Origin of the sequence: Rheinheimera sp. (assembly GCF_037442525.1) — a bacterium.
Taxonomy (GTDB): Bacteria; Pseudomonadota; Gammaproteobacteria; order Enterobacterales; family Alteromonadaceae; genus Pararheinheimera.
On sequence record NZ_JBBIQD010000010.1, the window covers coordinates 57094 to 114764 of the forward strand.

At 53.2% G+C, this 57671-nt stretch carries 48 protein-coding genes (2 of these 48 only partly in view); 26 read left to right on the top strand and 22 right to left on the bottom strand.

The genetic code is table 11. The annotated features are described in order from the left end of the window. Positions 1 to 448 carry the end of a sulfotransferase gene (locus WKJ03_RS14125; RefSeq protein ID WP_337842867.1) on the top strand. Its footprint begins 1025 nt before the window's first position, so only the last 448 of its 1473 coding nucleotides appear in the window; its start codon lies beyond the left edge, outside the window; it ends in the stop codon at positions 446 to 448. A gap of 17 nt (positions 449 to 465) precedes the next feature. After that, entirely contained in the window at positions 466 to 900 is a 435-nt protein-coding gene (locus WKJ03_RS14130) for an energy transducer TonB (RefSeq protein ID WP_337842868.1), read from the top strand. A 105-nt stretch (positions 901 to 1005) separates the two neighbouring features. On the opposite strand, the gene WKJ03_RS14135 is transcribed toward WKJ03_RS14130, so the two are convergent. From WKJ03_RS14135 to WKJ03_RS14165, 7 genes are all read right to left on the bottom strand, one after another. Beyond that, positions 1006 to 1407, bottom strand: coding sequence for a hypothetical protein (locus WKJ03_RS14135; protein ID WP_337842869.1), 402 nt, complete (start codon positions 1405 to 1407; stop codon positions 1006 to 1008). Positions 1408 to 1440: 33 nt separating this feature from the next. Beyond that, entirely contained in the window at positions 1441 to 2220 is a 780-nt protein-coding gene (locus tag WKJ03_RS14140) for a hypothetical protein (protein ID WP_337842870.1), read from the bottom strand. Between the two features lie 115 nt (positions 2221 to 2335). Further along, a complete protein-coding gene (arsJ, locus tag WKJ03_RS14145) occupies positions 2336 to 3541 on the bottom strand; it encodes an organoarsenical effux MFS transporter ArsJ (protein ID WP_337842871.1) in 1206 nt (401 codons plus the stop codon). A 3-nt stretch (positions 3542 to 3544) separates the two neighbouring features. Next, positions 3545 to 4561 (bottom strand): ArsJ-associated glyceraldehyde-3-phosphate dehydrogenase, encoded by a 1017-nt coding sequence (locus tag WKJ03_RS14150; RefSeq protein WP_337842872.1) that lies wholly within the window; start codon positions 4559 to 4561, stop codon positions 3545 to 3547. 15 nt (positions 4562 to 4576) lie between these two features. Continuing rightward, positions 4577 to 4942, bottom strand: coding sequence for a metalloregulator ArsR/SmtB family transcription factor (locus tag WKJ03_RS14155; RefSeq protein ID WP_337842873.1), 366 nt, complete (start codon positions 4940 to 4942; stop codon positions 4577 to 4579). 83 nt (positions 4943 to 5025) lie between these two features. After that, a complete protein-coding gene (locus WKJ03_RS14160) occupies positions 5026 to 6189 on the bottom strand; it encodes a homoserine O-acetyltransferase (protein WP_337842874.1) in 1164 nt (387 codons plus the stop codon). Continuing rightward, a complete protein-coding gene (locus WKJ03_RS14165) occupies positions 6189 to 7493 on the bottom strand; it encodes a GntP family permease (RefSeq protein WP_337842875.1) in 1305 nt (434 codons plus the stop codon). Before WKJ03_RS14165 ends, WKJ03_RS14160 begins: the two co-directional genes overlap by 1 nt. Positions 7494 to 7704: 211 nt before the next feature. Between WKJ03_RS14165 and WKJ03_RS14170 the strand changes: the two genes are divergently transcribed. The 6 genes from WKJ03_RS14170 to WKJ03_RS14195 all read left to right on the top strand — a co-directional run bounded on the left by WKJ03_RS14170 (position 7705) and on the right by WKJ03_RS14195 (position 15723). Further along, positions 7705 to 10011, top strand: coding sequence for a TonB-dependent receptor (locus WKJ03_RS14170; RefSeq protein ID WP_337842876.1), 2307 nt, complete (start codon positions 7705 to 7707; stop codon positions 10009 to 10011). A gap of 332 nt (positions 10012 to 10343) precedes the next feature. Further along, a complete protein-coding gene (locus WKJ03_RS14175; protein WP_337842877.1) occupies positions 10344 to 10964 on the top strand; it encodes a class I SAM-dependent methyltransferase in 621 nt (206 codons plus the stop codon). Beyond that, positions 10957 to 12099, top strand: a complete 1143-nt coding sequence (locus WKJ03_RS14180) for an HNH endonuclease (protein ID WP_337842878.1) — start codon at positions 10957 to 10959, stop codon at positions 12097 to 12099. Before WKJ03_RS14175 ends, WKJ03_RS14180 begins: the two co-directional genes overlap by 8 nt. Positions 12100 to 12298: 199 nt before the next feature. Next, a complete protein-coding gene (locus WKJ03_RS14185) occupies positions 12299 to 12952 on the top strand; it encodes a response regulator transcription factor (protein ID WP_337842879.1) in 654 nt (217 codons plus the stop codon). A 150-nt stretch (positions 12953 to 13102) separates the two neighbouring features. Continuing rightward, on the top strand, positions 13103 to 14992 hold the full coding sequence (locus WKJ03_RS14190; protein WP_337842955.1) for a methyl-accepting chemotaxis protein: 1890 nt from the start codon (positions 13103 to 13105) through the stop codon (positions 14990 to 14992). 2 nt (positions 14993 to 14994) lie between these two features. Further along, positions 14995 to 15723: an outer membrane protein OmpK gene (locus tag WKJ03_RS14195; RefSeq protein WP_337842880.1), complete on the top strand. Its 729-nt coding sequence runs from the start codon at positions 14995 to 14997 to the stop codon at positions 15721 to 15723. A 113-nt stretch (positions 15724 to 15836) separates the two neighbouring features. On the opposite strand, the gene WKJ03_RS14200 is transcribed toward WKJ03_RS14195, so the two are convergent. Beyond that, a complete protein-coding gene (locus WKJ03_RS14200) occupies positions 15837 to 16007 on the bottom strand; it encodes a hypothetical protein (protein ID WP_337842881.1) in 171 nt (56 codons plus the stop codon). Positions 16008 to 16158: 151 nt separating this feature from the next. On the opposite strand from WKJ03_RS14200, the gene WKJ03_RS14205 reads away from it, so the two are divergent. Then, positions 16159 to 17073 (top strand): LysR family transcriptional regulator, encoded by a 915-nt coding sequence (locus WKJ03_RS14205; RefSeq protein WP_337842882.1) that lies wholly within the window; start codon positions 16159 to 16161, stop codon positions 17071 to 17073. A gap of 6 nt (positions 17074 to 17079) precedes the next feature. On the opposite strand, the gene WKJ03_RS14210 is transcribed toward WKJ03_RS14205, so the two are convergent. After that, a complete protein-coding gene (locus WKJ03_RS14210) occupies positions 17080 to 20550 on the bottom strand; it encodes a PAS domain-containing hybrid sensor histidine kinase/response regulator (protein ID WP_337842883.1) in 3471 nt (1156 codons plus the stop codon). Positions 20551 to 20598: 48 nt separating this feature from the next. Beyond that, positions 20599 to 21345 (bottom strand): 3-hydroxybutyrate dehydrogenase, encoded by a 747-nt coding sequence (locus WKJ03_RS14215; RefSeq protein WP_337842884.1) that lies wholly within the window; start codon positions 21343 to 21345, stop codon positions 20599 to 20601. Positions 21346 to 21662: 317 nt separating this feature from the next. On the opposite strand from WKJ03_RS14215, the gene WKJ03_RS14220 reads away from it, so the two are divergent. Beyond that, positions 21663 to 22913: a DUF819 family protein gene (locus tag WKJ03_RS14220; protein ID WP_337842885.1), complete on the top strand. Its 1251-nt coding sequence runs from the start codon at positions 21663 to 21665 to the stop codon at positions 22911 to 22913. Between the two features lie 247 nt (positions 22914 to 23160). On the opposite strand, the gene WKJ03_RS14225 is transcribed toward WKJ03_RS14220, so the two are convergent. Then, a complete protein-coding gene (locus WKJ03_RS14225; RefSeq protein WP_337842886.1) occupies positions 23161 to 24186 on the bottom strand; it encodes a LacI family DNA-binding transcriptional regulator in 1026 nt (341 codons plus the stop codon). A 476-nt stretch (positions 24187 to 24662) separates the two neighbouring features. On the opposite strand from WKJ03_RS14225, the gene WKJ03_RS14230 reads away from it, so the two are divergent. The 4 genes from WKJ03_RS14230 to WKJ03_RS14245 all read left to right on the top strand — a co-directional run bounded on the left by WKJ03_RS14230 (position 24663) and on the right by WKJ03_RS14245 (position 31131). Then, positions 24663 to 27254 carry a TonB-dependent receptor gene (locus WKJ03_RS14230; RefSeq protein ID WP_337842887.1) on the top strand — a complete coding sequence of 864 codons (2592 nt, stop codon included), beginning with the start codon at positions 24663 to 24665 and terminating at the stop codon, positions 27252 to 27254. A gap of 93 nt (positions 27255 to 27347) precedes the next feature. Further along, positions 27348 to 28055, top strand: coding sequence for a SapC family protein (locus tag WKJ03_RS14235; protein ID WP_337842888.1), 708 nt, complete (start codon positions 27348 to 27350; stop codon positions 28053 to 28055). A gap of 4 nt (positions 28056 to 28059) precedes the next feature. Beyond that, positions 28060 to 29613 (top strand): tryptophan halogenase family protein, encoded by a 1554-nt coding sequence (locus tag WKJ03_RS14240; RefSeq protein WP_337842889.1) that lies wholly within the window; start codon positions 28060 to 28062, stop codon positions 29611 to 29613. Positions 29614 to 29625: 12 nt separating this feature from the next. Beyond that, complete coding sequence (locus WKJ03_RS14245) at positions 29626 to 31131, top strand: tryptophan halogenase family protein (protein ID WP_337842890.1); 1506 nt, start codon at positions 29626 to 29628, stop codon at positions 31129 to 31131. 48 nt (positions 31132 to 31179) lie between these two features. Here WKJ03_RS14245 and WKJ03_RS14250 read toward each other — a convergent pair whose 3' ends face one another. Then, the gene (locus WKJ03_RS14250) at positions 31180 to 32571 is read right to left on the bottom strand and encodes a sulfotransferase (protein WP_337842891.1); all 1392 of its coding nucleotides are present in this window, start codon (positions 32569 to 32571) and stop codon (positions 31180 to 31182) included. A 252-nt stretch (positions 32572 to 32823) separates the two neighbouring features. Between WKJ03_RS14250 and WKJ03_RS14255 the strand changes: the two genes are divergently transcribed. Together WKJ03_RS14255 and WKJ03_RS14260 are read left to right on the top strand one after the other, a co-directional pair. Beyond that, positions 32824 to 33555, top strand: a complete 732-nt coding sequence (locus tag WKJ03_RS14255) for a SapC family protein (protein ID WP_337842892.1) — start codon at positions 32824 to 32826, stop codon at positions 33553 to 33555. A 456-nt stretch (positions 33556 to 34011) separates the two neighbouring features. After that, positions 34012 to 35010, top strand: a complete 999-nt coding sequence (locus tag WKJ03_RS14260) for a Gfo/Idh/MocA family oxidoreductase (protein WP_337842893.1) — start codon at positions 34012 to 34014, stop codon at positions 35008 to 35010. Positions 35011 to 35071: 61 nt separating this feature from the next. Here the strand turns inward: WKJ03_RS14260 and WKJ03_RS14265 are convergent, their stop codons facing one another. After that, positions 35072 to 37618 (bottom strand): family 20 glycosylhydrolase, encoded by a 2547-nt coding sequence (locus tag WKJ03_RS14265; protein WP_337842894.1) that lies wholly within the window; start codon positions 37616 to 37618, stop codon positions 35072 to 35074. Positions 37619 to 37972: 354 nt separating this feature from the next. Here WKJ03_RS14265 and WKJ03_RS14270 point away from each other — a divergent pair, with 354 nt between their 5' ends. From WKJ03_RS14270 to WKJ03_RS14290, 5 genes are all read left to right on the top strand, one after another. After that, positions 37973 to 38866, top strand: a complete 894-nt coding sequence (locus tag WKJ03_RS14270) for a BadF/BadG/BcrA/BcrD ATPase family protein (protein WP_337842895.1) — start codon at positions 37973 to 37975, stop codon at positions 38864 to 38866. A gap of 29 nt (positions 38867 to 38895) precedes the next feature. Then, positions 38896 to 39894: an SIS domain-containing protein gene (locus WKJ03_RS14275; protein WP_337842896.1), complete on the top strand. Its 999-nt coding sequence runs from the start codon at positions 38896 to 38898 to the stop codon at positions 39892 to 39894. Positions 39895 to 39902: 8 nt separating this feature from the next. Beyond that, positions 39903 to 41015, top strand: a complete 1113-nt coding sequence (gene nagA / locus WKJ03_RS14280) for an N-acetylglucosamine-6-phosphate deacetylase (protein ID WP_337842897.1) — start codon at positions 39903 to 39905, stop codon at positions 41013 to 41015. Between the two features lie 75 nt (positions 41016 to 41090). Then, positions 41091 to 42389: a sugar MFS transporter gene (locus WKJ03_RS14285; RefSeq protein WP_337842898.1), complete on the top strand. Its 1299-nt coding sequence runs from the start codon at positions 41091 to 41093 to the stop codon at positions 42387 to 42389. A 57-nt stretch (positions 42390 to 42446) separates the two neighbouring features. Next, complete coding sequence (locus WKJ03_RS14290; protein WP_337842899.1) at positions 42447 to 43532, top strand: heparan-alpha-glucosaminide N-acetyltransferase domain-containing protein; 1086 nt, start codon at positions 42447 to 42449, stop codon at positions 43530 to 43532. A gap of 51 nt (positions 43533 to 43583) precedes the next feature. Here WKJ03_RS14290 and WKJ03_RS14295 read toward each other — a convergent pair whose 3' ends face one another. The 3 genes from WKJ03_RS14295 to coaD form a co-directional block, all read right to left on the bottom strand. Then, on the bottom strand, positions 43584 to 45350 hold the full coding sequence (locus WKJ03_RS14295) for a DUF885 domain-containing protein (protein ID WP_337842900.1): 1767 nt from the start codon (positions 45348 to 45350) through the stop codon (positions 43584 to 43586). A 312-nt stretch (positions 45351 to 45662) separates the two neighbouring features. Beyond that, complete coding sequence (locus WKJ03_RS14300) at positions 45663 to 47078, bottom strand: capsule assembly Wzi family protein (protein WP_337842901.1); 1416 nt, start codon at positions 47076 to 47078, stop codon at positions 45663 to 45665. A gap of 13 nt (positions 47079 to 47091) precedes the next feature. Then, the gene (coaD, locus tag WKJ03_RS14305) at positions 47092 to 47583 is read right to left on the bottom strand and encodes a pantetheine-phosphate adenylyltransferase (RefSeq protein ID WP_337842902.1); all 492 of its coding nucleotides are present in this window, start codon (positions 47581 to 47583) and stop codon (positions 47092 to 47094) included. A gap of 111 nt (positions 47584 to 47694) precedes the next feature. Between coaD and WKJ03_RS14310 the strand changes: the two genes are divergently transcribed. The 4 genes from WKJ03_RS14310 (at position 47695) to WKJ03_RS14325 (ending at position 51339) form a co-directional block, all read left to right on the top strand. Then, on the top strand, positions 47695 to 48354 hold the full coding sequence (locus WKJ03_RS14310) for a TetR/AcrR family transcriptional regulator (RefSeq protein ID WP_337842903.1): 660 nt from the start codon (positions 47695 to 47697) through the stop codon (positions 48352 to 48354). 156 nt (positions 48355 to 48510) lie between these two features. Further along, positions 48511 to 49707, top strand: a complete 1197-nt coding sequence (locus tag WKJ03_RS14315; RefSeq protein WP_337842904.1) for a glycine C-acetyltransferase — start codon at positions 48511 to 48513, stop codon at positions 49705 to 49707. 9 nt (positions 49708 to 49716) lie between these two features. Continuing rightward, complete coding sequence (gene tdh / locus WKJ03_RS14320; RefSeq protein WP_337842956.1) at positions 49717 to 50742, top strand: L-threonine 3-dehydrogenase; 1026 nt, start codon at positions 49717 to 49719, stop codon at positions 50740 to 50742. Positions 50743 to 50934: 192 nt separating this feature from the next. Continuing rightward, positions 50935 to 51339, top strand: coding sequence for a lactoylglutathione lyase (locus tag WKJ03_RS14325; protein WP_337842905.1), 405 nt, complete (start codon positions 50935 to 50937; stop codon positions 51337 to 51339). A 6-nt stretch (positions 51340 to 51345) separates the two neighbouring features. Here WKJ03_RS14325 and WKJ03_RS14330 read toward each other — a convergent pair whose 3' ends face one another. Both WKJ03_RS14330 and htpX read right to left on the bottom strand, forming a co-directional pair. Beyond that, entirely contained in the window at positions 51346 to 52038 is a 693-nt protein-coding gene (locus WKJ03_RS14330; RefSeq protein WP_337842906.1) for a hypothetical protein, read from the bottom strand. 110 nt (positions 52039 to 52148) lie between these two features. Beyond that, complete coding sequence (gene htpX, locus WKJ03_RS14335) at positions 52149 to 53039, bottom strand: protease HtpX (protein WP_337842907.1); 891 nt, start codon at positions 53037 to 53039, stop codon at positions 52149 to 52151. Positions 53040 to 53198: 159 nt separating this feature from the next. Between htpX and WKJ03_RS14340 the strand changes: the two genes are divergently transcribed. Further along, the gene (locus WKJ03_RS14340) at positions 53199 to 54293 is read left to right on the top strand and encodes an iron-sulfur cluster-binding domain-containing protein (protein WP_337842908.1); all 1095 of its coding nucleotides are present in this window, start codon (positions 53199 to 53201) and stop codon (positions 54291 to 54293) included. A gap of 11 nt (positions 54294 to 54304) precedes the next feature. On the opposite strand, the gene WKJ03_RS14345 is transcribed toward WKJ03_RS14340, so the two are convergent. The 4 genes from WKJ03_RS14345 to WKJ03_RS14360 form a co-directional block, all read right to left on the bottom strand. Beyond that, the gene (locus WKJ03_RS14345; RefSeq protein ID WP_337842909.1) at positions 54305 to 55264 is read right to left on the bottom strand and encodes a tRNA-dihydrouridine synthase; all 960 of its coding nucleotides are present in this window, start codon (positions 55262 to 55264) and stop codon (positions 54305 to 54307) included. A gap of 24 nt (positions 55265 to 55288) precedes the next feature. After that, entirely contained in the window at positions 55289 to 56161 is an 873-nt protein-coding gene (locus WKJ03_RS14350; RefSeq protein ID WP_337842910.1) for an HDOD domain-containing protein, read from the bottom strand. Between the two features lie 98 nt (positions 56162 to 56259). After that, positions 56260 to 57213, bottom strand: a complete 954-nt coding sequence (locus WKJ03_RS14355) for a hypothetical protein (protein WP_337842911.1) — start codon at positions 57211 to 57213, stop codon at positions 56260 to 56262. A gap of 97 nt (positions 57214 to 57310) precedes the next feature. Further along, positions 57311 to 57671, bottom strand: the 3' portion of a protein-coding gene (locus tag WKJ03_RS14360) for a hypothetical protein (protein WP_337842912.1). 104 nt of this gene lie beyond the right edge of the window; only the last 361 of its 465 coding nucleotides appear in the window; its start codon lies off the right edge, out of view; its stop codon occupies positions 57311 to 57313.

Consider the following 57671-nt stretch of genomic DNA (forward strand, 5'->3'; position numbering starts at 1 on the left):
CATTTGGGCCACCTTGTTTCCGCAAGGCAAAGCCATTTATATCCGCCGTGACGAGGCTGAAACGGCCTGGTCCTGTTACAAAACCAATTTCCGCCAGCAGGCAGACTGGAGCTGGCGAGCTGACGACATTGCCAGTTATCTAAGGCTGGAACGGCAATTGATGCAGCATTGGCTGGCCTTGTACCCGGAGCGCATTCTGACGGTGGACTATGCCGATCTGCTAAACGCACCCGAAACCACGTTGCGCCGTATTTGCCAGCATCTGCAACTGCCTTTCGAGCCGGCCATGCTGAGCTTCTACCAGAACCGGGCGCCGGTGCAAACCGCCAGTGTGGGCCAGGTGCATCAACCGCTGTTTACACCACCAGCGCCAGCGGCTGAGCGCTACCCGGAGTTTTTCCGGCAATGGCAAGCGGCATGGCACATGGGGCAGGGACCGGGTGCTTAACCCGGCTTTGCCCGCCCTTGTTGAATCTGACTTCATTCAGCAAGCTGGCGGACGCCGGCAATTGCAGCTGCAGAGTCAGGCGTTCAGTGCTGCTGTGGTGTTGCAGCGGCAAGCCGAGCTGGCTGGCCAGGTTTGATATCAACCCGTATGGGACGGTCAGCACTATTCAGATCACCAAGTCGGTGCCTGAAGCGACCTTTGATCAAGTCAGTCTGACCACATTAGCGCAGTGGCGTTATCAGGCCACGGCAACAGGGGTGAAAGGTGCCACAGTGCAACTGGATTACAGGCTGGATGAAGCACCAGAAACTGAGATGGAGCGGGTGCAGGTGAAACCTGCTGGTGCGTCGCACTCAGATTGCGGCAGCGAACTATACTTAAAACGCTATCACCAGCCTGGGAGGTCGCTATGTTCAGTGCAGCATTCTGGAAAACTTATGTGCAATTGCTGAGTTTTGATGGGTATTTATTGCCTGAGCAACTGCATTTTTATCTGGAAACACCAGAGCAAACAAAGGAAGGCTAAGCCTTCCTTTGTGTTGGCGTGAAGGCATGGATCAATCCAGCTTTCGCCAGACCTCATACTCCACCCTTTTACCCTCTTTCCAGCGTGAGTTGGTCCAGACACCGTTTTCCACTGTGTAGCTAAAGGAAAACTGCGCACCTTTGGCTTCACCAAACGAATTGAGCGCCAGAGTTTCAGTGTACTGACCGGCTTTGGCGCTGTAGCGGCCTGAACCTGCCGCCCAGAATTTGCCGTCACGCATGGAGGTAAAGCTGAAATGCTGGTCCGACAACACTTTTTGAGCTGTCATTTTGACATCCTGATAAGACACCAACTGGCCTTCAGCATCCAGGTATTCCCCTTCCACCAACTGCCAGCTGCCCTTCAGTTCTGTGGCCTGAACCCAGGTCGAAACCAGCAGTACCAGCAACGCAGCGATGTGTTTTTGCCTCATGATCCTGTTCCTCTGTCTGGCTTGTGTGGCCGCTTAACTGGTGGTGCCGAGGTCTTCGCCATTCAGGTACGCCTTGATTTGTGCACCCAGGCCGCTGAAGTAGGTCAGAATACTCTGGCGGACTGGTTCCATTTCTTCGGCTGTGATGTTGTTAAAGTCTTTTGGATCCTCAAAATCACCCAGTTCTTTATGTTTGGCCTGGTAGTGGTTCAGCGCTTCCAGTTTGGGCATCAGCGTCAAATCCACTGGCTGATGGATGGTTTCCACACTGATGGCAAAAGCCGCAGAGCTGAAATACATATCCATACCTAAAAAGCTGCGGGTAAAGAGGCCATAGCCCTGGCTATAAAACTCGCTGCAGCCATAACTGCTGCATTGCAAAAAGGCCAGGGATGGCGTCTCGTAGACACTGATCACCACCTGAATGCCTTCGGCCAGCAGGCGTTGACGCAGCAGTTCAGGTGCCGGGTTGAATTGCCAGTTTTTATTCTGTACGTCGACAAAATCCAGTGGTTGCAGCGACATTTGGTTCCATTGGCTCAGGTCCACCACTTCAAAACGCCCGGGCTGCTCCAGCTGGCTTTTTAAGGTGGTAAAGATGCTGTCCGCCATGTGCCAGTTGTACGCATAGCTGGTGTCGAAGTTATTGAAGATAGTGGTACCGACATGACTGTGTTTGGTACTGTCACCCGCTATCACCAAGACACCAATTTTAGTTTTTGCAGGTAAATTCAGGCTGGGGGTTGGAGGAACATAGGTACTGACACAGGCACTGAGCAGCAGGCTGAATGCCAGAACAATAAACACTTTCATGGGCTGTCCTTAGTTAAAAATCCAGTGGAAACTAAATTGATAAACGCGCTTTTATAGCAGTAAGTTTACTGTTTTTAAACAACTTTGTTGACAAGGCCTCACCCATCCAGGGCCGTCAGGCGGATTTTGGCAGCCAGCGGGCGCAGCTGGCTGAGAGCAGGACAAAAACGGCAGAGCCCCACAGGCAGGCAACCAGGCCATAGTGTTGGAATAAATAACCGGACAACAAGGTGCCGATCAGCCGCCCCATCGCATTGGCCATGTAGTAGAAGCCGACGTCCAGCGACACGCCGTCGGCTTTGGCATAACGCACAATCAGGTAGCTGTGCAGTGACGAATTAATGGCAAAGACGGCACCAAATAACAGCAGGCCTGCGACCAGCAAGGTCTCTGTGGGCCACTGATCCGACTGGACCAATGTCAGTATCAGGGCCAGTGCCACAGGCAGCGCAGCGAGCAAAAAAGCCCAGCCAATCACTGCGCTGCGCTCTGGCATACGGCCGGATTTTTTACCGGTCAGCGCCGGGGCCAGCGTCTGCACTATGCCATAGCCAATCACCCAGCAGGCCATAAAAGTGCCGATACCTTGTTGGCTCCAGCCCAGCTCACTGGCTAAAAACAGCGGCAGCGCTACCGCAAACCACAGATCACGCGCGCCAAACAAAAACAGCCGGGCGGCGGAGAGCGCATTAATGGCCTGGCTTTTCGCCAGTAAATCGCTGAATTTGGGTTTAAAACTGCTTTTGCCGAGCTCTTGTTTAAGCAGCACCAGGCTCAGCAGCCAAACCAGCGCTAAAGCGCCCGTCATCGCGGCTACAGCCCCCTGAAAGCCAAGTTGCGTCAGCAGCAGGCCACCTAAAAAGAAGCCGGCGCCTTTGAGTGCATTCTTTGAGCCGGTCAGCAGTGCCACATAGCGATACAGTGTGCTGTCGGCCCCAGCTGGCACCAGCTGTTTAATTGCGCTTTTGGCGCTCATTTTATTCAGATCTTTGGCAATACCCGACAAGGCCTGAGCGGCCATCACCCAAACGACCGTCAGCCAGTCGGCCGGGACCAGCAGCATGCCAAGCGCCAGCACTTGCAAGGCCAAACCCAGGTTCATGGTTTTATTCAGGCCGATACGGGCACCGAGGTAACCGCCAACTAAGTTAGTGACCACACCGCAGAGTTCATACAGCAAAAACAACGACGCCAGCTGCAGTGGGCTGTATCCCAGCTGGTAAAAGTGCAACAACACCAGCATACGCAAAGCGCCGTCGGTCAGGGTAAAAGCCCAGTAGTTGCCGGTCACCAGCAGGTACTGCTTCAGTGCTGCACTCATTGTTTAACCTGCCTGATCGGCCAGGCCGACCAACAACGCCAGCTCGACAGTGCGGTTGGCGTAACCCCATTCATTGTCGTACCAGGCGTACAGCTTCAACTGAGTGCCGTTCACGACCATGGTGGACAGTGCATCAATGACGCTGGAGCGTGGGTCGGTTTTGTAATCGACCGACACCAAAGGCCGCTCTTCATAACCCAAAATGCCCTTGAGCTCGCCTTCAGCGGCGGCTTTAAGCAGGGCATTCACTTCGTCCACTGTGGTGGCTCGTTGCAGCTCAAACACGCAGTCCGTCAGCGACGCATTGGCCAGCGGCACCCGTACCGCATGGCCATTTAAGCGGCCTTTCAGTTCCGGGAATATTTCAGTAATGGCGGTGGCTGAGCCCGTGGTGGTGGGGATCAGGCTGGAACCCGACGCGCGGGCGCGGCGTAAGTCTTTATGGGGTGTATCCAGAATCGACTGGGTATTGGTTAAATCGTGAATAGTGGTGATGGAGCCGTGTTGAATGCCCAGCTGTTGGTGGATCACTTTCACCACAGGCGCCAGGCAGTTGGTGGTGCAGCTGGCGGCCGTGACAATGCGGTGCTGCGCTTTGTTATACAGCTGATGGTTGACACCCATTACCACGTTCAACACGCCAGGTTCTTTGACTGGCGCACTGACCACTACCCGTTTCACGCCCTGGTCCAGGTAGGCCTGCAGCAGGGCTGTGGTTTTCATTTTGCCACTGGCGTCTATCACCAGATCACAGCCTGACCAGTCGGTGTCGGCAATCTGCTTGTTCTGGCTGAAAGCGATACGCTGCGAACCCACACTGATACTCTGGCCCTCTGCGCTGGCTTCATGCAGCCAGCGGCCATGCACTGAATCGAAATTCAGCAAATGGGCAAAGGTGGCGGCGTCACCGGCCGGGTCATTGATTTGCACAAACTCAAATTCTGGCCAGTCAAAGGCGGCCCGCAAGGCCAGCCGGCCGATACGACCAAAGCCATTGATACCAATTTTAATAGTGTTCATCCGATATCCTCGCAGTTAACAGCAGCGTTGTTGGCGGGCCGGGCGGTCGCCCATAGCGCATAAATTGTCGGTCAAAGGGGCCAGCAGCTGCGGATTGGCAGTTGCGGTTTGTTGCAGGCATTGCCTGGCCCAGTCGGGCAAGTCTGGGTTGATGCGGTAATACACCCATAACCCTTGTTTGCGGTCGAGCAGAATGCCATCACGCCGCAACTGCGCCAAATGCCGGGAAATTTTTGGTTGTATTTCGCCTAAAGCCGCCACCAGCTCGCAAACGCAAAGCTCTTGCTCCTGCTGGATCAGCAACAAAGACTGCAAGCGGGTCGGGTCGGACAAGGCTTTAAAAAACAGCAAAGGGTCCAGATTGGCGGTGTGAATGGTCATTGCAACTTTATATACGGCTAAGCATATATGTATCTTATATATGTTTAACCGTATATGAAAGTGCTTTTTGGTCGGGCGGAGCGCTAGTGACTGAGAAAATCACTCAACAATTGGCTGACCGACTGGATATTGCTTAAGCCGTCGTAATGGCCATTGCTGATGCCATCTTTCGCGCCAATTTCCTGATAGCGGCTGCCGGGCAGTTGTTGTTGACTGGCCTGGGCCATGGCCGGGGTCAGCAGTAAATCGCCAGTGGCCGGTAACCACAAGGTTTTGGCTTTCACCTGTGTTAATGCCTGTGGCCAGTGGTCGCCCATACCGGCGCGCCAGAGTTGGGAGGCCCGTACCAGATAGAGCAGCGAATTGGCATCCATCTGCGCAGAGCGGGCTTTGGCGTTTGCCATTAACTGCGCAAAGGCGGGCAATTCGGCCTGAATACTCTGGTGGATAGCGCTGTCCAGTGCCGGCGCCGGGTAGCTTTGGTTAAAACCTTGTGGGTGCAAAGCGTCCTGAATCACATAAGCCAGCGCCTGCGCCAGTCCTGCCGGTTGTTGGTTCAGTGGGTAATTGCCCTGCTGCCAGGATGGGTCCTGTTTTATCGGTTGCGCCCAGCGTTCCAGCCGCACTGCGCTGTAGCTGTCGATATAGGCACTGCCTATCACAGGCACCAAACGCTGCACCCGCTCCGGGTATCGCACCGCCCATTCAATGGCCTGGAAGGAGCCCATAGACGGGCCTATCACCGCATGCAACTTGCGGATCCCAAGCTTGTCCAGCAAGGCTCGTTGCACCTCAACAAAATCGGTAATGGTCACTACCGGAAAACTCAGGCCATAGGGCTGGCCTGTGGCCGGGTTGATGCTGGCCGGGCCCGTGGTGATCACGTCGGGCGAAAAGGCATTGATATTGGCCAAAGAGTCGACACTCAGCACGTAAAATTTATTGGTATCAATGGCTTTGCCCGGCCCTATAATGGCGTCCCAATAACCTGGTGCCGCGTCTGTGCTGCGGTATTTACCGGCGGCGTGTGAGCTGCCGGAAAAATAATGGGTGATCAGAATGGCATTGGATTTATCGGCATTCAGTGTGCCATAGGCTTCCCAGCCCACTTTTACCTGTTTGAGCTGCACCCCACTCTGGGTGCTGAATTCGGCCAAATCAAACTGTTGTTTTTGCACCAGCGGCAGCTCTGCAGCGGCCACCATCAAGCTCAGAGCCCCACCAAACAACCCAAGCAACCACTTCATCAGAACCCCCACTGGAATAACAGAATGGCCAGTATAGTGCCCAGCAGCGGCACCACAACAGTCACCGCCGCCACAGGCCAATAGGCATTTTGGTGCGATTCACCACAAATGGCACGAATGGTGGTGACTACATAGCCGTTGTGGGGTAAGGAATCGAGGGCTCCGGACGAAATGGCCACCACCCGGTGCAATTGTTCGGCGTCCACGCCGCGTTCCAGATAGACAGGGGCAATTTCCGGCAGGGCAATGGCCTGGCCGCCGGAAGCGGAGCCGGTTAAACCGGCAATGGCGCTGACCGCCACGGCGGCACCCACCAGCTCAGGCCCGGGCAGGTGTGTCATGGTTTGCACCACGGCGGCAAAGGCAGGTGTTAACTTGGCGACAGAACCAAAACCCACTACTGCAGCGGTATTGCCAATGGCCAGTAAAGCACCTGTGGCTCCCTGATCTAAGGCCGCCCCCAGGTTTTTCAGAAACTTCCGGTTCAGTAGATACAAGCTCAGCACACCGCCGGTCAGCGCCACAATCAATGCGGCCTGTTGCATGCTGTCGTGCAGCAGGTAGGACAGCACCAACACCACCAGCAGCGGCACTATACCCATCACGGGGTGGGGCAGCGCTTTGTCGCCTGCCAGCGGGTCGGCAGCGCGGCTTTCAAAGACTTCGCCTTTGGCCTGAGCGCTGCGGATCATCTTCATCAGCCAGCTGTAGCCCAGCACGCCCATAAAAAGCGCCACCACCAGACTGACTTCCCAGCCGGCATAGGGGCTGGTTTTTAAGTACTGAATAGGGATCCAGTTTTGAATTTCCGGCGAACCGGCTGACGTCATGGTAAAGGTGACCGAACCCAGGCCCAGCGCGGCCGGAATAAAACGCCGGGGCAGGTTGGCATCTTTAAATAAGCTGACCGCCATAGGGTAAGCAGAAAAGGCCACCACAAAAATACTGACACCGCCGTAAGTCAGTACTGCACAGGCCAGCACCACGGCCAATACAGCCCGTTGCTTGCCAAGTTTGCGCACAATGGCCAGCGCCACCGCGTCGGCTGCACCTGTGTGCTCCATCAGTTTGCCAAACAAGGCCCCCAGTAAAAACATTAAAAACCAGCTGGAGACAAAGCCGGAGAAACCGGCCATGTAGCCCTGCACAAAATTAGCCGGGTTGTCGGCCAGCCAGAAGGGCACACCGTTCAGCACCGCCACCAGCAAGGCGCACAAAGGCGCCAGAATAAACAGGTTGACCCCACGCATGGTTAACCAGATCAGCAGCAGTAACCCCAGTACTAAACCGAACAGACTCAACATAAAACGGCCCTTGTTGTGTTTTGCTTTAGTCTGGGGCAAGGCTGCAGGCCCCACCATAGTACTAAGGTACAGACAGGTGCAGGTTTTTTGCTATAAACCTTTAATATTCATTGGTTTATATGTAGTCTTTGCCCGGCATAGTACTAAGGTACAGCTTAACTTTCCGCCAACAGCGCCTAGAGTGGAGTGGAAAATCAGCAGGAGAAGGCATATGGCCAATAACTACAAAAATAGCATGACAAGGTTTCAGCTCAGCACACTGGCATTGCTGGTAGGCTCAGCATTCATGACAGCTCCGGTGTGGGCGGAAGAGCAAGCGGCGGAACAGGTAAAAGAGGATGAAGTGGCACTGGAAGTGATTCAGGTGACTGCCCGTAAAACCGCAGAAAACCTGCAAAATGTGCCAGTGGCTGTGACCTCTATTGGCGCGACTGACATTGCAGAACGTGGCCTGAGCAGCGTGATAGAAGTGGCGCAGTATTCGCCCAATACCACACTGCAGCAGAGCCGTGGTACCAACTCCACTCTGACTGCTTTTATTCGTGGTGTGGGCCAGGAAGATCCGCTTTGGGGGTACGAGCCAGGTGTGGGTATTTATATTGATGATGTGTATGTAGCTCGGCCTCAGGGGGCTGTACTGGACATTCTGAATATTGAACGTATTGAAGTACTGCGTGGCCCGCAGGGCACCCTGTACGGCAAAAACACCATAGGTGGTGCGGTCAAATATGTGACCAAACCCATGTCGGGAGACACTGAATTTGATGCTAACTTAGCGGTGGGCAGCTACAACCAACGGGACGGTAAACTGACTGGCCAGATCCCGCTGGTGGACAACAAACTGTACCTGGGTTTTGGTTATGCCAACTTACAACGTGACGGTTATGGGGAGTACCTGACGTCTGCATTGCCAGGGCAGGACAACGAAAACTACAACAAAGACTTGCAGGCCTTTCGTGCCACGCTGGAATTCCGCCCCTCTGACGATTGGTTTATGCGGCTGAATTATGACAAAACCAATGACAAGTCCAACTCCAAGGGCGGCTACCGTTTGCTGCCAAGTTTACTGACAGACGCACCTGTGCCGGACAGTGTGTACGATTCTTACACCAGCCTGCCCACCTGGAACAAAGTAGAAACTGAAGGCCTCAGCCTGACCCTGGATTGGAACATCAATGACGAGTTTACCTTTAAATCAGTGACGTCCCAGCGTGAAAACTATTCACCGACCAATATTGATTTTGACAACACCTCGGTGATTATTTTTGACGTGCCCGCCATTTATGACGACGAGCAGTTCACTCAGGAATTCCAGCTGAATTACAACAGCGACAACCTGACGTTGGTGTCTGGCCTGTACTACTACACGGCCGATTCCTGTGGTGTGTTTGACGCTATTCTGGGCGTATTGGGCCAGTCGTTGGGCGCTCCGGGGTTAACCCGTGAAGTAGGCGGTTGCAGCAACAGCGACAGCATTGCCGCTTACAGCCAGGGCTCGTACAAACTGAATGAGCAATGGTCTGTGACCGCAGGCTTGCGGTACACCAAAGACGACAAAGAAGCACTGGTGCGTAATGGCCTGATTTTCGCCAATGTGTACCCGGAGTCGGGCTGGGTGCCAGGTTATGTGCGGCCTGACGGCCTCACCACACCTGTAGTGCTGGACGACGAAGAAAGCTGGTCTAAAGTGACGCCCAAACTGGGCGTGGAATACCAGCACAGTGACGACACCATGTTCTTCGCCAGTTACAGCCAGGGCTTTAAGTCCGGTACCTTTAACCCTCGGGCCACCACAGCTGAACCTGCGGCAGACCCGGAAGATGTGGATTCATTTGAACTGGGTGTGAAGACCGACTGGAGCCGCACCCTGCGCGTGAATGCCACTTTATTTATGCTGGACCATAAGGACCGCCAGTACATTTCGGTGATCCCAGACCCAACGGATGCCTCTGTGCTGAACCAGCGTTTAGGCAACGTCGGCCGTTCTGAAGCCACAGGCGCCGAGCTGGAACTGACCTGGGCCGCCGCCAGAGGGCTGGATATTTATGCCAACCTGGGCCTGATTGACGCCAGCTTTGAAGAGGCCATCAGCTACACACCAGCAGGCGACCCAATAGATATTTCAGACCGGTTCTCGGTGACCAACACACCAGAAACCACCGCCAACATAGGTTTTACTTACACCAATGAAACCAGCTTTGGCGACATGGTCTGGACCGGCAGTTATGGCTACCGCAGCAAGTATTCACTGACTGAGCTGGACAACCTGCTGGTGCAGGACGGCTACGGCATGCTGAATATGGGCGTCACCTGGTACAGCCAGGACGGCCACTGGACTGTGGGCCTGCATGGCAAAAACCTGACCGATGAAGAATACCTGGTGGGCAACTACGCCTTTGTGACGCCGGATGCCACGCAGCCAAGCGGCTACCGCCCTGGCCTGGGTGGTGACAACACGCTGATTGGTTACTATGGCGCACCCCGCACCGTCACCCTGAACGTCGGCTACCGCTTCTAAACCTCTGCCTTCCCTGGTTTAAACCCGGCCCAGCGCCGGGTTTTTTTATCTGTGGGGCAAGTGTTGGTGAAGCACAGCGTCCGAATGCTTTATTCAGCGCTTCCCCGCTTATGTCTGCAGCACCAAATACATTTTTTTCAAAGCCTGTAGCAATAATTTCATACCATTTTCAGCCTGCCTGAGGTTAGCAAAACAATCAGCAGGCCAAATGGCGGTGGGGAATCGAAGTTAGAAATCTATAGTTCCTAAAAAAAGCCTTACCGCATTGCCATTCACAGCACGTTCTTTTAGGCTGAAGCTCTTTTGTTGGCCCACTTTGCCAAGGATTTGCGTTGTCGGAGCATGAGCACAACCCCTACTATCAGGTGGCGGAACATTTTGTTCATCAGTATGAAAGCCTGAACCCTGAGAAACTGCATCAGCAATGGTTACATTTGTTGCCCCAAAAAGGGGGGCTGCTCGATGTGGGTGCTGGATCTGGCCGCGATGCAGCTTTTTTTGCTCAACGAGGCCTGAGTGTCGTTGCTGTCGAGCCAGCGAAACCAATGCGGGATCTGGCGTGTGAACTGCATAAGCAGCACTGCATTCACTGGGTAGACGACAGCTTACCCGAACTGAAACAGGTGTTTGCTTTACAGATAAAGTTTGACCTTATTTTATTAAGTGCCGTCTGGATGCATATTGCGCCAGGCTTGAGGGAGCGGGCTTTTCGCAAACTCAGCCAACTGCTGAACCCAGGTGGGCATCTAGTGATCACGTTGCGCCATGGTGAATTTACCGATGGCCGGATTGGTTATGCAGTTTCAGCCGATGAGATCAGGACACTGTCAATGCATACTGGCTTGCAGTTGGTGCTGAGAACAGCCCCTGAGGAGTCTCAAGCTGATCTGTTGGATCGAAGTCATGTGAAATGGGAAACAATAGTGCTTGCAAGGATGATGACCCATGAATGATGCACCGCTGGAGTATTACGTCGGTAAATTTCAGAATCTAAACACCATGCGTCTGGCGGGCCATAACAAACCGCATAAGGTTTGTATGTTGCTGGCTGTGATGGATTTGATTGGTTCAGGCGTCATCACAGAAAACAAAATTGAATTTACCGATCAACTGCGCCAAAGCTTCAGCAAACACTTTGAACGCCTTCGGGCCGGTGACGATCAGGACAGTCCGGAAAATCCGTTTTTTTACTTAACCTCAGAAGGCTTTTGGTTTTTGCAGGCCAGGCCTGGATACGAACAGGTCAAATTGGACAGGTACAGCAAAAGTAAAGTTGCTTATGCATACCTCGACAGCGACCTGTTTAGTTATATGAAAAGTCCTATTGTAAGCCCAGATCTGCGCTACGCGCTGACACAGAACCTGACCAATCTGCCTGAGCTGTATCTGCGTTGGGCTAAAGCCTGGGGCCTGACTGAACAGACTGCTCATCAGTACTTACAACTGATTCAGCACAGTCTCAGCGCTATGGCACAGCAGGCTGGTTTGGCAAGCAGATCTTTGACTGAACTTGGTTCCTGGCACCATTACCACAAAATGGTAACGCCACTGCGTGAGCTAAAGGAGTTTAAAGTCGCAGACTACCAACACAGCCAGTTCTTAAGTCGTGCTCTGGACTCCTACAGCGATTTTCTGGCTGAGCTGGCTCAGGTTGATATGACTCAGGACATTGATGACATTTTGCACAGGCCAGGTCTTATTCAAACGGAAAAGTTAGCGCTTATCAAAGCCAGAATGGGGCAAGGGGTGTTCAGACAACAAGTGCTGTCACGTTGGAATGGTTGTGCGGTAACTGGTTATCAGACTCCGGCAGTGCTGGTTGCGTCCCATATCAAACCCTGGCGGCACGCTAACGATGTTGAAAGGCTTGATCCAAATAATGGCTTGATGTTGGTACCTAACCTGGATAAAGCCTTTGATAAAGGTTTTATTTCTTTTGATGAACAGGGAGCCATTTTAATCTCCTCTAAGCTTGAACGACCTGAAGTGCTGGGTATTAGCCCAACGCTGCGGCTTCAGCAGAGCCTGACAGCGCAACAGGATTATCTTGCCCATCATCGTTCTCTATTCTTTTCCAATAGCGAGTAGTCAATAGCTGCTCAATACCTCAGGACTGATCTGATTTTGCTGAAACTGAAAAGGTCACGCTGGTTCACGGCTAGTGTGCCAACTACAGAAAAAGAAAGCTATTTCTACTACTTTGGTACAGCCTGTTGCGGGGTGCGGTTTTGTAGCGGCTGGTGTATGGTGGCTGTGTTGCTGTTGTCTGGGGGCGGGAAATAAAACCATGAGTCAAATTGCCATTATTGCGGATGATCATCCGTTGTTCCGGGTGGCGCTGGTGCAGGCGCTTCAGCAAATTCTCGGGCCTGATGTGCAGTTGGTGCAGGCCAATAGCATGGCGCAGCTGTGGCAATTGCTGGCGCAGCACCCAACCACAGCGCTGGTGTTTCTGGATTTAAAGCTGCCGGACGCCGAAGGCTTTGCCGGTTTAACGGCGCTGCGCACCGAATACCCCGACATTAATGTGTTGATGGTGTCGGCCATTGAAGATCCGGCCGTGATCAAACAGTCGCTGCAGTTGGGGGCTTTGGCATACATCCCTAAATCGGCGCCGCTGGATATTCTGGGCGAAGCCGTCAGCGCTGTGCTGGCCGGTGACAGTTGGGTGCCGCAGGAGCTGATTGATGAGGTGAACCAGGCGCAGGATCTGATCGATCAGGAATTCGCCCGCCGGCTGGAGCAACTGACGCCGCAGCAATTCCGGGTGTTAAAAATGATTGCCGACGGCCTGCTGAATAAACAGATCGCCTTTGAAATGCAGGTGCAGGAAACCACAGTGAAACAGCATGTGTCGGCTATTTTGCGCAAACTGAATGTGAATAACCGCACTCTGGCCGGTATTTTATTTGAGAAGTTAAAGCTGCCCGAGCAGTTCTGAATGGCTTAAATTTTCCCTTGTGGTTCGAATTGTGTCGGCTAGTCTTATGGTAAGTTATTGTTAATCAGGCAAAATTTACCTAAATAAGGCTGTTCACCGATGAATAAACTTAGTCTTAAAGCACTGTTTACCGGCTTTAACTTGCTTGCAATGTTTTTGCTACTTCTCATATCCACTCTGGTATCGGTTGGTCAGTACTCAGGGCTGTATTACCGCAATACAGAAAAGGTCACCCTACCCAATAGTCTGGGACGGATCAGTGAGCAAATCCGCGCTGAACTGATGCTGCCTATCACCTTGTCCAAAGCGTTGGCACAAAATACGCTGGTGCAGCAATGGATGCGGGATGGTGAAACCTCGGCAGCGAACCACCAGCATGTGATGGAGTACTTCAAACAGACTCAGCAACAGTCCGGCGCGGCGGCGTTGTTTTGGGTATCAGCAGCAAGCAATTCCTATTACACCCATCAGGGCTTTTTTAAAAATGTGTCCAGGGATAACACCAGAGACAGCTGGTTTTATCAGGCGCTGGACAACGAAACTCCACTGGAACTTGCCATTGACCCGGATGAAAAAACCGGAGAGCTGACCATGTTTGTGAATGTGCTGGTGCAGCTGGATGGCAAAGCGGCTGCTGTGGCGGGCTTGGGCTATAACGTTTCGGCTATCTCCAGGCTGGTCAGCAGCCGCAAGATTGGTCGCGATGGTTATGTGTTTCTGGTGAATCAAGCCGGGTTGGTTACGGCGCATCCGGAGTTGAAAATGACCAACCAAAAACTGGCAGAACTCAGTCAATACAAAGACGTGAGTGCGACCATTCTGGCGCACAAGGGCGGCTTTTCGGTCAGTACAGTGCAGTTAAATGGAGAGGAAATTTACCTCGGTATTCAGGAAGTACGCGACACAGGTATGCAGTTGGTGGCGATATTACCGACTTCAGAAGTGTCGGCGGATATTAATCAGGTCACCATGATTACCGTCGCGCTGAGCTTGCTGCTTATCCTGGTGGCTGCACTAATCAGTGTATGGTTCGCCCGCAGAGTCAGCCAGCAGTTAAACCAGGTGGGTGATGAGCTGTTGCTGATGGCCGCCGATGGGGGGGATTTAACCAAACGCCTGGATGACAGCACGGCCAATGAGCTTGGCCATCTGGCGAAAGGCTTCAATGCTATTTTGCATAAAACGGCTGAATTAGTTCGCCAGATTAAACAAACTGAGCATCAGCTGCAGCAGGGGATCAGCCAGGTAGCCTCACTGGCTACTGCAACCTTTGCCGCAACTGAAGCTCAGCGCGCACAAACTGACCAGGTGGCTACCGCTATCACTGAAATGGGGCAGACCATTTCAGATGTGTCCTCTGTCGCGCATAGCACAGCTTCAGACACTGAGTTGGCTGTGCAGGATACTCATCAGACCAACAACAATATGCAGCAAACATCCAAGGCAATGTTGCAGTTGAATGAGGTTATGCAGCAGATTAATCAAACCATTACCGATTTTGCTGAACAGGCATCTGCCATCAATTCCATAGTCGAAGTCATTAACGCTATCTCTGAGCAGACCAACTTGTTGGCATTAAATGCGGCCATTGAAGCGGCCAGGGCAGGCGAACAAGGACGGGGCTTTGCTGTTGTTGCTGACGAAGTGCGTAACCTGGCACGGCGCACACAAACCTCGACTTCGGAGATCCGTGAGCAGATTTCCGCCCTGCAGCAAACCGCTGAACGTTCGCAGCAGGCTATCCGGCAAGGTACCCAAAGCAGTAGCGAGGTGATGAGGAATACCGACGCTGCGGTACTGGCGTTGCAGGCAATACTGCAGAAATTTGATCAGATCACCGGCAGTAATCATCAGGTGGCCGCCGCCACCGAAGAGCAAGGCGCCGTGGTGGATCATATTAACCAGTCTGCACATCTGATAGCCGACAGTGCAACAGACATTTATCACAATGCTGAACAGCAGCAGACTGAAATTCGCAGACTGCAGCAACTTGCTCAGCAGTTGGGCACCTTAGTGCAACAGTTTAAAACTGGAGACTAGTCATGAAGAACTCTGTCGTGTTTTTGACCAGTTTACTCAGTCTGCCAGCCGGCGCTGCGCAAGCCGAGGTGCTGTGGCAGGACTTTAGTGTCAGTTATTTAAATGGTGGCAATTACCGGGTAGGTGATCGACAGCGGCAGGTATACACCCTGGAACATGTCGCCGGGACCAGCTGGGGTGACAGTTTTTTGTTTATGGACCATTTGCGTTCAGCCAATGGCGACAGAGAGAACTACGGCGAATGGTCTCCGCGTTTCAGCTTAGCTAAAAATGGCTGGTATCAGTCTGCGGACGGCCTGGTCAAAGATGTGTTGGTGGCGACGACCATCGAAATGTCTGAGTTGAGTACGCATTACCTGTATGGCGTTGGACTGGACCTGAATGTGCCGGGTTTTAATTATGTTCAACTGAATATGTACCGCCGCAACAATGAGCAGCTAGAGGACAACTGGCAAACCACGGTCGTCTGGGGTTTTCCTTTTGAAATTGCGGGTCAGAGTTTTGTCTGGGATGGTTTTCTTGATTGGTTTAACAGTACCGACGATCAGCGTGCCAGTTGTAACTGGACTTCGCAGGTCAAATGGCTGGCGAGCCCGGCATTGGGGCTGGAATCCCGTTTGTATCTGGGGCTTGAATATGCGCTGTGGCGCAATAAGTTTGGTATTGCAGACAGCCCGGCATTCCGCACCAACGAGTCCAACGTCAGCGCATTGCTGAAGTGGTATTTCTGAAGCGCATCTGGAAAAGGGCCCAGCCAGACGGCTGGGCCAAAGCGGTGTAGCACACCACGCTAGGAACTAAAAATTTTCACTCTGCTTCTGCATTTCGGGAAACAGTCCGCCTGTTAACAGCACAGTTGCTGCCTGGGTAGTTTGCTGCAGCACTCTGGCTCTGAATCGGTGTCCTTCACCGCATCCTGCTTGGATTCTGCCAGGTAAAAAGAAGGTCGTCGGTCGCTATAACCATGAAATTCAGCCAGTTGTGCAAAAACTTTAAATAAGTACTGCCACTTCATAGTAACCTCCGTTTGCTTCATTGCTGAGCACAGTCTAGTCAGGCGGCTGGTGAATGATTAGCCAGTTTAATTGCGACAAATTGTTTCCTTAAAGAAACAATTATGCTGCACTAAAACAGGTAAAATGCGGTCTTTATGGCAGGAGGACGCAGTGTCTTTATTACAACGTTTAAGTGATATGGCGGTGTTTGCCCGGGTGGTGGAATGTCGCAGTTTTACTCAGGCCGGGCTGGCGCTGGATATGTCCAAAGGCGCGGTCAGTAAAGCCATCAGCCGGCTGGAGCAACACCTGAAAGTACGGCTGTTGCAGCGTTCCACCCGGCAGCTCAGCCTGACCGCCGAAGGGCAGGCCTTTTTTGCCTATTGCCAGCAGGTGGTGCAACAGGCCGATCAGGCGGAGCATCATTTGTCGGAGCTGCGCGACGAACCTTCGGGGTTGATCCGGCTGTCGGCCCCTGTCACCTTTGGCACTATGGTGCTGGCCCCCTTATTTGCTGGTTTACACCGCCAGTACCCTATGTTGCAGATTGAACTGGATCTGGATGACAACCTGGTGGATTTAATTGGTGAACAGTTCGATTTGGCCGTGCGCTTTGGCAAACTGGCCGACTCCAGCCTGATTGCCCGTGCCTTGCCAGGCCTGCCGATAGTGCTGGTGGCGTCCCCTGGTTATCTGCAGCAGCATGGAACCCCAGCGCACCCGAATGAGCTGGTGCAACACAGTTGCCTGACCTTTGGCTCTGTGGCGGAGCGGACCTGGCGTTTTGAGCAGCAAGGCTGTGCCATTGATGTGCTGGTGGATGGGCCTTTGCGCTGCAACAGCAACAGGGCGATGTTGCATGCAGCACTGGCGGATTTAGGCATTTTATTTGTCAGCCGTTATCAGGTGGAGCAGGAGCTGGCCTGTGGCGCTTTGGTGGAATTGTTGCCTGACTTTATGCCCAAACCTGTGCCCTTTCACCTGGTGTACCCACACCGTCAGCATATGAAAGCCGGTTTAAAGGTGGTGATCCAGTATTTATTGCATCAGTTAAATCCTGAGTTATCTGCTGTCAGAGCGATGTAACAGAAATCAGGTTAATAAGCGCTGAAACAGCCGCTTCAGCGCCGCTTCTTTTAAGGGTTTCAGCATAAAGTGAAACCCGGCGTTCAACACTGCAGCACGAATGTCCGGGTTTGGGTCGGCGGAATTGACCACCACATGGGCCTGGATTCCCAAGTGTTGTTGCAGCTGGGTGGCCACATCCACGCCGGTGGCGCCCTGGTCTAAGTGGTAGTCAAACAGCAATAAATCGGGCGTAAAACCCGCTTGTACGGCCGCCAGCGCCTGAGCCGGGCCAGACACGGCCTGCACCTCAATTTGCCAGCTGAGTAACAACTCTTTGACTGCTTGTAATAACACCGGCTCGTTGTCGAGCAGCAGTACTTTTTTCTGATGGAAAAAGGCTTTGGCGCTGACGGCTGTTTGCAGCTGCTTTTTCTGCTGTACCCGGCACAAAGGCAGGTCCAGATAAAATACGGTACCGCGGCCTTCAACCGAATAAAAACCCAGGGAATGTCCCAGCAACTGACTGATTTTCTGACTGATGGCCAGGCCAATACCTAAACCTTTTTGATCGGCCTGTTTCCCCTGGCGGAATTCTTCAAAAATACGTTGCTGTTCGTCGGCGGCTATGCCCACCCCTGTGTCGGCCACCAGCAGCCGTAACTGGCCCTGATGGCGCTTCACGCCCAACACTACTTTGCCGTTGTGGGTATAACGGATGGCGTTACTGAGCAGGTTCTGCACCAGGCGTTTCAGCAATTTTTTGTCGCTGCAGGTGCCGAGTTTCGTGGCCTGGTAATGGAAGCTCAGGCCTTTGGCCTGCGCCAGTAAAGCCGCTTCACGGGCGCTGTGTTCCAACAGCTCGGCCAGCGCAAAGGGTTCGGTTTGTGCATGGATCACTCCGGCGTCCAGTTTAGTCAGTTCCAGAATACCGGACAGCAGCTCTTCGGCACTGTTGAGCGACAGGTTTAAATCCTGCGCTAACTGTTTTACCTCATGCTGCTGGCTGCGTTCGCGGATCAGACCGCAAAACAGTGCGGCGGCATTAAAGGGTTGCATCAGGTCATGACTGGCCGCGGCAAAGAAACGGGTTTTGGCGGCTGTGCTGGCTTCGATCTGCTGTTTGGCCTGCTGCAGTTGCTGGTTCAGTAGTTCCAGCTCGGCGGTACGCAACTGTACCCGCTGCTCCAGGGTGTCGTTGGACAGCTCCAGTGCGCGCTGGGCTTCAATAAAGGAGCTGACGTCGCTGTAAGTGGTGACAAAACCACCGCCGGGCAAGGGGTTGCCCTGCATTTCAAAGACCCGGCCGTCCTGCTGCTGGCGCTGGAATTTGTAGCTGGAGCCCTGGCGCAGATAAGCCAACCGTTTTTGCACTTCGGTGCAAATTTCCTTTTCGGTCAGGCTTTGGCCAGCGCGGCCCTGCTGCAGGTTAAAACGCAACAAGTCTTCCACAGGGCGGCCCACTTCCACCAGACCTGCCGGGTAGTCGAACAGCTGCAGGTAACGCTGGTTCCAGGCAATAATACGCAGGTCGGCGTCCACCACACTGATGCCCATGCTGATATTGTCGATGGTGGCATGCAGCAGCGTCTGGTTAAACTGAAACACCTGGCTGGCTTCGTCGACAAAACGCGCGACGGTGTCGATGGGCAGCTGTGCATGTTTGCTGCTGGCCTGCAGCAACAAACGCATGGACGCGCCACCGACCACGGCCGCCAGGCTGCGTTCCACGGCCTGCATCAGGGCCGGGTTGGCGCTTTGGTCAAAATTCTGTTCGCTCAGGTGGTAACGCTGCAGCAGTCGCCGGCTTTCTTTTTCGCCGGCAAAGCGGCGCACCAGCAAAAAGGCATCCTGCACCGACAAATTGTGGGGCTGGGGGTCGGTGCTTTTATCAGGCGTCCGGCGTAAAAAACGTTGGCTTTCCAGCCACTCGCCCAAACGGGTGCTGCTGAAATGGCTGACCAACAACAGGATCAGGGTGTTGATGGACAGGCTCAGCACCACCCCTAAACTTAAGGGGTCGAGCTGATGGCCAGAGAGTGAATTGGGTGCCAGCGCACTGATGCCAAAAGGCCCGCTGTTCAGCCAGCTGCTGGAGATAAAACCAGCCCGCGCCAGTTCAGGCCACAGCAGCAAATAGGCCCAAATGACAAAACCGCTGACCAGGCCTGCCACCGCCCCTTGTTTATTCACCCGCTGGCTGAACAGGCCGATAATCAGAGCCGGTGCCAGCTGGGCTATCAGTGCAAAAGCCATCAGTCCCAGACCGGCTAAACCGGCGCCTGAACCAATCCAGCGGTAATACAGATAACCCAGCAGCAAGACCGCCAGCATGGACCAGCGGCGCAAGGTCACCACTTTAATGCGCTGCTTGCCTTTTAGTTCTGCGCTTTGCGCGCGGTAGATCAGCGGTGTCAGTAAGTCGTTGGTGATCATAATGCCCAGCACCACAGTGGCCACTATCACCATGCTGGTGCCTGCGCTGAAGCCACCCAGATAAGCCAGCAGCGCCATGTCGGTGCGGTTGGCCGCCAGCGGCAGCTGCAGCACCACCAAATCAATATTGCTTTGCGGGCCGAGCAGCATAATGCCGGCCAGCGCCAGCGGCAGGGTAAACAGGCTCATCAGCAGCAAATAGCCCGGGAACACCCAGCGGGCATGGTGCAGCTGGCTCAGTTGCTGGTTCTCGACAAAGCTGACGTGAAACTGGCGCGGCAGGCACAAGGTGGCCAAAAAGCCCAGCAACACATGCAGCCAATAGACATAGGCAGGTTGTGCCTGCTGCTGAAACTCTTGCACAGCCTGGTGTTGCGCCGCCTGGCTGAAAATATCGCCGAAGCCGTCGAACAAACCAAAACAGACAAAAAAACCAATGCTCAGCAGCGCCAGCAGTTTCACCAGAGATTCAAAGGCAATAGCCGCCATCAGGCCTGGGTTGGGCTGATGTGCTTTTGCGCTTTTGCCGGAAAACAGCAGCGCAAATACCGCCAGCCAGAGCGTGACATAGAGGCCGGTGTCGCGGTACCAGTCGCTGGACGGCTGAATGACCACCAGCGCCTGAATACTGGTGCTGATGGCCTGCAGTTGCAGCGAGATATAAGGAATGATGGCCACCAGGACGATCAGGGTGGTCAGAATGGCCAACAAGCGGGAATGGCCGTAACGGGTAGAGATAAAGTCGGCCACCGAGGTAATTTTGTAGCGGCGGCAGGCAATGGCGATGCGGGCTATCAGGCCAAAACCAAACCAGAACAGCAGCAAAGACCCTATATAGGTCGGTGGGATCCACCAGCCATTATTGGCCGCCTGGGCCGTCACACCATAAAAAGCCCAGGAGGTGCAGTAAATGGACAAGGCAAAACTGAAGATCCAGGGCGACAGTTTATGGTGGCGGCTGATACGCCGTCCCAGGCTGCCAACCCCCAGCAGCACCAACAAATACAGCAGGGAAATGGCCGCAATGGTCCCCAGTCCGATACTGCTGCTGGCTATATTCATCAGAGGCACATGTTCCATCAGGGCGTTTGGCTTATTCTGCCTGTGGCCTTAACGTGCTGTCCAGCCACCATCCAGTACCAGCGTCTGGGCTGTGATATGGCGCGCCGCACTCTGGCATAAAAAGCTGGCGGTACCGGCAATTTCATCCACACCAATAAAGGCTTTTTGTGGCATAGGAGCCAGCATGATCTGTTCTATCACCTGCTGTTCGGTCAGACCGTGCTCGCGGCACTGGTCGGCGATTTGTGCTTCCACCAAAGGGGTGCGCACATAAGCCGGGCAAATGGTGTTGATGGTGAAGTCAAAATCGGCGTTTTCCAAAGCCACCACTTTACTAAAGCCCAGCAAACCGTGTTTGGCCGCCACATAGGCGGATTTAAAAGGCGAGGCGACTAAAGCATGAATGGAACCGACATTGATAATGCGACCAAAACCGCGCTGGCGCATCCCTGGCAGCAGGGCTTTGCTGAGCATGGCGGGGCCTGTCAGCATCACCTGGAGTAATTGCGCCCATTTTTCTGGCGGAAAATCATCCAGCCGCGCCACATGCTGAATGCCGGCATTGTTAACCAGCACATCCACCTGCAGCGCAGCGCAGGCGTCTATGGAGTCTTGACTGGTTAAATCCAGCTGCTGTACCTGAGCGTCAATGCCTTGTTGCTGCAGTTGCTGCTGTTTGCTGTGCAGCAGGGCCGGGTTTAAGTCGGCCAGAATAACCTGGTGGCCTTCGCTGCCCAATTGCTGGGCCACCGCAAAACCAATGCCGCCTGTCCCACCTGTGATCAATACCTTCATGCTGTTGCCCTCAAAATAGCTGTACTGCGATGCTAGAAGCGTTCCGACAGCCGGACAACAGTGCTTTAGTGCTATGCATGGGCCGCGTGAGGTTTGAACTGAATTCGGCCTGAAGCTGGTCTGACAGGACAGCCTTGCTTTGCCAGCCTTGTTGGCTGTGATAAATTAGCGGCGAAACGTAAAAAATAATTTTTAATAAAGCTGCAGTTTTACCGGTAAAAACCTGATGTTTTGCAAACTTCACTGAGGTTTTGCCATCAACCAGGTAAATGAAGCGATTCAAAGAAATCGTTGCAGCGCAGACAACCGAGGTTTTTATGGAACATTCTTCCGCCCTGATCACCAATGACGCGGTGGTGCTGGGTTTATTAGCTCTCATTCTGGGCCTGGTGTTTCACACCAGCCACAGCACCAACAAAGCCTGCCAGGCATTTTACAAATATGTACCGGCATTATTGCTCTGTTATTTTATTCCGTCGCTGTTTAACAGTTTTGGCGTGATTGATGGCCATGCGTCCGGCCTGTACAAAATGGCGTCGCAGTACCTGTTGCCGGCCAGTCTGGTGTTACTGACACTGAGTATCGATTTTAAAGCCATTTTGGGCCTGGGCCCGAAAGCATTGATTATGTTTCTGACCGGCACCGCCGGTATCATTATTGGAGGCCCTGTCGCTTTGGCGCTGGTGGGCAGCTTTGCGCCTGAATCTTTGGGTGGTGAAGGCGAAAATGCCATCTGGCGCGGCATGACCACTATAGCCGGTAGCTGGATTGGTGGCGGAGCCAATCAGGCAGCCATGAAAGAGGTCTTTGGTGTTGGCGGGCCTATTTTCTCGGTGATGATTACGGTGGACGTGATAGTGGCCAATATCTGGATGGCGGTGCTGCTGTGGATAGCGGCCAATACCAGCCGTTTTGACCAAGCCAATGGTGCCGATGTCCGCGGCATTGAAGCGCTGCGTGCCAAAGTGGAAAAGTACCAGGCGGAGAACTCGCGCAACCCGACGCTGAATAACCTGATGGTGCTGGTGGCTGTGTCTTTTGGGGTGACGGGTGTCTCGCATTTATTGGCTGATTTTCTGGCCCCCTGGATTGAATTGCATGCGCCGCAACTGGCCATGTACAGCCTGACCAGTAAATTCTTCTGGATAGTGCTGATTGCCACCACTTTGGGTCTGGCCTTGTCTTTTACCAAAGCCCGTAATTTAGAAGCAGTTGGTGCATCCAAGCTGGGGTCTGTATTTATTTATATTCTGGTGGCGACCATTGGTATGCATATGGATGTGACCGCCATTATGGACCACCCGCTGATGTTCCTGGTTGGCATTATCTGGATGTCGGTGCATGCAGGCTTGTTGATTTTTGTTGCCCGCCTGATCAAAGCGCCGATGTTTTATATGGCGGTGGGCAGCCAGGCCAATGTCGGTGGTGCAGCCTCGGCGCCTGTGGTGGCAGCTGCTTTCCATCCGTCACTGGCACCTGTCGGTGTGTTGCTGGCGGTGCTTGGGTATGCGCTGGGGACTTATGGGGGCTATATTGCAGGGTTGCTGTTGCAGCAGGTTGCTCCCTAATTTTCGCCGTCATCCTCGCCAGGCTGGCGGCATTGTCATCGCTGTTCAGGCCAGTCACATACTGTATGTATGCTCCTGGCCCTGACCAGCTTGACGGCTTTGCCAGCCTGCCGATGCTTTAGGCGAACGGGCCGTTTATCTCGCCAGGCTGGCGGCATTGTCATCGCCGCCTGCTGTTCTGAGTGGGCCTGTTACATACTGGGTGTATGCTGTCGGCTCTGACCCGCTTGACGGCTTTGCCCTGTACTTATGCAGGGGCTGAACCGCTGGATTCACGCACTAATAATTCCGGAATAAACACCGGCTGGTCATCGGCCGTTACCTGGCTGCCGGGTCTGGTGTGTTTAAACAACAGTTCGGCGGCGCGCTGCGCTATGGTTGGGTTAGGCTGGTGCGCCGTGGTCAGTGGTGGCCAGGTCTGGCGCGAAAAGGGGCTGTTTTCAAAACCGACGATCGACAGCTGTTGCGGGATCTCAATATGCTGCAAGCGGGCACCAAACAAGGCGCCAGCGGCTATTTCGTCGTTACAGGCGAAAATGGCGCTGGGTTTATGCGCCATCGCCAATAACTGGTTGGCCCCTTTTACACCGGATTCAAACGAATAACTGCCGGGCACAATAAACTTCGGATTGGCCGTCAGGCCGCGCCGGTTCAGTGCGGCTTTAAAGCCAGCCAGGCGCTCGCCACTGGAGCTGTGTTCTTCATCGCCACATAAAAACGCAATCTCGGTATGGCCTAATTCCAGCAAATGGTTGGTGATTTTATAGGCGGCGGTAAAGTCGTCGACCAGCACGCAGTTGGTCAGTTTGGGCGATGGGGTGGAGCCCGAAATAATCCGCACAAAATCTACGCCAATGCGGGTTAATGCTTCAGCAATTTCCGGCATCTCAGAAAAAGGTGGGGTTAACACCAGGCCAGCCAGTCGCGCATGCTGCACTAAATCCACCACTTCCTGCACTATGCCGGGTGACTTGGCATTGGTTGGGTGGATCAAGAGTTCGTAGCCATGTTTACGGCAGGCATCCAGCAAGCCCCGTTGCATATCAATTACATAATAAGCGTTAGGGTTATCGTAAATATAACCAATGCTGTACGAGCGGGTACTGGCCAGGTTGCGGGCGGCCGCATTGGGCTGATAGTTCAGCTCGCGCATGGCGGCATGCACTTTATCTATAGTGGCCTGTTTCACCGAAGGCTCATTGTTCATCACTCTCGACACAGTTTTTATCGAGACGGCGGCCCTCGCTGCCACATCGTGGATTGTTACTTTCATGGTTATCCCGGCAAATTCGCGTACAGAAAAACAACGTGTTTTCAGGCAATTCAGCAGACCCTGACGCCTAAGATGACAGCGCTGGTCAATTTGTAACAAAGATTAAGTCTAGGGATAACTGTTTTTACGCCAAACAGCAAATCTAAATTTACAGCTTTTTGTTCAAAAAATGCTTCGGATTACCAATGGTTTAAACTGGATTTATTTTTGTCTTTATAAATCATTGATTTAGTCATTTTTGGTTTGGCTGTTTACACGACCAATGCACAAAATTTACCGACCAGCCACTTTTAAACAACTCATTTTTGATTTCAATAATTCGTCTAAATTTTCAACGAAAGGAGTTTGCAAAGGCTAATTTTTTTGTGTATGTTAATTTTCAATGACAGCGTTGTCATGGCAAAGGTCAAAACAACAGTTGTTTCAGGACGTAGAAAAATAAACATCGCACAACATCAGGAATGGGAGAGAAGCTTATGCTGCACAATAAAATGAATAAGTGCACTTTAGCGGTCAAAATGGGTCTGCTGATTGGTGCAGGCACGCTGTCCAGCGCTGTCTGGGCCGATCAGGCCGCAGAGCCAGCTGCAAAAGAACAACAGGTCGAAGTGATTCAGGTCAAAGGTATCCGTGCATCGCAGGAAGCCAACCTGAACGCCAAACGTTTCAGCGACACCATTATCGACGTGATCACTGCAGAAGATATTGGTAAGTTTCCAGACAAAAACGTCGCAGAATCCTTGCAGCGTGTGCCTGGTGTCACTATTCAACGTCAGTTTGGCGAAGGTGCAGCCGTTTCTATTCGTGGTGCAGGCCAGGATCTGACGCTGACTACTCTGAATGGTCAGAATGTGGCGTCTACCGGTTGGTTCGTTTTAGAGCCTGCCCGTCGTAGCTTTAACTATGAATTGCTGCCTTCTGAACTGGTTGGCGATTTAGAAGTGTATAAATCGTCTCAGGCTGACTTAGCTGAAGGTGGTGTGGGTGGTACTGTGGTGGTCAACACCCGTCGCCCGTTAGACCTGGATGCGATGACTTTATACGGTTCAATCGAAGGTCAGTATCAGACTGATTCAGGTGAAACCGATCCTTTATTCTCTGGCATGGGTAGCTGGAAAAACGACGCGGAAAACTTCGGTATTTTGGTTGCTGGTGTTGTGCAAAACCGCAGTCTGCAGCGTCAGGGCAATGAAGCGTTCTGGCAATGGGGTGCAGGTCCAGTCGCTTTTGAACAAGACCGTAAACGTACCGCCGCTACTATGACGTTGCAGTATCAACCGTCAGACGAACTGAACATCGTATTTAACGCGATGGATATGGAAATGGAAGCCAACAACACCAACTATGCGTTGTGGTTGACACAGGCAGATACCACTTGGGGTGGTGGTACCACTGAAGAATGGTTAGGTGACCCGAGCAAAGACGAAGGTACTCCGGTAAAAGGCCCGTTAAACGTTGCTTACTGGCAGGCCCGTCCGCGTGAAGCCACCATGAAATCTGAAGTGTTCGATCTGAAATTTGAGTTCAAGCGTGATAACTACGAATGGACAACCCAAATTGGTGACACATCATCCACAGGTGGTACTGACTTTGAGATGGTGGTGGACGATGGCACCGGTGGTACACCAATTCCTGGCGGTACTTATGATTTTACTGGTGGCGGTCAAACCTGGAATACCAATGGCTTTAACCTGAGTACTTATAATCCAGGCTCATTGGCAATGGGCACAGGTCCAAACTTTAACCGTACTCCGAAAGAAGACGGTGAAACTTATCTTCAGTCAGATATCAAATTTGATGTCAGCCTGGGCGCTATCAACGCCATTAAAACGGGCGTGAAGTTCTCTGACCACAACACAAAAAGCCGTCGTTTTGAATACATTCAGGCCGAAGGCTTTAACCCGGTTATTTCTACTGCCAATATTGGTGCCGGTACTATTGATGTAGGCGCCGGTGACTACAGCATTATGAAGTTTGACCCTGAAGCGCTGAAAGCATGGGCTAAGTCGTCCATTATTGGTGAAAACGAAGACTTGGGTGCGTACAGCGAAATCGACGAGAAAAACGCTGCTGCTTATGTCATGGCTAATTACGGTGTTGAATCGATTCGCGGTAATTTCGGTGTGCGTTATGTCACTACCGACGCTACTTCAACTTACTTTCTGGACGGTCAGCAGCGTGAAACGGATGCTGATTACGCAGAGTTTCTGCCAAGCTTTAACATTGTGATGGATCTGGCTGATGACGTCATTCTGCGTAGCAGTGCAGCCCGCACCCTGGCACGTCCACAGTATGTTGATATGTATGTAAACCCGAACGTAATGGGAACTAACGACGATTTACCAAACAACCAGCGTTGGATTGTTGGTAACGTCGGCCTGAAACCATTTATCGCTGACCAGTTCGATGTGGGTGTGGAGTGGTATTTCAATGCTAACTCCCTGGTGTCTGTCGGCCTGTTTACCAAAGACGTGAAAAACTTTGTCAACGTGACCAGCTCAACAGCGGCCGCAGACGAAATTCCGTTCCCGTTAACCCGACCAGAAGAAGCCGCGAACGGCTGGATTGTTGAGCAGAAAGTGAATGGCAAAGACGCAACAATTCAGGGTATGGAATTCCAGTACCAGCAGTACTTTGGTAACGGTTTTGGTAGCATCATCAACTACACCTACACTGACAGCGAAACGGATGCGAACACTTTCACTGACCTGAACAGCGTGTTGAGTGACAGTTCACGTCATTCTTACAACCTGACAGGGTATTTCGAGAACGAGCTGGGCCAGATCCGTCTGTCGTACAACTGGCGTAGTGAGTACATGATCCGTGAAGCGGGTTCTTACGGTAACCGTCTGCATGACGACTACGGCAGCTTAGACCTAAGTGCGGTATGGCATGTGACAGACAATATTGATATCAAACTGGATGCTATCAACCTGCTGGAAGAAAGTTCGAAGCAGTTTGGTAACAACCAGGGCGCTACCTTCTACAGTGGCTTTGCCGATGGCTTCCCGCTGTATGAATATGAAATGGCGCGTCGTTTAACTTTGGGTGCAAGCTTCCGCTTCTAACCCAAACCGAAACTTAAAAAGGGAAGGAGACTTCCCTTTTTGTTTCCTGTCGCTTACAACAGGCTGTCTCAGATAGAAGTTCAGGGAGCCCTTATGTCTTTTCAGGTTTCGCCCCTTTACAGGGAAAAACATGCCCACTTAAAAGTAGATAGCAGCAAAGTACTGCAGTCGATTGCGGCTCAGCATTTGCTGCCGGTACTTGTGGGCGAAATAATTCGTGTCGCTGGTGACCTGCCGGTGTTGTTTGTTAAACATAGCGCAACCGGCCAGTTTGAGTTGGTGGCACTGACTTCCCTTGAGGCGGGAAAAAACCTGCTGCTCAAAGACGGGCAGTGGCAGGGCATGTATCTGCCGCGGACTGTGCGAAATCACCCTTTGGCTCTGATGGAAGATGCCAATAATTCAGAGCAGCTGCTGATTGCGCTGATTGAATCCAGTCCGGCACTGAATGCAGTGCAGGGAAATGCCCTGTTTAATAGTGATGGTTCAGATTCCGACTACTTAAAGCAGAAAAGCGAGGCGCTTACTCAGGTGTTTCATGGCATGCAGCTCACCAAAGCCTTTTGCCAGCAGTTGGCAGAGCTTAACTTATTACAGCCGCAAACGCTGAAAGTCATGATGGCCGGGCAACCTCAGGAGATTCAGGGGCTGTATTGTATTGATGAGCAGCGTCTGAACCAGCTAAGTGACAGTGAGTTTAACGCGCTCAAAGACAGCCATGCCTTACCGGCAATTTATGCACATCTGATGTCGTTACAGCAGTTGCAGCGTTTGTCGCTATTGCATGCCAGCGCCGGTTAAGCCTATGCATCAGACTGAAGTGATACGGAAGGTGCTGATCGTTGGCGGAGGCACGGCGGGTTGGTTGACCGCCTGCCATCTGGCGAAACACTTGCAGCCACGATCTGCTGGTGGGGTTCAGATCACATTGCTCGAATCTCCCGATATTCCGACCATTGGAGTAGGCGAAGGCACTGTGCCTGCAATCCGCCGTAGTTTGCAGTATCTGGGGATCAGCGAAACTGAATTTATTCGCCGCTGTGATGCAACCTTTAAACAGAGCATTAAATTTGTCGACTGGACCCATAACCCCGGGCCTGTGGCTGATTATTACCACCACATTTTTGATTACCCTGAGCAACCAGGGCTGGACTTAACACCTTACTGGTTGCAGCGCAGTGACCAAAGCCGTTTTACCGATTGGGTATCGGTACAGGGGCATCTTTGTGACGCCTTCAAAGCACCGAAAACGATGACGCATGCGGAGTACGATGGCTTGGCCAATTATGCGTATCACCTGGATGCGGCTAAATTTGCTGCTCTGCTGACAGAACACGCCACTCAAAAGCTGGGTGTGCAGCATCAGCGTGCCACAGTAACAGCGGTGCCGCTGCGCAGCGATGGTGCTATTGCCGGTGTGCAAACGGATCTGCTGGGTGTGCTTGACGCCGATTTATACGTGGACTGTACCGGTTTTGCCTCGTTGTTGCTGGGACAGGCGTTACAGGTACCCTTTATCCCTAAGTCAGAGATTCTTTTTGCGGATTCAGCTTTAGCTGTACAGGTACCCTACCAGACGCCAGAGCAGGAAATTCCACCTTATACCATTGCAACCGCGCAGCCGGCGGGCTGGATTTGGGATATTGGCCTGACGACGCGGCGCGGCACCGGTTATGTCTACTCCAGCCAGCATTGCAGTCATGACGAGGCGGAGCAGGCGTTTCGCCGTTATCTCGGCAAGGGAACGGAGGAGCTGCCGTTGCGGCGTATTCCGATGCAGGTTGGATACCGTGCTGAAGTCTGGCATAAAAACTGTGTGGCGATTGGCTTATCGCAAGGCTTTGTCGAACCACTGGAAGCCACAGGCTTACTGGTGTTTGATGCCACAGCACGCATGCTGGCTGAGCAGTTTCCTCTGACGCAAAGCGCGGTTGCTGGCGCGGCCAGGCGTTTTAACCAGAAAGTACGGCAATCCTGGGACAAGGTGATCGACTTTATTAAGTTGCATTATCTGCTGTCGCAGCGCACAGATTCGGCTTTTTGGCTCGACAATCGGATGGCCGAGTCGATACCGGCCAGCTTGGCCGACAATCTGGCCTACTGGCAGCATCAACTGCCCAGTCATTACGATTTTTCCAGTCGTTTTGAAATTTTCAACCTGGATAACTACCAGTACGTTCTGTATGGCATGGAGTTTAAGCCAGAAATGGCTGCATTGACGGAGCGTCATCAACAGCATGAGCAGGCCGCTGCAGCGCTGCACTGGATGCAGCAGCGGCAACAGCAGGCGCTGGCGACCTTACCTGGCCACAGAGCATTGTTGAATAACATTAAAAAATATGGTTTGCAGCGTGTCTAACGGGGGCTGATGATGCAAAAAACCTTAACCATAGTGGGCGGGGGCTCGTCAGGCTGGATGACGGCTATTTATCTGAACCGGCTATTTAATCAGAGCGAACAACGCTTGCAGATCCGTCTGGTGGAGAGCCCGGATATTGGCATTATCGGCGTCGGTGAAGCGACTGTGCACAGTATCCGTTTTTTCTTTGCCGCTATGGGTCTGGATGAGCAGGAACTGCTGCGCGAGACCAATGCCAGTTTTAAAACCGGCATTTTATTTCGCAACTGGATGGCGCCGGTGAATGGCGTGATGCATGAATATTTTCACCCTTTTGAACAGCAGCAATTGGGCCGGCAGTTGGATATCTCCAGCTGCTGGTTTGTGCAAAAGCGTGAGGCGCAGGAACGTTATGATCAGGGGGTGTCGCTCAGTGCTGCATTGATGGCCGCCGGCCATGGCCCCAAATCGCCGCAGTCCAGACCCTATCAGGGCGTCGTGCCTTATGGTTATCATCTGGATGCCAGCCTGCTGGCACGGTTTTTACGCCGTAAAGCGGTGGAAGCTGGCGTAGAACATATTCAGGATACGGTTACCGACGTGACAGTGCAGGATGGCAACATTCTGGCGGTGCACTCGGCCCAAGCCAGCTATCACAGCGACTGGTTTATCGACTCTACCGGTTTTCGTGGGTTGTTGATGGAGGCCTTGGGGCAGGATAACTGGCAGTCGTTTGAAGATGCGCTGCCCTGCAACAGGGCTGTGGCTATTCAGCGCGAATTGCCAAAAGACCAACAGCCTCACCCTTACACTGTGGCGACAGCCTTGAGCCATGGCTGGGCCTGGCAAATTGACCTGACCAGTCGGCAAGGCACAGGTTATGTCTATGATGGCAACGCGCTGACACCAGAACAGGCCGAACAGGAATTGCGGGAATTTCTGGGCTGGGATTCGGGGTTTATTAAATGCACCCACCTGAAGATGAAGGTGGGGTGTCGTCGTGAGTTCTGGAAAGGTAACTGCATTGCCGTGGGACTGGCAGGTGGTTTTATTGAGCCGTTGGAATCGACCGGCTTGCATTTGATTAACCTGGGGGCGCGTTTGTTGGGCACACACCTGATGCAGGATAAACCTGGCCAGGTAGTGCGGGATGCCTATAACAAAGCGATGAATGGTTTTTACCAGGATTTAAAGCGTTTTATTGTGCTGCATTATTGCCTGACGAACCGAACCGACACCGGGTTCTGGCGAAAAGCTGCAGCCTCAGCTGACTACTGCGAAGGCTTGCCAGAGATGCTGGCGTTGTGGAAGCAGAAAATCTGCGAATACCATGATTTAGCGGGCGGCTATGCAACCACCTTTGTTGATGAAAATTACCGCTATATCTTGTACGGTATGCAGCATTACCCTGAGTTGAACTTTGCCGGTTGCGACGAATTGAATCAGCCCTTTGAGGAATTAAGGCGCATGTCAGAAAAAGCACTGCAAATGACCATGCCTCATGGCGACTACCTGCGACAGTATTGCCAGCAGCTGTAAGCCGGGGAGTTACGGATTAAATTTTGCCAGCAGCTGTAAGCCGGGGAGTTAGGGGTTAAACTTTGCCAGTAACTGCTGAAGATAAGGGGCATAAGGCTGCCAGCTCTTGATGCCCTCTTGATGCAGCGGCTGGCGGACCTGCTGGTTGCTCAGGGTATGTACAGCTCTGGCGTTCAGGTGAAACTCAAAACAGCCGGCTTCCGCTTCCAGACCACAAAATGCCAGGAGCCGGTGGATTTGTGCATGCGGGTCTTGCACCAGCTGCTCATAGTCCAGCGTCAATAACTTATCGCCAAGCTGCTGTTGCCAGTAGCGCATCAACGCATCGCTGGCTTGCTGATACTGATACAACTCATCCAGGTCGTAACTAAAACCAATACCTTGATCAAACAGCTGGCGGTAACAGCCCCAGATGGTGTCAAGCGGATCGCGCCTGCACCAGATCAGTTTCGCGCCCGGTAATGCCTTGTGAATTAATCCCAGCGCTTTGAAATTAAGTGGCATTTTGTCAGTGAACAGGCCCTTGAGTTGCAATGGTTTGGTCAGGTTCAGGTAGTGTTGCCCCAGTTGTTGCCAATCGGGATCTTGCAGCCTGTTGGCCCAATCCGGAAATGGCAGCTGCAGCTGGCGTTGATTCAGCACCATTTCACTGGCTCTGGCCAGCTCATACAATTCGTCGCCAGCTGTAACCTGAGAGTGTGCAGATAAGATCTGTTCTGTCAGCGTGGTGCCTGAGCGGGGCAAACCACAAATAAAAATACATTCGCGGCCAAGTTCTGGCTGTGGCGGTTGTCGCTGGAGAAGATCGGCCGAAAACTGCTGTGGAATACGGCTGAACTCGGCGAGTTCAGGTTGCAATCGGTAATTCAGTGCACGTTTTTTGGCCGCAGCCCCCTGGCTGAGCGCCGAAAAGGCGCCAGCATAATCCTGCTGCATGTGCAGGGCTCTGTGCAGACTATAGTAAAAAAATGCTTGTTGCTCTGCAGTTGTCGCCGATGCCGCCTGTTGTCGCAATGTGGCGAGTTCAGCTGCAGTCCAGTTTGGATTTAAATCCGACAATAACCACCAACTGGCGCCCGATGCCGGGTTTTGCGCAATGGTCTGTCGCAGGCTGTTGCGGGCGGCGTCACTGGCACCCGCTTCCTTTTGCAGTAGCCCGAGCAAATGCCAGTCCTGGCTTTGTCCTTGCTGAATCATCTGCTGTAGCAATTGTATAGCGGCGTCATGTTGGCCTAACCGGCGCAATGCACTGACCTGCACTGTAGCCGCAAAGCTTCGTTGCGGCTCTGCCCAGTTTTTGCTTTGCACCAGTGCCAGTAGCAAAGACCAACGGCCCTGCTGTGCCAACTGACGGCAGATCCGTTGTAGCCAGGGCAAATCCTGTTGCTGTGTCTGCAATAACAGACTGAGTTGCTGTTGCAGTGTCGAATCGTGATCCATAACTGGTGAGTGGATAAAAATACCTGAGCTCTTATAGTGACATGGATGACTTTGTCACAACAGAAAAACCTAACATCTTATTTTTAAAGTTGTTTTAGCTAAAGCGCTGACAGAATCTGCCGTCAGGCTAAATTTTTCTAGAGAATTGGCACAATCTGGGGTAAGTTGGTTCGCAAATTCTGGCCTGTAGGGCTGGCAACACCAGCTAAAACAGTCCATTTTCGCTGAAATTGAGTTGTACAGAGGTTAGTTATGTCGTTGCAAATCGCTCCATTAAACAAAGAAAAACACGCCACTACCAAAATCGATGTGGAGCAAGCCTTTCTTCATATTAAAGAAGAACATATTGTGCCAGTGTCGGCTCATGAGTTTGTTCGTGTAGGTGCTGAGCTGCCTGTGGTCTTCCTGAAAAACGAAAAAGCCGGTGCTTTTGAAGCTGTGGCTATGTTGTCTCTGCAGCAGGGCTCCAACATGATGGTGGAAGACGGCAAATGGCTGGGCATGTATGTACCACGTGCGTTTCGCAATTTCCCGCTGGCGCTGATGGCCAACCCGAATGACCCGGCTGATAAAGACAACCTGTATATCTGTGTGGCTGAAGGCAGCCCAATGGTCAACACAGAAAAAGGCTATGCGCTGTTTAATGAAGACGGCTCTCAGTCTGAGTTTTTGCAAAAACGTTCAGAAGCGATGGCGGATTTTTTACGTCAGATGGAACAGACGAAAGAATTCAACCGCACTCTGGCCGAGTTGGACCTGCTGAGCCCACAAAGCCTGACCATTGAACTGGATGGCAACAAACGTGAACTGACGGGTTTCTACGTGATTGACGAAGCCAAACTGAACCAGCTGGACGCCGACAAGTTTGCTTTGCTGCGCAGTAAAGGCATGTTACCTCCAATTTATGCACACCTGATGTCACTGCAACAGGTGCAGCGTTTAGGTGAGCGTCAGCGCCAGCTGAATAAAACTGCGGCGGCTTAATAGCGCGAATCAACATCAATGACGCAAACCCGGCTTGTGCCGGGTTTTTTTATGCCCTCACGACTGTGTCGATCCCATAAATGGCATTGCTTAAAAATAAATCAAAATAGTGCTTGATCTCAGCCTTTATCCGCGCCATAGTAGTCATGACAGCGTTGTCATTTGTGTTTTAAGCAGTCCAATGCGGCAATCTGTTGTTGTGAACATGCAGCTTCAATGTGCTGGCATTGGAACTGGTTAAGAGGTCGTATCTTTGTGGTGTGGGTAGTTGCGCCACAGAGACTTCATGACAGGGATGTGTTTTTTGTTTGCCAATCTGTGCCCAATCTGCAAAGGGTGGTGGTGTGTAAGGCAAGAATTTGCTGTTTCGCTGCTGCACTTTGGTCCCCGGGTTTTTGCAGGATAGCTCTTTGAGGTATCCTGCTTTTTTATTTGCCACTGCAGTGGAGAACTCCGTTGAAGCCTTTGAAAAACTTGCCTGTACCTGGCCTGGTGCGCTGGGGCATTTTGGGGTGCGGTAATGTTACTGAATTAAAAAGCGGCCCGGCTTTTGCCAAAGTGCCAGGCTCTGCATTGATGGCTGTGATGCGCCGCGATGCAGCGAAAGCGGCCGACTACGCCCGCCGTCATCAGGTACCCCGCTGGTACAGCGATGCGGATGCATTGATTGCGGACGCCGACGTGGATGCGGTGTATATAGCGACACCACCTGCCAGCCATAAAGAGTTGGCGTTAAAAGTGGCGGCCGCCGGTAAACTATGTTGTGTTGAAAAGCCGATGGCGCTGAATGCCGCCGAGTGTGCCGAGATGGTGCAGGCCTTTGAAACACGTGGTTTACCACTTTATGTGGCTTATTACCGCCGTTCTTTGCCGCGTTTTTTACAACTGAAAAGCTGGCTGGAGCAGGGCAGGATCGGCGAGGTACGGCAGGTGCACTGGAATTTCAGCCGTATGGCCTCAGCGCAGGATTTAAGCGGCCAGGCGCACTGGCGGGTCGACCCTGCAGTAGCGGGTGGTGGTTATTTTGTCGATTTGGCCAGCCATGGTCTGGATTTGCTGATGTACCTGCTGGGTGATATGGCTGAGGTGAAAGGCTTTACCGCGCGTCAGCAAGGCCTGTATCAGGCGGAGGATGCGGTGACGGCTATCTGGCGTTTCCGGTCCGGCGTACTTGGCAGCGGTTTCTGGAACTTTGTGTCGGCAGCGCGGCAGGATCATCTGAGTTTTATCGGCAGCCAGGGGCGGATTGACTGTGCCGTGTTTGATGAGGTGCCGCTGAAACTGACCACTGCAGAGGGCACACAAGAGCTGCATATGGCGCACCCTGAGCATATTCAGCAGCCGCATATTGCCACTATGGTGCAGGACATTCTGCAGGGCAGCGGCCATCCGTCCACCGGCGCAACGGCACTGCGTACCAACTGGGTGATGGATCAGATCCTTGCTCAGGCCTGATGGCACAACAAAAAGGCCGGTGCAGTACCGGCCTGAGTTCAACTTTTGCAGCCCAACCTGCTCAGTCGAGTTGAGTGACCCTGCTCTGGCGGCCCTGCGCTGTGCTTCGCAGCAACACAGGTCCTGACGGAACCTTCACCGCTTCGGTATACGGCTGCCAGCTTTGGCCCTTGTCGGTGCTGTATTCAATGGTTAAACCATCCCAGGCACTGTTCGCAAGCAACAGGCCATTTTGTCGTACCGCGCCAGGTGGCGGCAGGTACAAAGCAATTCCGGCTGCATCCAGGCGTGGCAATTCCTGTTGCACCAGTGCCAGGCTGAAACGCTGATAATCGGCGTTCCGTGCCTGTGGGTCCGGCTCATCCGATTCCCATTCCGCCTGGTACCAGGCCCGTTCTGCCAGCGCCAGTAAACGCGGGTAGACCAGCTGTTCCAGCTGCTCAGCCGTGCGGATGGTTTCACTCCAGACCTGGCCCTGAATACCCAGAATATTGTCCGGTTGCTCCAGTTTCGGCAGCTCGCGGCCGAGCAGGGCTTCCAAGTCATAAATTGGCTGGCCTTCGCGGGTTTTGTCGGCATTGGCATACAGGTGATCCGGCATATAACCAAACACTTTGGCCAGGTCAGTAAAGCGGGCCGCCCAGTAATAGCCCCGTTCTTCCGGATGGGCTTCATAAGGGTGGTCAAAATACAGGTGGGTACCGTGCGACAACACCACCTGATAGCCGGCGTTGGCCAGCCGGTAAGCTCGGTCGGCCACACCCCATTCCCAGATATTGTCCCAGACATTGGCTATCACGGCCGGATTGGCAAACTGAGCCCGGTTAAAAGGGGTTTTGGCGTCGTACATCAGGCCGTCTTCCCAGCCACCCAGCGCCATCTGGCGGTTGGCGGCCAGCATCGCCACTTTGCTGACAAAATAAGGTTTTAAATCAGCCACGCCGGACACGCCATTTTCCGGCTCTGCGATTAATGAGGCACAGGCTGGCGAGGCGGTCCAGGAACCGGCGCCCACTTCGTCACCGCCCATATGAAAGGTGTTCAGCCGTAATCCGGCCTGGCGGTACATTTGCTGCAGCTCGTACATCACTTTATCGACAAAGGCATAACTGGAGGGCAGGCAGACATTGACTGAATTGTCGTTGTAATTCTGCACTGTCAGGTACACTGACTTGTCGTCCGGGTCGGACAATAAAAACTGGCGGGCCGCCTCTTCTTTACCCTGAGCTTTGAGTCTGTTGTAGCGGGCCTGCATGGCTTTTACCGCTGCCCGGGCATGACCTGGCATATCAATTTCCGGTATCACTTCAATATGGCGCTCGGCGGCGTATTTTAAGATCTCAATAAATTCGGCTGTGCTGTAATAGCCATTGCCCGAACCGGATTTGTCCGGCCCTGTACCCAGCTGGGTCAACAGACACTGCTGCTCGGTCAGGTCAAAACAGCGGTTGGCGCCTATCTCCGTCAGCTCGGGCAAGCCAGGAATTTCCAGACGCCAGCCTTCATCTTCGGTCAGGTGCAGGTGCAGCTTATTCAGCTTGTAACGGGCCATTTGTTCGATCAGCCGCAAGGTCACCTCTTTGCCGTGGAAATTGCGTGCCATGTCGTAATGCATGCCACGCCAGCGGTAGCGGGGCCAGTCACTGATTTTGGTCTGCGGCAGCTGGAGGCTGTCACCCTGTTTTTCCAGCAGTGCCAGCAGGCTTTGCACTGCATAAAAACCACCGGCGTTGTCGGCACCACTGAGCTGGATCTGATTTGACTGTACTGTTAAGCGGTAACTTTCAGCCTGCGGCAGATCATCGGCCGTGATCAGCTGAATTTGACGTGGGCCTGGCTGGCTGGTCAGTGGCAGGTCCAGGCCAAATTGCAGTTTCAGTTGCTGCTGTAAATAACTGGCTTCCTGTTTTAACCGGCCCTGATGATAGAGTTGCCAGCCGGCACCAACAGTGGTCAGCTCGTCTTCATCTTCGCGTTGTTGCACTGTCGGGATCACGGACCATTGGGCCGTTTGGCGGGAGGCGCTTTGTTGCTGCTGGTGTTGTGCAAAACGCAACTCAGGCGTGGCCACAGGGTATAAATCCTGTGTCGGCTGATTAAAACGCAGCAACTGTTCAGGCCGGGTGGAGGCTTCGACAAAGGCGCTGAAGTCCTCGGTGTTGGTATTGGCAAAAATGGCTGGTTTCAGTTTGCCGCTGCTGATAAATGCCCGGGGCATCCAGTCGCTGTAACTGACAATCCAGGGGGCCGAGTTAAATTCCAGCCGCAATGTCTGTCCGGGAGCCAGGCCTGCAAACTCTTTAGTGGCGGTAATCTGGTGCAAGTCGCCCTGGACATGGCTCAGTTCCAGACCGGCACTGACAGTGGTATTGATTTTTCGAATCGAGTGAAAATAAATCCGCCAGGGTGCAGTACCTTTACTCAGGCTCTGGCTGGAATTGTTTTGCAGCACCACTTCACCGCTAAATTTGTTTTGATCCGGGCCAAAGTTCGATTTCACCGCAAACATCAGGCGGGTTTTTTCGGCAAACTGGTCGAGTTGCTGTTGGCTTTGAAACGCCAACACTGGCTGGGCCGTTAAACTCAGCAGTAGTAACAGGTAACGCATTCGTCTCTCCCTCAACTGTTGTTCAGTGAGCCATCGGCGGCTCGCTGGATTTCCCTGTCAGCGCAGACAGGGGACAGACAACGCAGACCACTCGTCATGACACTGCTATCTTCAGTGGCTGGAGTGTATAATTATTTGATTCAATTTAATAATTTTTGCATCTGTCGGAGCTTAACAAAAATTAAAGTTCGATTTTTAAACAAGGGTCTTGTTATTTGTCAAAATTATTATATGCTGAATTGGAAAAATGACAACGCTGTCAATTCGGCTTTTTGCTGAAATAACAGACAGCAACGCCTGACAGCCTTAAGCTGTGCTGGAGGGCAGGTATGACGATGCAACGAGGTTGATGGGATGACGACAGCAGTAGGCTATGAAGGCCCATTGTTTTTGGGGATTGATGGCGGTGGCAGCAAGTGCCGCGTCATTCTGACCACAGCAGACAATCAGGTGGTAGGCGAGGGCTTGTCTGGCCCGGCCAATCCTTTACGTGGTATGAAAGTCGCCACAGATTCTATTTTATCGGCCACCCATCAGGCGCTGACCTGCGCCGGTCTGGCACACAAAGACATCAACCAGCTGATTGTTGGTGCGGGCCTTGCCGGCGTCAATATGCCGGAATATTTTCGTATTTTCTCAGACTGGCAACACCCGTTTAAGGCCATGTACCTGACCAGTGACTTGCATGTGGCCTGTATTGGGGCGCACCAGGGCGGTGATGGCGCCGTCATTATTGCCGGAACTGGTTCCTGTGGTCTGGCTGATGTCAAAGGCGAAATTATTGAAGTCGGCGGCCATGGCTTTCCTTATGGTGACAATGGTAGTGGTGCCTGGATGGGATTGCAGCTGGTGCATCATGTATTGCTGGCGAAAGATTTATTGGGCCCAGCCACCTTATTGACCGATTTGTTATGCGATGAGCTGAAACTCAGTGACACCCTGGCCCTGGTGGATTTCTTTATGCACGCCACCCCCACTACGTACGCGAAATACGCACCGCTGGTATTTACCGCCGCCGAGCGGGGAGACGCCATAGCGGCTGAGATTATCCGCCAGGCGGCGGCTCACATTGACGCCATAGCACTGCGTTTATTGAGTATTAACCCGCCCCGTCTGTCGTTAATTGGCGGACTGGCGCAGAAATTATTGCCTTATCTGGTACCTGAGGTACAAAGTCGGGTCACCTCGGCGTTGCAGGCTCCGGAATTTGGTGCCATCTGGTTTGCCCGCCAGCGGCATCCAGTCTGAATTTAACCAGCAGTGAAAGAGAATTTTGTATGACCAGTACCATCATGGCGCGTGAAGCGGCCGAAGCCCCACAACGTATCCAGCAGCAACTTCAAAGCAATGCCAGTGCCATCCAGGCCGTGGTAGAGCTTATTCGTCAGCGTCAGCCGCGTTATGTCTATATGGTCGGCCGGGGTTCTTCTGACCACGCGGGCGTCTTTGCCAAGTACCTGATTGAAATTGAAATTGGCTTGCCGGTTGCGGCTGCTGCACCTTCTATTGCCAGTGTGTATGGCAAACAGCTGGATTTAACAGGTGCCTTGGTATTGGTCATTTCGCAGTCGGGCCGCAGCCCGGATATTCTGGCGCAGGTGGCCATGGCCAAAGCGGCTGGCGCCTTGGTGGTCGCATTGGTGAATGACACCACATCGCCTCTGGCAGAGCAGGCCGATCAGGTGCTGCCGCTCAATGTTGGGGAAGAAAAGGCTGTGGCCGCGACCAAAAGCTATCTGGCCACTTTAAGTGCCTTGTTGCAACTGGTGGCCGCCTGGTCTGGCCGCAAAGAATTGCAAAATGCGGTAGTGGCATTGCCAGCATTGTTAGAGCAAGCCAAAGTCTTACCTGCTCAGCTGACTGCCGCTGCCCTGGATGGGGTGAAGCACTGCGTGGTGTTGGGTCGTGGCCCAGGTTATGCCATCAGCCGTGAAATTGCGCTGAAGCTGAAAGAAGTCTGCGGTATTCATGCCGAAGCCTTTTCCAGTGCCGAATTTTTGCATGGCCCTGTGACGCTGGTGAAAGATCAGTTCGCCATTATTGATGTCAGCATTGCCGATGAAGCCAATGCGGCACATCAGGCACAAATTGCCGAAGTGCGCAGCCGTGGCGCCCGTATTGTGCACCTGCATCACGGTGAACTCAGTGCCAACCCCCGTGTTCTGCCACTGTTGTTGTTGCAACGTTTTTATCTGGATGTGGAAGCTGTGGCCCGTGCCCGTGGCGTCAACCCGGATGCGCCTCCGGGCCTGAACAAAGTGACTAAAACTGTTTAGGAGCCTTTATGCAGCAGCTTGCAGTCGCGCGTTTATTTGACGGTGAAAAGTGGCTGGACAACCAATGCCTGAGCTGGCAAAACGGCCGTATTGTCCGGATTGAACCGGCAGAGGGGGACGTGTTGTCACTGACCCTGGCGCCCGGTTTTATTGATGTGCAGGTGAATGGTGGTGGTGGTGCTTTATTTAACACCGATACCAGCCTGGACGCGCTGCGCACTATGGTGAAAGCGCACAGCCAGTTTGGCAGCACCTTATTGCTGCCTACAGTGATCACCGATTCGGTTGAAACCATGCAGGCAGCAGCCGACGTGATAGCTCAGGCTATAGCGGCCGGCGAACCTGGTGTGGCCGGAGTGCACTTTGAAGGGCCACATTTGTCGGTGCCAAAACGCGGTGTGCACCCGACCGCTCATATCCGGGCGCTGTCCGATGCTGAAATGGCCATTTACCGCCGCACCGATTTAGGTATCAAGCTGGTGACAGTGGCACCGGAGAATGTCAGCCCTGAGCAAATTCGCCAATTGGTGGCTGCCAATGTGATTGTTTGCCTGGGCCACAGCAATGCGGATGCGGCGACCACACAAGCGGCGCTGGATGCCGGTGCCACAGGTTTTACCCATTTATACAATGCGATGTCGCCATTAACCTCACGCGAGCCTGGAGTGGTCGGTGTCGCTTTGGCGGACCCACACAGCTGGTGTGGCCTGATCCTGGATGGCCACCATATTCACCCGCTGGCAGTGAAAGTTGCGCTGGCCGCCAAACCCAAAGGCAAACTGCTGCTGGTGACAGATGCCATGTCCCCTGTTGGAACCAGTCAAAGCGAATTCGACTTTTTTGAAGGCAAAGTGATCCGCCAGGGCAATAAGCTGACCAACCTCGAAGGCAGCCTGGCCGGTTCTGTGCTGGATATGGCTGATGCGGTACGGTACGCGGTGCGTGAGCTGGGGCTGGAGCAGGGCGAAGCGCTGCGGATGGCGTCATTGTACCCGGCTGAATTTTTAGGTATTGCCACAGAGCGCGGGCGGTTACAACCAGGTTACCTGGCCGATTTTGTGGTGCTGGATACACAAGGTCAGGTACAGGCTTGTTATCTGGCGGGAGAGCAACACAGCTGATTCTTTAGAACGGTCCCTGCGCTGCGCACTGCCAGCGCAAGTAAATAATAAAAATACAAACAACAGGAAGGAATTATGGAAATGACAGTCGACGCATCCAAGGCGCGCAGCAGTGTGCTGCCAATGGCCATAGTGGCATTGCTGTTTTTTGTGCTGGGGTTTGCCACCTGGCTGAACGGCTCGCTGATGCCTTATTTAAAACAAATGCTGCAATTGTCGCCGTTTCAGGCCTCCCTGGTGCTGTTTTCTTTTTATATTGCTGTCACCTTTACCGCTTTGCCCTCGGCCTGGGTGATCCGCAAAGTAGGTTACAAAAATGGCATGGCGCTGGGCATGGCGATCATGATGCTGGCCGGGCTTTTGTATATTCCCGCCGCCCAAACCCAGACCTTCGCTTTATTTTTATTGGCCCAGCTGGTCATCGGCACAGGCCAGACCTTGCTGCAAACCGCGGTGAATCCTTATGTGGTGAAAATTGGCCCTGAAGACACGGCGGCGGTGCGCATCAGTATTATGGGTATTTTGAATAAAACAGCCGGTGTGGTGGCGCCTTTGGTCTTTACTGCACTGATTGTCAGTGGTTTTTCGGCACCGGCAGACGCGGTGTTAACGCCAGAACAAATTGATGAAATGGCCGCCAGTTTAGTTGGCCCTTACCTGGGGCTGGCGGTGTTTCTGGCCTTACTGGCGCTGGCAGTGAAGTATTCACCTTTGCCTGAGTTGCCGAAAGAGCAGGACGGTGCCCGCGGTATGGCGCAGCTGAAAGCCGCTTTGGCCAAACCTTCGTTAGTGTTGGGTGTGCTGTCGCTCTTTGTTTATGTGGCGGTGGAAGTGATAGCCGGTGACACCATTGGCCTCTTTGCCTTGTCGCTGGGGGTGGAGCGTTACACAGTGATGACCTCCTACACCATGGTGTGTATGGTGCTGGGTTATGTGCTGGGCATAGTGCTTATTCCGCGTCTGTTATCGCAGCAGCAGGCGCTGGCCAGTTCTGCGGTACTGGGCCTGGTGCTGACGCTGGTGGTGGCCTTGGGGGACAGCAGCTCTTATGCCATTTCCAATGCGTTGCTGGTGCCTTTTGGCGGAACCGCTTTGCCGGACACCCTGCTGTTTATTGCGGTGCTGGGTCTGGCCAATGCCATTGTCTGGCCTGCAGTCTGGCCTTTGGCTTTGTCGGGCTTGGGGTCCTTAACCAGCATTGGCTCGGCGCTGCTGATTATGGGTATTGCCGGTGGTGCATTTGGCCCGCTGTTCTGGGGCTTGCTGAGTGGTACTGGCCTGGGCCAGCAGGGCGCTTACCTGGTGATGTTGCCCTGTTATGCGCTTATTCTGTTTTACGCTGTCAAAGGCCATCAATTACAAAGCTGGAACTAACCAATGGGGTCAGAGTACCACTCTGACCCCGACTCTGACCCCTTCTTTTGAGGTGCTATGTCTGCTTCCCGTTTTTATGCACTCGACGCTTTACGTGGTCTGGCCATCGCTTTGATGATCCTGGTCAATACCCCGGGGTCCTGGGCTTATGTGTACAGCCCGTTATTGCATGCGGCCTGGGACGGTTTTACCTTTGCCGATCTGGTGTTTCCAACCTTTTTATTTGTGGTTGGCGCCTCGATGTATTTTTCACTGAGCAAACTGCAGCCAGGTGCCGCAGCCGTCTGGCGGATCAGCGAAAGGGCACTGAAGCTGATTGCGTTGGGTATTCTGCTGAATTACCTGCCTTTTACTGAGCCGTTGGCTGAACTGCGTTTACCCGGCGTGTTACAGCGTATTGGTCTGGCCTATTGGGCCGGGGCTTTGCTGGTGCTTTATTTGCCTAAGCGGGCATTGTGGCCCAGTGCTGCGCTGCTGGTTTTTGGCTACTGGGCGCTGTTGCTGCTGGGCTCGGCTGAGCCTTACAGCCTGGAACATAACCTGGTGCGTCAGCTGGATTTAGCCGTCTTTGGTGCCGCTCATCTGTATCAGGGCTTTGGTATGGCGTTTGACCCTGAAGGCTTATTGAGCACCTTGCCTTGTGTGACGGCGGTGATTTTGGGTTATGCCACAGTGCTCTGGCTGAAAAAGCAGTCGCAGCAGCAGGCGGTCAGAGGTTTAACTCTGGCAGGTGTGGCGCTGATTGTGCTGGCGCTGTGCTGGCATTGGCTCTGGCCTATCAATAAAGCACTCTGGTCTGGTTCTTATCTGGCGCTCAGTACAGGGCTGATTTTATGCCTGCTGGCGGCCTTGGTCTGGCTGGTGGATATCAAAGGCCAGCAGCAACTGGCATCGCCTTTGACGGTCTATGGTACTAACCCTTTGTTTATCTATGTGTTGTCCTGGGTCTGGGCTGTGGTGTTTGGCCTGATCACTGTGCAGGGTGCGGATGGCACTATCAGTGCTTATCAGTGGACCTTTTTGCAACTGGCCAGTTTGATGCCGGAGAAACTGGCGTCTTTGCTGTTTGCACTGGCGCATGTGGTGGGGTTTTGGGCGCTGTCCTTGTGGCTGTATAAGCGCAATATCATTATTAAGTTGTAAATAACACCAGGGCCAGCTGATGCTGGCCCTGGTGTTTCCATGGTATGGAGTTCAGGGTTGTTTCGCTTTGCGGATATATCTGTCCATTTCCGCTTCGAGTACTTCCAGCGGTAAAGCGCCGTTTGCCAGCAGGGCGTCGTGAAAATCGCGCAGGTTAAACTGCTCACCCAGTTCTTTTTCGGCTTTGGCGCGCAGCTGGCGGATTTTAATTTCACCCATTTTGTAGGACAGCGCCTGCCCTGGCCAGGAAATATACCTGTCCACTTCGGCCCGCACATTGGCCTGCGACAAGGAGGTGTTGGAGGCAAGGAAATCCAGTGCCTGCTGACGGCTCCAGCCTTGCGAGTGAATGCCGGTGTCGATCACCAGCCGGCAGGCGCGCCACATCTCGTAACTCAGGCGGCCAAACTGCTGGTAAGGTGTGTCGTACACACCCATTTCCACGCCCAGACGCTCGGCATACAAGCCCCAGCCTTCGCCATAAGCACTTAAATACAGGTTGCGACGAAACTGTGGCACATTGTCCAGCTCTTGCGAAATGGCGTTTTGCAGATGGTGACCAGGCACAGATTCATGCAGCGTCAGCGCCACCAGCTCATAAAGCGGGCGTTGGTCCAGCGCATGGGTATTAACCCAATAGGCACCACCACGAATGCCCCCAATAGCCGCCCCATTGTAGGAAGCGGTGGTGTAGTTGGGGGCTATTTCAGCCGGCACTGGCACCACGCCATAAGGCAGGCGGGGCAGTTTGCCAAAAAACTCAGGCAGGCGGTAATCAATACGTTTGGCAATGTACGAGGCCTCTTTGAGCAGTTCCACTGGGGTTTTGGCATAAAACTGCGGGTCGGTACGCAGGAACTGGGTAAAGTCGGCAAAGCTGCCTTTAAAACCGGTTTGCTGAATCAGGGCATCCATTTCGGCCCGAATACGTTTGACCTCAGCCAGGCCGGTCTGGTGAATGCTGGCCGGGTCTAAGTCCTGCGTCACATAAGTTCGGATCGCATGGCGGTAATAGGCTTTACCATCGGGCAGCTGCTCCGCACCCAGGCTGTTGCTGGCGGCTTTCAGGTAGTCGCCTTCCAGAAAATCAGCCAGTTGGGCAAAGGCCGGAATGGCATGGGTCGCGATGGCGTCACGGCCAGCTTGTTGCAGCTGTTGTTGCTGAGCCGCACTAAAGTTGGCTGGCAACTTTTTAAAGGGCTCATACAGGCTGCTTTGGGTTGGATCGGCGTACACCTGAGCCCGAACCGTCGGCGCTATACCTTGCACCACGATTTTTGGCAGCACAAAACCGTCTTTGATACCGGCACGCATATTGGTGATATTCTCGTCAAAGTAGCGGCCAAAGTCCTGAATACGGGCAATGTAGTCCTGGTAGTCGGCCACTTTACTCATCCGCAGGCCGCTGCTGGCGTCCAGCGCCGCACTCCAGAAACTGTAAAAGGTATTGGCCGGAATACGATCCAGAAACAGCTGGTTGGCTTCGATGGAGTTTTTCAGTACCCAGGCCAGTAATTGCTGGTTTACCCGGTCGGCATCGCTCAGCGCACTGCTGTCAATGGTGTTCAACCGGCTTAGCAGCTGTTGTTCCGCTTTCAGGCGACGGCTGCGGTCTTGGGCCGTTACGCCGGGTAAGCGGTTATTGTAGCCGCTCAGTCCCATCCGGCCGGCGGTGATTGGGTCTTCCTGCAGGCTGTATTGCCAGTGGTCGTCAATCACTTGTTGCAGCTGTTCTGTGGCGGTGGCGGCCTGCAGCGAGGCGGACCAGCCACAGAGGGCGATGGCTAAAATGCAAAAATAGGTGCGCAGATAAAACACAAAAGGCTCCGGAAGCTAAGGTGAAGTTCGTAGCCATCACCTTAGCATGGCGCCACGCAGTGCTGACAATTTCTGTCCTGCGGCGGCCACAGTCCGGCGTATTTGCGCTTATTAAATAATCCAGCTGACAGTGAAAAAGAGAGCCAAGGCCTGATATGGGGTGGAGCTGTGATAGTGAACAGCTGAATTCGGCTGAGGAGGCAAGCAAACCAGCCACCTGAGCCAAATTCAGATCTCAAGGCTGGCAATCCAGGGCGGGGTAAACCCGCGCCCCTACCCAATCCGTTCAAGAGAATGGTTACAGAATCTGGCTTAAAAGCGGTATTCCCAGGTGCCGGCGGCAGCCAGGTTGTCGCCACCTGCCACCAATAACGGCGAATCTTGCAGGTACCGCAGTTGCAGGCTGAGCAAGCCGTTTAGCAGCGGGCGGCGGTGTTCGGTTTTGAGTTGCCAGCTGTGGCTGCCAGCGCCTTCATCGTAATAAGTGGCGCGGTACAAATGCGCAGACCAGCTGATGCCGTCAAAGGTCTGGTAATGGTAACCGGCACTGATGACGCGGGCGTCCTGACCATAACCGCTGCCAATCACCCGGCCATAACGGCTATAGCCTTGCGGATACAACTCACCCTGATAAGCACATTCCCCTTTGATGGTTGACCCATCGCAATCAATGTAGGTGTCGGAGTATTCCAGGTTCACCGTATGAATGGCGTTTTCATCGCCCCAATAACTGCGCGCACCCAACAGTAATAAGGGGTTCTCCGGCCAGCCGTCGGCATTGTCGTCATCGGCAATTTCAGCATAAGCCGTGACAGGCAGTGGCAACTGATGCAGGTGATAGCTGAAATCCAGCGCAGCACGCTGGTCACTGTTGGGCTGCTGGTCGTCATTATTCAGCACCATGTCCCACCAGTCGGAAAAATCGTTGCCACGGCCCTGGCCACCCCATTGACTGATACGGGATACACCCACTTCCAAAGCGGCAGAAGGGCGAAAGTTAAAGCGGGCTCCCCAAAACCGGGTTTGCGGTACGGCACTGCTGTGTTCACCAATGCCGACAAAAGAGCTGAAACTCCAGGGGCCCAGCCAGTTCAGCACAGGTGCGTCGATGGCATTCCAGCCGTGGCGGCTCACCCGCAGCGACGGAATGGGCCGGGCGTTATTGCTGAGCAATAAATTGCTTTGCTGGCCAGGCCCCCACCAGTTGGAGATTTGGTCCACCGAAACCACCCAATTCCCCAACAGCGCGGCCAGATAGCTGTTGTCATACACCAGATCCTGCTCGTTGCTGGTGTCATTGAGATCGCGGTAACTGACTTCCATCCGGCCAGCGAAGACAGTGCCCTGAAACTCATTAAACACAGTCACCCCAGCCTGGTCAGGGTAAGTTTCGCCAAAACTCTGAATACCGGCCACTTCCGAGTTGGCTTTCAGTTTGACACCGGATGTCTTATTGCTTTTATTGGTTTGCAGCACATGGCGCACATGAGCCAGGGCAAAACGCACTTCGCTGTTGTAGTCATCCCCTTTAACTGCCTGTAAATCGGCGGCGATGTTTTTCCACATCAGCGGGTAGGTATTGACCGGGCCGGACAACAAGCCGGCATGGGACAAGGTTTGTAAGGACTGGCGCAGATAGTTGTCCTGCGTATCGACCCAGGGCGTGCCTTGTGCACAGGCTGCAGATAACGCCAGAGCTAAGGCGGCTGGTTTACAAAATCGAATCACAACAAATCCTTGGTTATTCAGACGGGGCGGTAAAACGGGCGATCAGCGCCTGGCGGACATGGTCCGACACGAAATTGCTGACATCCCCGCCATGCCGGGCCACTTCTTTGACTAAGGTTGAGGAGATAAAGGTATTTTTTTCTGACGGCGTCATAAACAGGCTGTCCAGATCCGGGTTCAACTGCCGGTTCATACTGGCCAGCTGAAATTCATACTCAAAATCAGCCACAGCCCGCACGCCACGCAATAACACCTGGGCTTTTTGCTGTTTGGCAAAATCCGCCAATAAACCGGAAAAGCCTACCACTTTCACATTCGGCAGGTCTGCGAAACATTCAGTGGCCAAGGCCACCCGCTCATCCAGGCTGAACAAGGGTTTTTTACTGGGGTTGGCGGCAATGGCCAGAATGACTTCATCGAACAACCGTGCCGCCCTGACCACTAAATCACTGTGGCCATTGGTGATGGGGTCAAAGGTTCCTGGGTAAATGGCTTTAGTTTTCATTGAGTTAGTAAGAATCCTTTGCCTGTAGCCGAACGACTAGAGTTTTTAATCCAATTGGCGTTACTATACCAGACTGAAAAAAATAACATAAAACAAAACAGAACAACGCGGATGGACAAGAAACTTCGAACCAAAGACAAAATACTGCAGGCCAGTATTGAACTCTTTAATCAACAGGGTGAACGCGCAGTCACCACCAATCATATTGCAGCCCACCTCGGCATCAGCCCGGGCAATCTGTATTACCACTTCCGCAATAAAGAAGACATAGTGCGGAATATCTTCAAGGAATACGCTAAGTTGCTGGAAAGCCGGGTGCAGCCGCCCAAAGGTCAGGCCGAAGCGCTGGATTCATTGGCGCAGTACCTGGATGTGGTATTTGAGCTGGTGTGGCGTTTTCACTTTTTTTACGCCAACCTGCCGGATATTTTGTCGCGCGACGCCGCATTGCAGCAGGATTATCTGAATGTGCAAAAAGTAGTGCAAAGCCGGGTGGTGTCGGTGTTGCAGGCGTTGAATCAGGCCCAGGTGGTGGCTATTGAGGAGGCAGACATTCCGGATTTAGCCCATACCATTAAGATGGTGGTGTCCTTTTGGGTCAGTTACCTGAAAACCCAGTGCCCCGGGCATCAGCTGGACAAGCAACATGCCTACTGGGGGGTGCTGAAAGTTTTGCTGTTAGTGAAACCTTATGCCACTGAACAGTCTTTGCCACGTTTTGAGCGTCTGCAGCGCCATTTTACTGAACTGGCGGGGGAAGCGCCGCTTTAAGCCGGTTTCGTTTCGAAAGGCTGCGCCCGCAGCCTTTTATGTTTGACTAGTCCGATCTGCCGCAAGCCACAACGCAAAAGGGCTGCACCGCGATACAAAGCTGATTACAATAGGCCCGCTTTTTACCAAAGTCCTATTACCCAAGCGGAGGGTCGCATGTCTACCACCCCATTCCTGGCGCACTTACAACAACAAATCGACGACGTGAAAGCCCAGGGTTTATACAAAGGCGAGCGTATTATCAGCTCGCAACAACAGGCTGCGGTAACAGTAGCCGGTGAGCAGGTTCTCAACTTCTGCGCCAATAACTATTTAGGTCTGGCCAACAGCCCTGAACTGATTAAAGCGGCGCAACAAGGTCTGGATTCGCATGGTTTTGGCGTGGCCTCTGTACGCTTTATCTGCGGTACCCAGGACATCCACAAAACGCTGGAAGCCAAAATCAGCGCCTTCTTAGGCACTGAAGACACCATTTTGTATTCCTCCTGTTTTGACGCCAACGGTGGTTTGTTCGAAACCATTTTAGGCCCGGAAGATGCGGTGATTTCAGATGCGCTCAACCACGCCTCTATTATTGATGGTGTGCGTTTATGCAAAGCCAAACGGTACCGCTACGCCAATAACGATATGGCAGAGCTGGAAGCGCAGCTGCAACAGGCCGATGCCGAAGGTGCCCGCTTTAAGCTGATTGCCACCGACGGTGTGTTTTCAATGGACGGCGTTATTGCCGACTTAAAATCTGTCTGCGATTTGGCCGACAAGTACAACGCCTTAGTGATGGTGGACGACAGCCACGCTGTGGGTTTTGTCGGCCAGAAAGGTCGCGGTACCCATGAATACTGTGGTGTACTGGACAGAGTAGACATTATTACCGGTACTTTGGGCAAAGCTTTGGGCGGCGCTTCAGGGGGGTACACTTCGGGTAAAAAAGAAATTATCGAATGGCTGCGTCAGCGTTCGCGGCCTTATCTGTTCTCCAACTCCTTAGCTCCTTCCATCGTCACGGCGTCAATTAAAGTGCTGGAACTGCTGGAGGATGGCGACGCGCTGCGTGCCAAGCTGTGGGAAAACGCCAATTACTTCCGTGAGCGCATGAGTGCGGCTGGTTTTACGCTGGCCGGGAAAGACCACGCTATTATTCCTGTGATGTTAGGCGATGCCAAAGTGGCGGCTGAAATGGCACAGCGTATGCTGGCTGAAGGCATTTATGTGGTGGGTTTCTCCTTCCCTGTGGTGCCTAAAGGTCAGGCCCGCATTCGTACTCAGATTTCTGCTGCGCACAGCAGAGCCGACTTAGACAAAGCCATTGATGCATTTATCCGTATTGGCAAAGACATGGGCATTATTGCCTGAGGAATGATGATGAAAGCATTAGCCAAATTAAAAGCCGAACCTGGGATCTGGCAAACCGAAGTTGAGATGCCAAACGTTGGCCCCAACGACGTGCTGATTAAAATTAAAAAAACCGCTATTTGCGGCACGGACGTGCACATTTACAAATGGGACGAATGGGCACAAAAAACCATTCCGCATGGCATGGTAGTGGGCCATGAGTATGTCGGTGAAGTGGTGGATATGGGCTCAGAAGTGCGCGGCTTTGCCAAAGGCGACCGCGTCTCAGGCGAGGGCCATCTGGTCTGTGGTTACTGCCGTAACTGTCGGGCCGGCCGGGTGCATTTATGCCGTAATACCATTGGTGTTGGTGTAAACCGCGAAGGCTCTTTTGCCGAATACCTGTCCATTCCGGCCTTTAACGTGTTTAAAATTCCGGACAATATTCCGGACAATATCGCCGCTATTTTTGACCCCTTCGGCAATGCAGTGCATACGGCGCTGTCATTCGACTTAGTGGGTGAAGACGTGCTGATCACCGGCGCTGGCCCTATCGGCATTATGGCGGTGGCGGTGGCCCGTCATGTCGGTGCCCGTCATATTGTCATTACCGATGTGAACCCGTACCGGCTGGAACTGGCGCGTAAAATGGGCGCGACCCGCGCTGTGGATGTCAGCCAGGAAAACCTGCAGGACGTGATGAAAGAACTGGGTATGACGGAAGGTTTTGACGTGGGTCTGGAAATGTCCGGTGTGCCTTCGGCCTTCCGCAATATGCTGGAGACCATTAACCATGGCGGCAAAATTGCCATGTTGGGTATTCCGCCGTCCGATATGGCGGTGGACTGGAATAAAGTCATTTTCAAAGGCCTGGTGATCAAAGGCATTTATGGCCGTGAGATGTTTGAAACCTGGTACAAAATGGCCAGCCTGATCCAATCCGGATTGGATTTAAGCCCGATCATCACCCATGAACTGCCGATGGAAGAATTCCAGAAAGGCTTTGAAATCATGTGTTCCGGCCAATCCGGCAAAGTGGTGCTGAACTGGAGCTAAGCTTTTTAGCTAAGGTTGGGGGTCAGGTCTTGAATTTTGAATGCATATTCAAAATTCAAGACCTGACCCCTTTGTGTTTTGGCGGCAAAAAAATTTTCAGTCCGTTGTCGAAAATGTGTCTGTGCTGTCGACTATCGAAGACGGCTGCATCATTCTGATAAAGCTCAGTGATCCATCAAACGGAGAATACGGATGTCAAAAATGATTTTTGTTAATTTACCAGTCGTGAACTTAGCGGCGTCAATTCACTTTTATCAGGCACTGGGTTTTGTGAAAAACCCACAATTCAGTGACGACACTGCCGCTTGCATGGTGTGGAGTGACAGCATCTTCGTGATGCTGCTGACCCATGCCAAATGGCAAACCTTTACCCAGCGGCCTGTTCCTGCCAACAGCAGCAGCGAAGTGATGCTGGCGCTGAACTGCGAAGACAAAGCCGCAGTTGACCAACTTTGTGTGGCAGCCAGCGGCGCCGGTGGAACGGCAGACGTGAACCCAAAACAGGATTTGGGCTTTATGTATGGCCGCAGTGCGCTGGATTTGGACGGCCATATTTGGGAGTTTTTCTGGATGGACCCGACGGCGGTTCAGGGGTAATTGGCACTAATCCCGCCGCATCTCGCGGCGTTTTTTGAAAATCTCATTTAGCTGCTCTACGGTGCGGTCTGGCTCGCAAGGAATGCTGCTGCGGGTCCAGATCCCGGATTTGCGCTGTTCAGCCGAGGGTAACTGCCAGCAACTGCCGTCAGCAGTTTTCACCAGCTCTGCACCATTGCTCAGTTTTTTAATGGTCTTGGCCGGTGCTCTGGTTGCTTGCGCTTTGGATGGCTCGGTCAGCTGGGCGTTCTGTTTAGCTTGCTGTGCGCTGAAGCTGGCCGCAGGTGCCGGTGCAGCTCTTAAGGCTGAGGACAATGCTCTGCTTGCCAGCGAACCTCGTTTGGCTGGTGGCGCTGTGGGCATGCTCTGCATCGGTTGCACCGTATCCGTCTTTGGCTCTGCCTCTGTTGTGGCTGGCTTAGCCGGTGCGGCTTGTGCTGGAGACGGCGCGTCGGTTTTGGCTTTTACTGGCTTTGCTGGTGCTGGTGCTGGTGCTGGTGCTGGTGCTGGTGCTGGTGCTGGTGTAGCTGCAGTCACAGGCGCAGGAAGCGGCTCGGCCACAACTGCTTTTGGCGGCGTATAGGTAAAGGCCTGAATGGGTTTTTTTGGGATTGTTTTTGGTGCGGTTGGGGAGGCAGACCACCACAGCACCAGCACCAGCAGCAGGTGCACCCCGACCGAAACCAACCATCCTTTCATGCCACAACTCCGTTCAACGAATGCAGCTTGGACTGAAGGTTCGGCGGATAATTCCCTGTTAAATCAGATAAAAAGGGAGCCTATTGGCTCCCTTTTCGACCTGGAGTGCTTTAGACCACTGCGTTGTTCTGCAGTGCCGCAATACGTTTTTCCAGTGGCGGGTGGCTTAAGAACAACTCGCTGCTGGCCGTTTTGCTGGCGATACCAAAGGCCATCATCGACCCTTGCAGCTGGCTTTCGTGGTTGTGACGCAAACGTTCCAGTGCGGCCACCATGGCGGGTGCACCCACCAGGCGGGCAGCACCGGCGTCGGCACGGTATTCACGCTGGCGTGAGAACCACATCACTATAATGCTGGCCAGTACGCCAAAAATCATTTCCAGAATAAATACGGTGATCATGTAGCTGAAGCTGAAACCACCTTCGCTGGCGCTCTCTTCGTCGTCGCTGGAACGGAAGAAGTTATCAATCACACCGGCCACCAGACGGGCAAAGAAGATCACAAAGGTGTTCACTACGCCCTGAATTAAGGTCAGTGTCACCATGTCGCCGTTGGCCACGTGCGACACTTCATGCGCCAGTACGGCTTCCACTTCCTGCTGACTCATGTTGTGCAGCAGGCCCGTGCTGACCGCCACCAGCGCATTATTGCGGTTCATGCCGGTAGCAAAAGCATTCATTTCCGGTGAGTCGTAAATCGCCACTTCCGGCATCCCAATACCGGCTTGCTGTGCCTGACGGCGCACTGTGTCGACCAGCCAGTGTTCAGTGGAGTTTTGTGGTTGCTCAATCACTACGGCCCCAGTGGAGCGTTTGGCCATCCACTTGGACATTGCCAGAGAGATAAAAGAACCACCAAAGCCAAATACAGCTGCCATCACCAACAGGCCACTCATGCTGCTGCGGTCCAGACCAAAGACACTGAACACAATGCTCAGCACCACACTCAACACCAGCATCACTGCCAGGTTTGTAATTAAGAACAAGAAGATACGTTTCATCATCAACCCCTTTTTGAGTTACTGAACGAAAGTTTATCCGAATAAAAGTTAAATGAAATCAGTTTTTGACGAATGAAATATCAGATAAGACAGAACAACTTGGCGCTGACGTTGAGATCAGTTATTATTTGAGAATTATTCGTATTTGGAGTCCCGGGCATGTGGGATCTGGTATTTGCCTTGTCGCTGCTGGCGTTATTCTGGTTGGGTCGTGGGCTTTGGTGGCATTGGTATGAGCCTTATGCCGAAGCGCGGCGTCTGAATTTGCAGCTGTACCGGGTGAAACGGCAGGGGGCTTATCTGAAGCTCTGGTTACGGCATCCGGAGGGCGCTTTGTTACCCAAAGCCAGGGCTGGCCAGCATTTGTTGTTATATGGCACTGATTTAGCAGGGAAAGCTGTATCGCGCGCTTATTCGATTGCCAGCGACTGCAGCCAAAGACGTTATTACCAACTGGTGGTGAAAGCCGAACCCGATGGCCGGTTAAGCCAGGCGCTGTTTCAAAAGGCGGAGGCACTGGATACGGTGCTCTGTTCGTACCCCCGTGGCCATTTCAGCCTGAAACCGGGCCGCGCTCCTGTGGTGCTGGTGGCCGCTGGGGTGGGTATTACGCCCTTGCTGGCGATGGCGCTGCAGGCTATCCGGCAACGCCGGCAGGTGACGCTGGTGTACCAGGCGCGCAATCAGGCCGATTTGCTGTTTTATCCAATGCTGCGGCGTTTACCGGCATTCACACTGGTGCCTTGTCTGAGCCAGCCTGAGGCGGGCTGGGCAGGGAGAGCTGGTCGTATTGATGCTGGTTTATTGTTTAAATTGGGTGGGGCTTTCGCCCAGTATTATTTTTGCTGCAAAGCCCTGATGACAGAGAAGCTGATTTGCGATTTGTCCATTCTGGGGGCGCATCAGTGCTTTAACGAACCCTTCAGTGCCGCAGCCAGTATCCAGAGTTTCAGTATTGAGATGGATGGCCACCAGGCTGACAGCATGGGGCAAAGGTCTGTGCTGGATGCGCTGATTGCCGCGTCTGTGCCACTGAGTTACGACTGCAAAGGCGGCTCCTGTGGTTTGTGTAAAGTGCGGGTGGTCAGTGGTGAGTATAAACAGGTGCTGGATGCTGCTGTGCATTGTGGCGATGATGAAGTGCTGGCGTGCTGCATTCAGCCAACGTCTGCTTTGGTATTGACCAGCCTTGACGCTGAGGCCGAGGTGGTCCGTGAACCGGTACCGCCGCTCACTAAAGCAGAACCAGCCTAGGCTGGTTCTTTTCACTTTAACTGGCGCAGCGCCTGCTGCAGTGTCCGGACTATTTCTTCCGCTTTGCGCTGCAGCCGCAACTCGCTGAACAGCAAGTCGGCTTCGGGGTACTGCAGTTTCAGGTAACTGAACCACTGTTTGATCCGGTTGGAATAATACAGGCCTTTGTCGCCGGCAATTTCGTAGTCGGAGTACTGCAACAACAATTCAAGCACTTCAGGCCAGGGCATCGCCTGTTCCGCTGTGCCTGAGCGTGCAGCCACTATCTCTTTGGCTAAACTTGGCCTGGCGAGCGCACCACGGCCCAGCATAATATCGGCAGCACCAGATTGTTGCTGGCACAAAGCGGCATCGGCCGGTGTCCAGATCTCACCGTTGGCAATCACATTAATGGGCACCACGGCACGGATTTTTTCAATCCAGGGCCAATAAGCCGGTGGCCGGTAGCCGTCGGCTTTGGTACGGGCATGCACAGTCAGCTCAGTGGCTCCGGCTTCATACAAAGCGCGCGCATTGTCCAGTGTCAGGCTGGTGTCATCAAAGCCCAAGCGGATTTTGGCGGTGACCGGAAAAGCGGCGGGGACAGCGGCTCGCACTGTTTTGATAATTTGGTACAGGGTGTCGGTTTCTTTCAGCAGTACGGCGCCACCCTTGTTTTTATTGACCATCTTGGCCGGGCAGCCGAAGTTTAAGTCCACGCCGGGTGACCCCAGTTCTACCGCCTTCAGCGCATTTTCTGCCAGCCAGTTCGGATCTTGCCCTAACAGCTGGATTTTCACCGGCACCCCGGACGGCGTTTTTCCGCCCTGGCCCAGCTCTGGGCAAAGCCGGTAAAACACCCGGCGTGGCAGTTTCATATCCACCACCCGGACAAATTCAGTGACACATAAATCGAAGCCACCGATACGGGTCAGCATATCCCGCATCAGGTGGTCGACCACGCCCTCCATGGGGGCTAAGACTATTCGCATAAGGGCTCGATGGCTGAGGGACACTCAGTGGTGGTAAGAGTTTGGCACTTCATGTTGGGCCAGGTAATCGCCTAAATCGTGCAGGCTCAGCTCATCCAGTTCCAGCAGGTCCAGCAGGGTGGTTTTGTACTGTTGCCATTCCGGATCCTGCTCTGAGTCCAGCAGAACACGGTTTTCTTCCGTCATATGTTCCGCCAGTTTCAGTAAGGCAAACAGGCGTTTTTCATACAGGTCGTCCGATACCAGCATCAGGGCCGGGCTGTGGTGATAAGCAATGACATTGGCCAGCTCGGGCGCCAGGCCCCAGGACTGGGCAATCATATAACCCAACAGTTCATGGCTGGTTTCAAAATGCTGTTGTTCGCTTTCTGGCAGGCTGACGCCTTGCTGCAAGCCTTGCTTCAGTACTTTGGCGTAATCTGGGAACTGACCGGCAATCAGTGCCATACCGGCATTGTGGAATAACCCCAGGCTGTAGGCATCGTCCACTGTGTCTGAACCCAGTCGCAATTGCTGGGCAATCAACATGGCGGCATTGGCCACCTGAGTGGCACTGTGCCACAGGGCTGTGGTGAATCTGTCGGTTTTGCCCTGGCTCAGGGTAAAACGCAGCACTACCGAGCTGACCAGCTTGATCACCCGGTTCAGGCCCAGGTACTTGCAGGCATGCTCAACAGAACTGACTTTACGGCGCAGGCCAAAGTACACCGAGTTCACCACTTTCAGCGTAAATCCGGCGATGCCGACGTCCTGATTAATCAGTTCGGCAATGCGGTGGATATTCGGATCGTCGCTTTCTATTTCTGCTTTAATCGCCAGTAACACGCCTGGCTGAGGCGGAATAGTAAAACCACTCAGCGCCTGTTCTACCACTGCCATATTGATTGCTTTGGCCATACCACAAACCTGTTCTGACGATTGAATGAAACAAAGCGCTTATAGTAAAAGGGCCGCCTTGAAAAAGCAAAAGCCAGCAGCTCAAGGGGCTGTTTCTTTCAACTGTTCAGCAGCTTTTTGACCCGTTTCAGTTCGGTATTGAACTTTTTATCCTCCCCAGCTTTCAGCGACCCCAACAGCTCGCTGGCCTGAGGCCGTTGCTGGCGCAGCAGAACTTCGGCCAGGCGCAGTTTGGCCCAGTCCAGCCTTGGGTGTTGGCTGTCCTGATAAAACTGCAGATAACGTTGCAGGGCTTCGGCACCGATCTGCAGATCTTGTTGCTCTGTAGCCGCAAGGCGGCCCAATTGATACAGATAGCCCTGCTGGTCGGATAAATCCGTTTCCAGAGCGGCAGCCTGCTGGTAATGGCTGAATGCCGCTTCGGGTTGTTTCAGAGCCAGTCGGACCTGCGCCATAGCGCCCTGCCAGCGGGCTTGCTGCGGCTGAGGCTGTTGCTCCAACAGCGCCAGCGCCTGTTGGGCGTGATCCGGCAGCAGTAACCCGGCTCGCAGCACTACAGCGTGTACCGGGGATTTTCTTTCCAGCTCATGCATGAATGCGTCGGCTTTTTCGTCGTCACCGCCGACAATGGCCGGTGCCTGTCGGTAAAAGCCAATCAGGGTGGTCAGTATATCCAGACGATCCGGTGCGCGCAGATTGGCTTGTTGCAACCAGGCCAGACCTTGTTTGGCATGGCTGGCTTTACTGAAGATACTGCTGCTTTGTGCCAGCTGCAGTTTCGCCATCGCTGCCAGATACCAGAGTTCTGCATCGGGGCTGTTGGCATCCAGGCTGGGCTCGAGCAGTTCAACCACCTGCCCGGCGCTGTTGTTGGCCAGCTGGATTCTGGCCTGCCATTGCAGTTTTTCGGTGTTGCTCAGTTCGGTGTCTGAGGCCAGCTGTTCGGCTAACCACTGCCATTTATCCTGCTCAAACGCCAGTTGGTAAGGGGTTAAGGTGGAGGCCTTTGTACTGCCAATCAGCAGGGCACATAACAAAACAAGAGTTCGCATCGTAGTTTCCATTGGGTTGAAGACAGGCTATGGAAGCGTATTAGATGTGAACGAAAGGTGAACAGCAATAGGCCGGAAGTCACAACTCTGGGTTGGATCAGGAGTCCAGATAAGGCCGGCCGGCCATCATTTGTTTAGCCAGTTGCTGTTCGGCGTCTGCGTCGGACAGCTCCAGCTGTCCAAACTGCACATCAAACTGAATCAAATCTTCATCCGGCATCAGTTCGGCTATCAGCCGGTCTGGCACCTGGCCGACCTGGCGGTAGGCATTGATGGCGACCTGGGCGGCCTGTTCCATCAGCTGGAAAAACTGGCCTAACGGAAAACTCTGAAAAATAGGCGCATCCAGGTGAGCCCAACCTAATAGATCACCGCTGATACTGCCATCGGCATGGTCGGTAAACAACATGGACACAGCCGGGAATGGCGGGTTCTCCCCGCTCTGGTATTGCTCTACA

What these genes read in the sequence shown, in the direction of transcription:
- WKJ03_RS14345 (WP_337842909.1), bottom strand. Translation starts at nt 55,264, where the DNA reads ATGCGAATAGTCTTAGCCCCCATGGAGGGCGTGGTCGACCACCTGATG.
- WKJ03_RS14140 (WP_337842870.1), bottom strand. Translation starts at nt 2,220, where the DNA reads ATGAAAGTGTTTATTGTTCTGGCATTCAGCCTGCTGCTCAGTGCCTGT.
- WKJ03_RS14160 (WP_337842874.1), bottom strand. Translation starts at nt 6,189, where the DNA reads ATGAAGTGGTTGCTTGGGTTGTTTGGTGGGGCTCTGAGCTTGATGGTG.
- WKJ03_RS14245 (WP_337842890.1), top strand. Translation starts at nt 29,626, where the DNA reads ATGCAAAAAACCTTAACCATAGTGGGCGGGGGCTCGTCAGGCTGGATG.
- WKJ03_RS14225 (WP_337842886.1), bottom strand. Translation starts at nt 24,186, where the DNA reads ATGAAAGTAACAATCCACGATGTGGCAGCGAGGGCCGCCGTCTCGATA.
- WKJ03_RS14265 (WP_337842894.1), bottom strand. Translation starts at nt 37,618, where the DNA reads ATGCGTTACCTGTTACTACTGCTGAGTTTAACGGCCCAGCCAGTGTTG.
- WKJ03_RS14235 (WP_337842888.1), top strand. Translation starts at nt 27,348, where the DNA reads ATGTCTTTTCAGGTTTCGCCCCTTTACAGGGAAAAACATGCCCACTTA.
- WKJ03_RS14340 (WP_337842908.1), top strand. Translation starts at nt 53,199, where the DNA reads ATGTGGGATCTGGTATTTGCCTTGTCGCTGCTGGCGTTATTCTGGTTG.
- WKJ03_RS14255 (WP_337842892.1), top strand. Translation starts at nt 32,824, where the DNA reads ATGTCGTTGCAAATCGCTCCATTAAACAAAGAAAAACACGCCACTACC.
- WKJ03_RS14155 (WP_337842873.1), bottom strand. Translation starts at nt 4,942, where the DNA reads ATGACCATTCACACCGCCAATCTGGACCCTTTGCTGTTTTTTAAAGCC.
- WKJ03_RS14240 (WP_337842889.1), top strand. Translation starts at nt 28,060, where the DNA reads ATGCATCAGACTGAAGTGATACGGAAGGTGCTGATCGTTGGCGGAGGC.
- WKJ03_RS14165 (WP_337842875.1), bottom strand. Translation starts at nt 7,493, where the DNA reads ATGTTGAGTCTGTTCGGTTTAGTACTGGGGTTACTGCTGCTGATCTGG.
- WKJ03_RS14355 (WP_337842911.1), bottom strand. Translation starts at nt 57,213, where the DNA reads ATGCGAACTCTTGTTTTGTTATGTGCCCTGCTGATTGGCAGTACAAAG.
- WKJ03_RS14230 (WP_337842887.1), top strand. Translation starts at nt 24,663, where the DNA reads ATGCTGCACAATAAAATGAATAAGTGCACTTTAGCGGTCAAAATGGGT.
- WKJ03_RS14330 (WP_337842906.1), bottom strand. Translation starts at nt 52,038, where the DNA reads ATGAAAGGATGGTTGGTTTCGGTCGGGGTGCACCTGCTGCTGGTGCTG.
- WKJ03_RS14275 (WP_337842896.1), top strand. Translation starts at nt 38,896, where the DNA reads ATGACCAGTACCATCATGGCGCGTGAAGCGGCCGAAGCCCCACAACGT.
- WKJ03_RS14290 (WP_337842899.1), top strand. Translation starts at nt 42,447, where the DNA reads ATGTCTGCTTCCCGTTTTTATGCACTCGACGCTTTACGTGGTCTGGCC.
- WKJ03_RS14315 (WP_337842904.1), top strand. Translation starts at nt 48,511, where the DNA reads ATGTCTACCACCCCATTCCTGGCGCACTTACAACAACAAATCGACGAC.
- WKJ03_RS14200 (WP_337842881.1), bottom strand. Translation starts at nt 16,007, where the DNA reads ATGAAGTGGCAGTACTTATTTAAAGTTTTTGCACAACTGGCTGAATTT.
- WKJ03_RS14150 (WP_337842872.1), bottom strand. Translation starts at nt 4,561, where the DNA reads ATGAACACTATTAAAATTGGTATCAATGGCTTTGGTCGTATCGGCCGG.
- nagA (WP_337842897.1), top strand. Translation starts at nt 39,903, where the DNA reads ATGCAGCAGCTTGCAGTCGCGCGTTTATTTGACGGTGAAAAGTGGCTG.
- htpX (WP_337842907.1), bottom strand. Translation starts at nt 53,039, where the DNA reads ATGAAACGTATCTTCTTGTTCTTAATTACAAACCTGGCAGTGATGCTG.
- WKJ03_RS14325 (WP_337842905.1), top strand. Translation starts at nt 50,935, where the DNA reads ATGTCAAAAATGATTTTTGTTAATTTACCAGTCGTGAACTTAGCGGCG.
- WKJ03_RS14185 (WP_337842879.1), top strand. Translation starts at nt 12,299, where the DNA reads ATGAGTCAAATTGCCATTATTGCGGATGATCATCCGTTGTTCCGGGTG.
- WKJ03_RS14135 (WP_337842869.1), bottom strand. Translation starts at nt 1,407, where the DNA reads ATGAGGCAAAAACACATCGCTGCGTTGCTGGTACTGCTGGTTTCGACC.
- tdh (WP_337842956.1), top strand. Translation starts at nt 49,717, where the DNA reads ATGAAAGCATTAGCCAAATTAAAAGCCGAACCTGGGATCTGGCAAACC.
- WKJ03_RS14310 (WP_337842903.1), top strand. Translation starts at nt 47,695, where the DNA reads ATGGACAAGAAACTTCGAACCAAAGACAAAATACTGCAGGCCAGTATT.
- WKJ03_RS14250 (WP_337842891.1), bottom strand. Translation starts at nt 32,571, where the DNA reads ATGGATCACGATTCGACACTGCAACAGCAACTCAGTCTGTTATTGCAG.
- WKJ03_RS14190 (WP_337842955.1), top strand. Translation starts at nt 13,103, where the DNA reads ATGTTTTTGCTACTTCTCATATCCACTCTGGTATCGGTTGGTCAGTAC.
- WKJ03_RS14270 (WP_337842895.1), top strand. Translation starts at nt 37,973, where the DNA reads ATGACGACAGCAGTAGGCTATGAAGGCCCATTGTTTTTGGGGATTGAT.
- WKJ03_RS14220 (WP_337842885.1), top strand. Translation starts at nt 21,663, where the DNA reads ATGGAACATTCTTCCGCCCTGATCACCAATGACGCGGTGGTGCTGGGT.
- WKJ03_RS14170 (WP_337842876.1), top strand. Translation starts at nt 7,705, where the DNA reads ATGGCCAATAACTACAAAAATAGCATGACAAGGTTTCAGCTCAGCACA.
- WKJ03_RS14350 (WP_337842910.1), bottom strand. Translation starts at nt 56,161, where the DNA reads ATGGCCAAAGCAATCAATATGGCAGTGGTAGAACAGGCGCTGAGTGGT.
- WKJ03_RS14210 (WP_337842883.1), bottom strand. Translation starts at nt 20,550, where the DNA reads ATGAATATAGCCAGCAGCAGTATCGGACTGGGGACCATTGCGGCCATT.
- WKJ03_RS14180 (WP_337842878.1), top strand. Translation starts at nt 10,957, where the DNA reads ATGAATGATGCACCGCTGGAGTATTACGTCGGTAAATTTCAGAATCTA.
- WKJ03_RS14215 (WP_337842884.1), bottom strand. Translation starts at nt 21,345, where the DNA reads ATGAAGGTATTGATCACAGGTGGGACAGGCGGCATTGGTTTTGCGGTG.
- WKJ03_RS14195 (WP_337842880.1), top strand. Translation starts at nt 14,995, where the DNA reads ATGAAGAACTCTGTCGTGTTTTTGACCAGTTTACTCAGTCTGCCAGCC.
- arsJ (WP_337842871.1), bottom strand. Translation starts at nt 3,541, where the DNA reads ATGAGTGCAGCACTGAAGCAGTACCTGCTGGTGACCGGCAACTACTGG.
- WKJ03_RS14285 (WP_337842898.1), top strand. Translation starts at nt 41,091, where the DNA reads ATGGAAATGACAGTCGACGCATCCAAGGCGCGCAGCAGTGTGCTGCCA.
- coaD (WP_337842902.1), bottom strand. Translation starts at nt 47,583, where the DNA reads ATGAAAACTAAAGCCATTTACCCAGGAACCTTTGACCCCATCACCAAT.